The sequence below is a fragment of the Lysinibacillus sp. CD3-6 genome (assembly GCF_006351725.2).
Lineage (GTDB): Bacteria > Bacillota > Bacilli > Bacillales_A > Planococcaceae > Lysinibacillus.
This window is the reverse complement of record NZ_CP085880.1, coordinates 288,356-346,026: the sequence shown is the minus strand read 5'-3', so window position 1 is coordinate 346,026 and position 57,671 is coordinate 288,356. Positions and strand designations below refer to the sequence as shown.

Here is a 57,671-nt window from a genome sequence, read left to right as displayed (position 1 = left end):
CGATGTTACAACGTTCGCCACAGAACTTCCTGAAATCATCCCTTGTAGAGCACTTGAAAAGACAGCTACCTTTGCTGGACCACCAATTAATTTTCCAGCGAAAGCTACGGCTAAATCGTTAAAATACTGCCCAACCCCTGTTTTTACAAGGAATGCTCCAAATAATAAGAACACAAAAATAAATGTAGCAGATACACTAATCGGCGTTCCTAAAATTCCATCTGTCGTAAAATACATCAGGTTAACAATGCTTTCAAAATCTTGCCCTCTATGCGCCATAAAGGCAGGGAAATAAGGACCAAAATAAGCATAAACCAAGAAACAAGTTGCGATAATCATAATCGGTAAGCCTACCGCGCGACGAGCAGCCTCAAGCACAAGAACGACAGCAATTAACCCTACTAAAAAGTCCAACTGTGTAATAGTACCATTACGATTAACAAGCTCCGTATAATTTAATGCCCAATATGAACCAACAACAACAGATAATAACGATAAAATATAATCAAACCATGCAATTTTATGCTTTGGCGCTTTTCTGCGAGCTGGGAATAATAAGAAAATAAGTGCTAACCCAAACCCTAAGTGGACAGTCCGTTGAATCGGTGCTGTAAATTGCCCGAAAATCGCAGTATATAATTGAAACAATGAAAATGCTAATAATCCAAAGAAGATTACATGCTTCATGATTCCTGAAATCGTACGCACATTTGATTCAATATCGTATTTTTCAAGTATCGCTTGTTGCTCTTCTGCCGATATTTGTTCAAATTCTTCTTTTACTTCGTTGTTGCGTTCCTTCAGTTTTGTCATTTCAACCTAACTCCTTTCCATCTTTCATAAAGTGATAATCGCTTCACCTCAAATAAATAGGATTTACCCCTTTGTAAATCTTTTTTTAAATCATATTCATCATTCTTGTAAACAAATACAAGATCCAAATCTAAATCCCCAATAAAAATTGTAAAATTATCAATCACTTCGTTGTCAAATTGCAGAAAATATTTTCCATCTCGTTGTGTTAATGTTTGATTTTCTTCCGCGTAACCTGGCATACCAATTGCTAAGTCTTCATACTCCATTCCTAACATTTGAATACGCTTCTCTTCAACGCATTGATAATATTCAAGTACTTCCGATTTATGGATTGAATGTGTGTACCTTATACGAAAAGCATCATCAGCAGCAAATGGTATATAATGCACTTTCGGATTGTCTATACGTGTTTCTGTAAATGCGAATACCTTTTGAAGAGGAAGAAAAATAATTATGCCAAAGCATATACAACATAAGGCTATAACAAAAACTATTCTTCTCTTTCGCATCACATCTGTTCCCCCACTTTAAAAACTATCCGCCTTTTTGTTTTATCTTAACGAAACAAAAGGGACCCGAAGCTTTACGCGATCCGAGCCCCTTTGTCTGTTTAGGAAAATGCTTATTCTTTTGCTGGAATAGTCACATCACAAAGTCAAACTTTGAGTAAATAAAAGTATCCTCATTAGCTTGCAACTCTTGTAACCGATGTTTTTTTATTTTTGTTCATCAAAATACTTTTGCGCACCAGGATGAATATCAATACTAATACCATCTAAAGCTGTTTCGGCTTTAATAAATGCACCTTTTGCATGCGAAATCTTATCCGTGTTGTCATAAATTGCCTTCGTCATTTCATATACAACATCGTCTGAAAGATCCTTACTTACAGCTAACATCGCAAGTACAGAAACAGTCTCTGTATCACTTGCAATACCGTAAGTACCAGCTTTTACAGTATCTTTCGCATAGTATGGATATTTAGCAATAAGCTCATCTGCTTTACCAGCATCTACACCAATAATATTTACTTTCGTTGTAGCATTTAAAGCCTCTACAGCTCCTGTTGGTGTACCAGCTGTAATAAACGCAGCATCAATTTGACCTGATTGCAGACCATCCGTAGATTCACCAAAATCAAGATTTTGCGCTTTAATGTCATCCATCGTTAAGCCATGGATTTCAAGTAACTGTTCTGCATTCGCATATGTCCCTGATCCTGGGGCACCTACAGATACTTTTTTCCCTTTTAAATCAGCATATGTTTTAATACCTGAAGCTTCTGTCGTCACTAATTGCACAGTCTCTGGGTAAAGTGCACCTAAAGCAGCAATCGAATCTATTTTTTTACCATCAAACATTAATTTTCCTTCAGTTGCGTAATAAGCGATATCCGTTTGAACAAACGCAATCTCACCTTTACCCTCTTGCAAAGCAGTCATATTAGCTGCAGATGCTTGAGAAACTTCTGCTGTTGTTTTAATGCCTGTTTCTGTTGTAATTAAATCAGCAAATGTACCACCTAATGCATAATAAGTCCCTTGTGTTCCACCTGTTAATAAACTTAAAAATTTTGGTTTTTCGGAACTAGTTGCATCCCCATTCGCATTTCCCTTGTCTGAATCCTTAGAGCCTGTACTACTATCCGTTCCACATGCAGCTAAAATTAATAACGCAATGGCACTAAATAGGATTAATAGTCTAAATTGCTTTTTCTTCATATTAACCTTCCCCCTTTGGATATAATATAAGAATCTATTTAAAATTATCAAATTTAGTATAATTATGTCAATCTATTTATAGTAAATTCAGATAATTATATTTATACCTTTTGTCCCAATTGATAAAATTATTAGATTCAAATAAACTCTCATTTACCCTTTATTTTTCTATATTAAACCATTAATTATATTTTATCAGAAAATACAATTAATTTAAAATGTATACATTTTGTATAAAAGGTACACCAAACTTCTATGAATAATCTCGTTACATCGAAAAGACTGTATCTATTTTTTTCTATAGATACAGTCTTAATATGTCCCTTATTGAATAACGCCACATGCAATTCTTGCACCAGAATTACCAGAAGGGTCCGTTTTATAGTCGTCTGCCGATTCATGAATAACTAACGCTGTACCCTCTCCATCAAGTAAGGAGTTTTCTACATTTTTTTGTAAAGAGACACCTTCAGCTACGAAATTCAAATCAACAGTACCATCTTCTCCAATTTCTAAATTCGGTAAGTCTCCTAAGTGATAGCCCTTTGGATTTAAAGTACCGTGCTCTTTGTTGGTCGGATTAAAGTGAGGACCTGCCGATTCAAACGTTGGCGGTTCACACTTTCCTACAGAATGAATATGAATACCATGTGTGCCTGCGGGGACTCCACTTAAAGCTAATGTCACTTTGACCCCATTGTCTACTTCTTCAAAATAGGCATTTCCATAGCTTTCGTTATTTGAACTAATTACTTTTGCGGTTGCCGTTAAAGATGAATTTGTAGCGTTTACAGCTACTTTATCCTCTTTTTTATCAAAGAAGCTGCACCCCCCGACAAATACGGACAATGAAATAATTAATATTGAAATTTTTTTCATGTTATTACCTCCTCTATTTCTGATGGTGCCCATCTCACCCATTACTTATGCAATATGTACCGCTAATTTCTATCCCTTATCAAGAGGTAATAAAATGAATTAAAATAAAATATTTACCATAATATAAAATAGTTATTTATTTGGAGCGGACTATTACATTCCATATAAAGTTGATTGGAAGGAGAACTTGCGACTCCTGCGGGAACGCACAGTTCGTAAGACCAAAAGAACGCGCGTTTGTGAAGATTGCAGCTTACGATGTGCCCTCGGAAAGCGCCCGTTCGTAGCGGAAATCAATGGCAGGAGACATCTTTTTTAGTCCATATGAAAAAGGACTATACCTATAATAGATATAGTCCTTTACTATTTATGATTGAATTACGCCACAAGCAATTCTTCCGCCAGATTCACCAGTAGGATCAGTCATATAGTCGTCCGTTGATTCATGGATAACAATCGCAGTGCCTTCTCCATCAAGTAATGAATACTCAGCATCTTTTTTTAAAGTGACACCTTCTGCCATAACAGTCATTTTTGCCGTACCATCCTCAGCTATCTCTAAATTCGGCAAGTCTCCAAGGTGGTGACCATTCGGATTATCCTTCCCATGCTCTTTAAAAGTTGGGTTAAAGTGGCCACCTGCTGTTCCGAAATCTGGTCCTTCACATTTTCCTGCTTCATGTATATGCATGCCATGTAATCCTTTTGCCTCTGCAGGAAATCCACTTAAGTTCAATGTCACCTTGACTCCATTATCCTGCTCTTCAAAAAAGGCATCTCCATAGCTTTCATTATTAGAACCTATTACTTTTGCAGTTGCCGTTAAAGGGGCGTCAGCTTCCTTTTTATTACTGGCACAGCCTACTAAAAAGACACCTAAAGAAATAATCAATAAAGTTGTCAGTTTCATTAAATTACCTCCTTTTTTTTATAGTTTATCACCTGTTTAAACACTTTCGCAACTCATAACTAGGCATTTATCCTCATAGTAAAAAATAGGGATTTCTCAGAAAACATACTGAGAAATCCCTATTTTTTTTAATTCAAAATTTTCACTGTAACTGTACGCACACCCCAATTACGGGCTTGTCCATCTGATGGAATGAAAACATCAATTTTATTTCCTTTAATCGCACCACCAGTATCTGCAGCTACCGCTTCGCCATAGCCTTCAACCCAAACTTTAGTACCGAGCGGAATAACCCGTGGGTCAACAGCAATGACTTTTAAATTTGGATTTGAGCGTATATCTGTCCCGTTTGCTGTAATACCTGAACAACCTTCACAGTAAGCAGTATAAGCTGTAGCGCGCATTGTATATGTTTGTCCATCTTGGCTAGGTGGTGCACTCGTGACTGTTGTTACGGGTTTTGTTGTAGTTTTTTTCACGGTACTTGGAGTACTTGGAGTACTCGCTACACTTTTTTCAGTTTTAGGTTTTGCTGCAGCTTCTTTCACAGCTAATGTTTCACCAACTAAAATTAAATCAGAAGAGAGGTTATTCCATTCCTGTAAATCCTCTACTTTCACGTTATAGACTTTTGCAAGGCTGAATAATGTATCGCCTGCCTCAATAAGATGGGTATTGTCGTTCGTCCCCTCTTTTAGAATCCTTTCAATACTTAAGGTTTGTTCTGGGTCAACCCATATGGAATCAATTTCATCTAACTCCTTCAAATCAGCTAAACTCAAATTAAAAATATTGGGTAAACCCCATAGTGTATCACCAATCTGACCAGTATATGCTGCCTCAGCAGAAGTGGTACCCCCGAACATCCCCATGCCAAGGGTCAATGCTACAGCTAATGCTATCGCTTTTTTCTTCATAAAAAGTAATACCTCCAGTCGTTTTATTTTTCGGCATTCTGTTGCTAGCACACTAGAGAATTAAGCTCTTAAATATGCACGCAATATTGTAGAATGCAACTAAATATCACAGGACCTCGGACCTGATATTACAAATTATTACTATTTAAACAAGAATTTATACAATTCCATTCATTTTTTTAGCAAATCACACAATTAATTGGAAAATAAAGTGTAAATCACTACTAACTATTTGCATATTTTATATAATGGAAATACCGCTTATATTACCGATAAAATAGTAACGGGGGTATCTAATAGATTCAATTTCAAAATGTGGAACTTGCTTATGGGGGTTACTACTAAACGTAAATATAAAGTTTATTGCTAATTAATTATGTCGCTATACATACTTATAGTTTTCAATATCCCTTTTATTGTAAAATAAATCTTAATTATACTAATAATAACAATTTTAGTATTATTCACTGTACAACATAGTGAAGTTGTAAACTAATCTGAAAGTTGGTGTCCTACTGTGATTCGGGTAATAATAGCAGACGATGAGCCGTTAGCTCTGTTAAACATGGAAAAAAAATTAGAAGAATTTAATTCAGTAGAGGTGGTTAAAGCATATTCAACGATTAACGATTTGCTGGATGAGGCACCGACATTAGATTTCCATGTGGCCTTTTTAGATGTGGAAATGCCTGGTATGAACGGCTTGGAGGTTGCTCAATTATTAAAAAAGTGGAAAAAGAATGTTCTTATTGTTTTTGTTACTGCGTATCGAGATTATGCTGTTCAAGCTTTTGAAATTAATACTCTCGACTATTTATTAAAGCCCATTTCTAAATCCCGCCTTGAAACAACGATTAATAGAATACATGAATTTTTCCAATTAGAAATACCAATTACTAAACAAGTACAACAGTTTGAGCCCTCCCTAAGCATCCATTGCCTAGGTGGTTTTACCGTCTTTCATAATAAGAACATCGTACATTGGCGAACTGTTAAAACAAAAGAGTTGTTTGCCTTTCTTTTATCTAATCTCAATAGTCATATACCTCGAGATACGATCATCGATGCCTTATGGGCTGAAACTGAATACAAAAAAGCAAGGGTACAATTGCATACTACGATTTCATATTTACGAACAACGTTATCATCTTTAGGCTATTTCAACGTGTTGCAATATGCAAACGGGTGTTATATTTTGCAATTAGAAAATTTCCATAGTGATGTTATGGAATTGGAGCAACTGTTAAAAGACAAAGAAACGTTTGGCAAGCTCGATGTAGAAAAATCCGAATTATTTATTCAAAATTATCATGGAGAATACATGGCCACACTAGATTACTCTTGGATTCATAGTAAAGCAAATTTTATTCATAACCAACTAACACTTTTACTAAGTTATTTAGTCGAGCATTATACATCAAAACATAATGCAAAAAAAAGAGAGCAAACTTTACTCTTGATGATCGAATATAATCCTTATTCTGACAATACTATGCAGCAACTTATTCAGCACTATATCGAAGAGGATAATCGTGCTAATGCAGTGAGAGTATACAACACCTTTAAGAAAAATCTGTATACAGACCTTGGCATTCTACCTAATCAAGAGACAATATCGTTATATGCTTCTATAGCACAAGAATAAAAATAATGTAGCTGCCTCCAAACCATCGTTTTTCAGAGACAGCTACATTTTTTAGTTCAATGGTTAATAGCAATCGATAAATCCTCCACTATACGTATACAATTTCTCCCTGATTGTTTTGCTTCATATAATGCTTGATCAGCAATAGCAATTAACTGATTTGGGCTACTAAAAGTGGAAGTAAAAACTGTTACTCCTGCTGATAAAGTAACTGGGCGTCCACTAGGATTATCTGCTGATGCTTGTTTAATCCTTAAGTCTTCAGCTAAAGTGACAGCATCTTCGATTGCGGTATGCGGTAAAATAACCATAAACTCCTCGCCTCCATATCGAAAACAAGTCCCCTGCTCATGGACACTTTCTTTCATTTTATGTGCAAATGCTTTTAAAACTTCATCGCCCACTGTATGACCGTATGTATCGTTCACATTTTTAAAATCATCTAAATCAATTAATATGATGGCATGCGGCACTTTTTCTGTAATTAATTTATTTAATACATGATCCATACTTCGACGATTTGGAATACCTGTTAATGAATCTAATTTCAACTGGTCAGTCAATTCGTCAATTGTATTTTGTGAGTCTGCTAGCGATTTTAACATAGTATTTTTCAAGTTACTCGCCTCTACATACCAGTCATTTATGGATTGTAAAGAGCTGATTTTATTACCTTTGCGTCCACTTTCAGAAATTTCCTGTAGAGGGTGGGTAATTTTCATAGTTAGCCACAACACCAATGTGAAAACGATTGCAAACATTATTAATAAAGGCAAAAACACTTTTTTAAAGAACACACTTAAAGAGAAAACGTTTTCCATTTGCACCTGATTGTCGGCTTGTTTAACCTTTTCCTTTGCAAAAGTTTCTGTTTCAGCATTTTCTTGTACATAATTTACATCTATATCCGAAACTTCTGTTATATACTCTTCCTGCACGACAGATTTAGATTGTACAAGCATTTCGTTAAAACTTTGATAACTAATCCAAATACTAATACTAGATGTAACGAGTACAATAATAATCATCATACTAATAATGACAAACGATAATTTTAACTTAAGTTTCTCCACAATAGATCATTTCTCCCATTGAGATGATATTTTGCAAAAGCTATATACGATTTCAATATAAAAGTTTTTATTTTAACATCATACGTCATACCTCTTAAAAAATACTTAACAACTAATAGTTTTAACCTGTTTATGAAAAAGTTAATTACTCAAAAAGAACTAAAAAATTTCTTATTAGTTACATAAAGTTTTCTTTTATAGAAAAGTACGTTTTCTTTTTCTTCAATCCATGGCATGGTAAAGCAATACAATAAATTATTATACTTACAGGAGGCTCTATGTAGCGTTGAAAAAAACCATCGTCAAACATTTACTAATTATTACTTTAATATTTATCGCCCTTACTATTTTCCGCATCCTTTGGCTAGTATATTTTATGCCTTCTAATGACCAACCAACTGCACAAGCTGGTATTTTAGATATGCGCCATCAATCTTTATCAGAGGATGAAGTTTTTCAAATGAATGGTGAATGGATGTATTATCCTGAAGTATTGTTAGATCCAACTAGCTCCACGCATTTAGAACAAACGTTTAGAACTGTTCCTATGCAAGCTTCGCCAGCAAAGACACAGCACTTTGGCACTTATCGTTTAAAAATTTTGTTAAATGATAATGGTCTGTCAGATTACCGATATGCAATACAAGTTCCTGCAATCTCAACTGCCTCGGCATTGTATATTAACGGCAAACTTGTAGGACAATCAGGTGAAGTCTCAACAGATGCTAGCACGCATAAAGGGCAGGCCGTTCCATATACTGTATTTTTTACAGAAGAGCAGCCTGAAATTGATGTCATTTTACATGTATCTAATTTTGATACACCATCGAATGCACTTATTACTAAACGACTTTCCTTTAGCTCAGCAGCAGCGATGACGCACTATCAACTCATTACGGAATTAGCATTAGTAGCGATCTCAATGTTACTCATTTTGTTTGCCTTATTTAGCATTCTTGTCTTTCTCTTTATTTATCGCAAAAAAATAGTATTGCTGTTCACAGTAGGCTTTCTTCTACCTTTAGCTGATGAACTGATTACAAATGATCGGTCAATTTTAGATTGGTTACACTTAGATTATGTATGGTCAATAAAGCTTTCTAATATTATTTATCTCGGTGCTTCATTTTTCTTTGTGCAATTTATTCGAATCTTGTTAGTTCAATATCAACATGCAAAATATTTTCGATTGTTCACAATGCTATATACATTAGGAGCACTTCTCATTTTAGTATTACCTATTCATATGCTAAGTACAGCTAACCTAATGTTCTTTATGCTCTATATTGTCTCCTTTTTATATGTCTTAACACTTGCCTTGAAGGAATACATAGGAAATCAGGAAAGTTCGGCTTTTATTGCGTTTACAGCCATTGGCACAACAAACGGTATTATATGGGGCCTTATAAAAATGTATTTTGTTTTAACTATTCCGTTTTATCCATTCGATTATTTAATGATTGCACTTGGCTTTTCAGGATATTGGTTTAAACGTTTTTATGAAAACAAACAACAAATTAATTTGTTAGTTGCCCAATTGCAAAGAGACGGGGAATTAAAAGATGAATTTTTATTAAGCAATGCACAAAAATTATGGGATCCTATGAATAAAATGATTACCTTAGGTCAATCAATTTATGATAATCCAGACAATAGTTTTGTCAAAGAAGATAAACAAAATTTAAAATATTTAATAGATATTGGACGTAGTATGTCATTTACGTTAAATGACATATTGGATTATACACGCTTAAAAGAAGGGAATTTACATCTTCATAAGAAAAATGTTCGTATACAAGGAATTGTTTCAGGTATTTTTGATATGCTACGATTTATCTCAGCTGGTAAACAAATTCAAATGACGTCTACCATTGCCCGAAATTTCCCGCGTGTACTGGCAGATGAAAAAAGATTAATTCAAATCCTTTTCAATCTTCTACACAGCGCAATTAAATATACAAACGCTGATTTAATAGAAATTGACGCTACTATTGAGAAAAATATGGCTGTTATTCATATTAAAGATACAGGCTCTGGATTAGATAAAAAGGATATGATACTTCAAAATCATCTATTTTCATCTGATCAAAAGATTGCAGATAATGATAGAATGCATCTAAGTTTACTTGTATCTAAGCAACTAATTGATTTACATGGAGGGACATTACGTATCTATTCCAGTCCAAATAAAGGCTTTGATTTATTTTTCACTATACCAATTGCCGAGGAGATGGAAATAGAGGAACAAATGAATGATGGACAACAAGACAAGGCATTTTTATCAGCAAGTTCTTCAAACTTTGAAGCCACTCCTTCTGAAAAACAGTTTAAAATTTTAATGGTTGATGATGATCCTGTTAATTTAACAATGATGCGAAGTTTATTTTCCCCTACAGAATATGACATTACAACCGTTACAAGTAGCGAAAAGGTGCTGGAATTGTTACCTATGCATAGGTGGGATTTAATTATTATTGATGCTATGCTTCCTTATCTCTCTGGATATGCTTTAATCGAAAATATTCGTCAGCATTATTCCTTACTAGAGCTACCAATATTATTGTTAACTGCTCGAAGTAATCCCGAGGACGTTTACACTGGATTTGCTCACGGTACAAATGATTATGTTACAAAGCCTATTAATGCACTGGAACTAAAAGTTCGGAGTCGCGCTTTAATCGATTTAAAATATAGCATTACTCAACGGCTACATTTGGAAACAGCTTGGCTTCAGGCACAAATACAGCCTCATTTTTTATACAATACGCTTAATACAATTGCCTCGCTTAGCACTATTGATCCAAATCGAATGATTGACTTAATGCACCATTTTGGCAAGTATCTACATGCAAGTTTTGATGTAAGGAATTTACAACGGGTTGTACCGCTTCGTGATGAACTAGAACTCGTCCGCTCGTATCTTTATATCGAACAGCAACGGTTTGGGGATTTATTACAAATTGATTGGGATATCGATGAACATATTCAAATAGAAATACCACCCATTTCATTGCAAACATTAGTAGAAAATGCTTTACGTCATGGCGTATTAAAACAAAAGGATGGCGGAACTGTTTGCATTCGAATCAAGGAGTTTTCGGACTACGTAGAAATAAGTGTTATTGATGACGGTATCGGTATAGAAGCTAGCACATTAACACAATTGCTTTCTGATACTAACACAACAAGTAGAGGCATTGGCCTACGCAATACGGACCTACGCCTTAAAAGAATTTATGGACAAAGATTGCAAATTGAAAGTACACCAAATAAAGGCACAACAATCACCTTCCACATCCCTAAGTAGTGTCAGGCACTCACACAATTTTAACTTAGAAAAATTTCCAGAGGCTCTTGCGGGAACAGTACAAAACATAAGCCGCAACCATCGGCGTGTAAACGATGGTTGCGGCTTATTTGTGTGAGTGCCAGTCACTCACACAATTATTATTACATACGTAAATTACCAAATTACAGGCTTAGCTACCATTAACCAGAGCATAATGAGCAATAATACAATATACATCCATGCTTTTCGCTGTAACAATGAGGCAAATTTTTGCTGATTGTAGGCTGGCGTATTAAATGTTCGAATCGTTGGTTTAAATGCTCGCGCCAAAAAGACGATAGAACCCGCCATCACGAGAAATGTTAAAACTACCCAGGAAGTTGTCCATGGATATCCTCCACGCCACATTAATAAAATGCCAGAAGCCACTAGAACATGTCCCGCATGTTTAACAATTGTAATCGCGCCTTGAAATACTTGGATATATGGTGACATTTCTTCTTGTGAAGCTGTACGCATTTTCTTTACTATTGCTAAAACTACAAACAATGGCCCAATCGAAAGGACAGCACTTAAAATATGTATATATAGTAGAAGTGTATAAATGGATATCATAATGCATACTCTCCCTTTAATAAGTCTTACTAATTATAGCATTCCCCATTCTGTTCTCTCATTCTAATTGTGAATCCTTTGTAAACGTAGCGTGAATCATTGTAAAATTGTTTGAAATTTACACAAAGAGGGTATTTATTATAGTAACATGCACTTATAAAACAAAAAGGAGTGATTCTTATAGGAATTCATCAATTTTTTACAAATCTCAATGATCTAGAACGTATTATTCGTTGCCCAGGACGCTTCAAATTTGAAGAGCATAATGTAGCTGCCCATTCTTGGAAGGTTTCACAATATGCCATGTTTTTTGCTACACTTGAAGAAATGAATGGCGCAACAGTTAACTGGAAGTCATTATACGAAAAAACCATCAATCATGATTTCGCTGAAGTATTTATCGGTGATATAAAAACTCCCGTTAAACACGCTAGCCCAGAGCTTAAACAAATGCTCGCACATGTCGAAGAAAAAATGATGGAAAAATTTATTATTAATGAAATCCCTAAAGAGTTCCAGGACATCTTTTTCGAGCGAATGAAAGAGGGCAAAGATGCAACACTTGAAGGACGTTTGCTTGAATTTGCAGATAAACTGGATCAATTTTATGAAGCATTCGCAGAATTAAAGCGCGGTAATACGGATATGGAATTCGTCTATATGTACCAAACAGCGCTGGCGAAGCTTTTAGCGATTCCCCTTCCAGCAACAGTCGAGTATTTCCGTACTGAAATATTGAAGGATGCTGTTAAGGAAAAAACACATATTGATATTCAAACGCTAACGAATGAAATTTTAAACCAAAAAAAATAACGTGCATGTACAAGTTTTCCGATGAATTGATCGACGGAAGGCTTTTTTTATTTCCTAAAAAAAGGCGTATAATAGGAGGGATAGGAGGGAAAATTTTGTCACATGAATGTTCAATAGTAGAAGATTTACTACCTTTATATAAAACCAAACGTCTTCAAGCTGATACAGCTGAATTTGTGGAACAGCATTTAGCTACATGTAAGCAATGTCAGCAGTTGGCAGCAACAAAGCTGTCATCTAATCAAAACTTATCAATGAAAAGCACATTAACCTTTTTCCACCTCGTTTTCATCGTGCTTTCTTTTATGTTTGCCCTCAACTCATCCTTGCTTGGCGATCATAAAAGCTTTGTCGCGTTATATGCCCTTTTCGGTTGTCTTACTTATTTATTTTACAAAAATATTTGGATAGTCTTCGCAATAAGTTCTGTACCTGTTTTTGTCTGGGCCATCATTAATAATTTTAGCAATCCGCTTTATATCCAAGGTCTCTCCTTTATGGATATTAGTGCACTTATCATTGGCGCTAGCTATATCGCTCTATTACATACGATTTTTGCCTTGCTTGGCTCTGCCTTCGCAATTATTTTACGTAGGTTTTAAATGGTAAAAGCATCTCTCATATGAAAGATGCTTGTTATCATTCCAGCTATTAGGCTTTTTTCACGAACTCTGATTTTAATTTCATTGCACCGAAGCCATCAATTTTACAATCAATATTGTGGTCTCCTTCGACAAGGCGAATACTTTTTACCTTTGTGCCCATTTTTAACGTTGAAGAGCTTCCCTTTACTTTTAAATCTTTAATTACTGTTACTGCATCACCATCTGCTAACAAGTTACCATTTGCATCTTTTACAATAAGTGCCTCTGACTCTTGCTCTGTTACACTAGTGCTCCATTCATGCGCACATTCTGGACATACAAAATTTGTGCCATCCTCATATGTGTATTCAGAATTACATTTCGGACAATTTGGATATGCTGCCATTTCCGCTTCCTCCCTTTCATTTTCGTTAAGTAAATGATTACGCTCCTATCTTTACACAGTTACTTTAATTTCGCAAAGGTTGTTCGCATTTTTCGTTCGTATTTGTGAAAAATATATGAAGCCATTCCATATAATCCAAGCGTTTTATACGTATAAATTTCATGATTTATAGCGCATGCCCATTGACTTTTTTCTATAAACCATCTTGCTTGCAAGTTTGATTATCATGCCGTATTATATCTTTAAAGGCTGCATTGTTCGTATAATATTAAGTTTTAACCTTTAAGCTGTAAAAGGGAGTTTTATTATTGGAGTTGGAATGACGGGCCTCACACCAAGGTGCATGAGGATAAGCAGGAAAACTTCTGCGAACACCCACTTTGAGGAGTGGTGGTTTAAAACTTTCTATAATAACTACGGCATACGCGGCTTTTAAATTTTACATTAGAGCCTCAAGGCTTCAAATCGACTCACCCTTCATTTATTGGAGGGTGAGTTTTTTTATGCGCTTTACTAGTGTGTAAAAATTTTATCCATATGCAATTAATAGCAGGTTCTTCTTCTTCTTTATTTTTTGTTATTAAATCGATTACAGCCCTGTCCTTCATAATCCCCTCTTTAGAGTACTCCCCCTTTATATGTTTAACATACTCCACAGTCAAATTTGGCGTAGTTCGCAAGTGATTTGTCACTATGCGCTAGTTACATAACGTCTTTAGAGAGATACTATAAATATTGTCCTCACACAAAATAAGATGAAGACCATAATTTCAACTAATAAATAAAAGGAGGTATATGTGGATGACATTACAAATGACTAATCGTATTAAAATGCCATTAGGATTTTGGGATGGCATACGACAATTAGGTCTGACAGCTCACGATGTAGCTCGTAAAGCACAACTACCTCTCACTATTATTGCTGACCCAGTTGTTACCATTGCTCAATATTTTGCTATTTGGCAGGCATATTCAGAGCTGATTGATGACACTGCCCAAGGAATTATTAAGCTTGCGACTGGCTTTGAAACAGCTCATTATCCCCCGTCTGTTTTAGCAGCATACCACGCTCGTGACTATCGTGATGCACTAAAACGAATGGGAAGATACAAACAACTGTGTCCACCGGAAAGCCTACATATCACTGAAGAAGGCGAGAATTGTACCATTGAACTTGAATGGCTAAATACCGAGCAACCTGGTCCTTTAATACTTACTGGTATTACGCTAGCATTTCTACTCGAACTAGGACGTAAAGGAACGGGGAAACCGTTAAAGGCAAAGTTAGTGGAACTTCCTCACTCAATGGGCGACGTACAGACACTTGAAGCGTACTTTGGATGCCCTATTCAATTCAACCCAAATTGTAGCAAGCTAACAATACACCGAGCAGATTTGGACCACCCATTTGTCTCTTACAACGCTGAATTGCTGGAGATTCTAACTCCAGTACTGGATCAGTCGTTGAGTGAACAACAAAACAACCGCTCAATAACAGCTATGGTCAAGTGGTTTATAAAGCGTAGTCTATCAGGAGGACGCCCTGACATTCATACTATTGCAAGCGAGTTAGGGATGAGTGAACGTACATTACAACGCAAGCTTACTGAAGAAGGATCAAATTTTAAGCATTTGTTATCGCAAGTTCGACATGAACAAGCCCGAGAGTATCTGTCAGACCCCTCTCTTGATATTAAAGAAGTGGCATTCCTGATTGGCTATGAAGACCAGAATTCGTTCTACCGAGCCTTCCGTGCTTGGGAGGGAGATACTCCTTCCAAATGGCGAATGGAACATTTAGGAGCAGACTCTATAAATTAGCTTTGTTAAATAATCGTAATACGATAAAAGGGGAAATTAATATGGATATGGGTTTAAACAATAAAACAGCCTTAGTTACTGGATCAACAAGAGGTATAGGTAAAGCAATTGCCATTGAGCTTGCTAAAGAAGGCGTTAATGTACTAATTAACGGGCGAAATAATGAAGAAGTTGAACGAACTGTAAATGAAATTAAGGCAGATTACCCGTCCACGAATCCGCAAAATGCTACAGCAGATATTGTAGATATTCAACAAAGAGAAGTTTTATTCGAAAAATATCCTAATATTGATATTTTAGTTAACAATTTAGGTATTTATGAAATTATGCAATACGAAGACGTTGATGATGAAGTATGGATACAATATTTCCGTACAAACGTTCTTGCTGCAAATGGATTATCTAAATTTTATCTACCTCAAATGTTGAAGAATGGTTTTGGTCGCATTATCTTTATTGGTAGTGAAGAAGCAATTATGCCATCAGGACAAATGCCTCAATATTGTATGACTAAATCCATGCTATTATCGTTGTCTAAAAGCTTGTCTAAATTAACGATAGGAACAGAGGTTACAGTAAATGCAATTATGCCAGGACCAACACTCTCTGAAAATGTGCATCAAATCATTGAAGGCTTATATCCTAGTGAAGAGATGACATTTGCAGAAAAAGAAAAAGATTTTATGACTACCAATTTACCTCAATCTGAAATACAACGATTTATCAAACCATTTGAAATTGGTAGAATGACTACTTTTTTATGTAGTCCGTATGCATCTGCATTTAAAGGTTCTCCTATTCGTATGGATGGCGGTATGGTGCCGACTATTTTTTAATATGCAACAGTATGAATCTCATCATTATCGTGAATCTGTGAAGAATAAGACTAGCTAAAACAGCTAGTCTTATTTCATTAAATTAAACTTAAATTAGATTTCCAGTTACTAAATCCTCATTTATCACGTTCATCATTAGCTTCCCATTTAGCCATTTCCTCTCGTACACAAGGGACAACTTCTATCCCAAGTAATTCAATGGCATGCATCACTTAATCTCTCTTAGTCCAATTAAAGGTTATTTTGAAATCTTTACAAGAATACTTAAAGCCCTGAAAAGCAGAGCAAAGGCACTGAGTGGAGGCCCAAGCAAGGAAACCCCCTCCAACCGAAATGTGCGTACATTTGCGGCGAAGCAATTGAACCACTCGCTCTGCAGTTACTCTTACATTACTTTCATAACAAGGATTCTAGCGTTTAAGTGCTTGAAGTAGTAAGAGTGGCTGTTCAATAATCTATACTCTGTATGCTCTACATAGTAAAAATCCACTTCTTTCCGTAAAAAAAGCCACAACCAGCGTACTGTTGCTAGTTGCGGCGTTCTCACAAAATTTGAGTGGATTTTTACATGTATATTTACGCAAACATAAAGGGCTACATAATTTTATATCTTCAATACTTAATTTTTTTCTACACGCTTTCCATTAACAAATAGAGATAACACAAGCCCAATAAGAGCAAGGGCTGCAATAAAGAAGAATGCATACTTTGTCCCTTCAGCCATTAATTCAAATGGTGAAGCATTTTGGAATTTTTCGAAATGCTTGTTTTGTCCACTGACCATTAATGTAATTGCCAATGCTGTCCCTGTCCCACCTGCAATTTGTTGTAATGTACTCATAACAGCTGCACCGTCTGCGTATAATTCACGCGGCAACTGATTTAAACCATTTGTTTGTGCAGGCATAATAATCATAGAAATCCCTATAAAGAATATTGTATTCGCTAAAATAATTTGCCAAACGGGTGTATGTGCAGAAATCGTAAAAACAAAAAGCAAACTTGCAATTAATGTTAGAAGGAAGCCAAGAGGTAAAAATTTCTTTGCACCAAATTGATCGAACATCTTCCCTACAACTGGTGATAATACAGCATTCATAGCACTACCAGGCAAAAGAATAAGGCCCGCTACCGTTGCACTGAATAGTAAGGCACCTTTTAAATACATTGGCAATAGTATCGCTGTAGATAAAATTAAAAGCATACCGCTAAATAACAACACCGTCCCTAATGTAAACATAGGATATTTAAATGTCCGTAAATTAATCATCGGCTGCTCCATTTTAAATTGACGAATAACAAATAACGCAATTGCCACTAAGCCAATAATAAATGGAATATATACGCCTGCAGAAGCAAAGGATTTCTCTGCAATAGTACTTAAACTGTAAATGAAACCACCAAATCCAAGTGTCGATAATAGAATTGAAACAATATCAATCGCTGGTTTTGTAATAGTAGATACATTATCGATTTGTTTTAACCCCGCTACAACTAATCCTGCATAAAAGACAAGGCTAATCCAGAAAATATAAGACCAATCTAACGAGTCCACAATTAAACCTGCTAAAGTAGGCCCTATTGCAGGAGCTGTCGTAATAACAAGCCCCATTAACCCCATGACCGCTCCACGTTTATGAATCGGAAAGATTAATAAAATCACATTCATCATGAGCGGTAAAATAATACCTGTTCCAAACGCTTGAATGATACGACCTAGCAGTAAGATTGGAAAGCTTGGTGCTAAAGCTGCTAAAATCGTTCCTACAATCGAAAAAATTAATGATCCAACAACTAACTGCTTTGTTGTAAACCATTGAATAAGAAGAGATGAAACAGGCACTAAAATACCTATCGTTAATAAATAGCCCGTAGTAAGCCACTGTGCAGTCCCCGCTGATACAGTGAAATCAGACATAATATTTGTCAGTGCCATATTTAAAGCTGTCTCACTAAACAGCCCTATAAAAGCGGCAAACATAAGTACAAAAGCCATACTTTTAGGTTTTCGTACTGGCACAACTTGCATTGATGGAGCCATAAAATACTTCCTTCTTTCTTTATCATTAATTAGACCGGTCTATATAATAAGCATTAAAATGAAAACCCCTTTTTACTTTGAAAGCAATAAAGGGATCATTTTGTTAATTTGAATTAAAGGCTCACCCGATTTTTTAGTTATACATAACGTAATGCCGCCTTCAATTAATGCACTTATTGATTTGCTAATTAAGTTAGCACGTTCTTCACTAAACCCACTACTTCTTAATTTCTCAAAGTAAAGATTTCCCCATATTTCAAAGGTTTCTTCACAAGCCTGCCGTAAATTCTCATTTACAAATGCTGTTTCCATTGCGAGTAAACCCATTGGAACGTTTTTTAATTTTGATATTGGTTCTACATCTTGAAAAATCCTAGAAATAAACTCGATATGATATTGGAATGCCTGAGTAGGATCATCGAAAGCTGCTAAATTTTGCTCTATCTCTGCTGCAATTCTTGTTGCCGATAAATTAATCGCTTCAAAAGCTAATTGCTCCTTACCATTAGGAAAATGATAATATAAAGAACCTTTTGGAGCCCCACTCTCTTGAATGATTTGGCTTAATCCTGTAGCGTGATACCCCTTCAAATGAAAAAGCTCTGTTGCAGCTTCTAAAATTTTCTCTCGAGAAGAATTTTTGCTAGACATAGGCTGAACCTCCCTTAAAAAAATTATAACGAACGGTCTACATAATAATAATTGTCTTTTTGAATGTTGTCAATTTTAATAATGAGCAATAAATTATTTAACTTCTAATACAAATGTGTAGGAAACCTCTCCGTTTGACCATCGAGCGAATACCTCATATATATATCGACCTTTGCTTGTCGGTGCCACCATCTCATTGTTATTTAATAAAACTTCTTTCTCTCTACCGTCTTTATTCCAAAGATAAACAATGATTTTTGGGTTTTCTTCAATTTCAATTTGCATCATTGTATTGGGTTCTAACTGAAGTGCAGGTAAATTTTCAGCTACTTGATTTGGAGAGGCATGATCGGTTTGAACAGTCTCAGTTATTAACCCCTTTTTTCTTTGCCATTGAAAACCGCCCGCTTCCATTTCATACTTTTTGCCATCAACATGAAGCCAACCTGTCATAGATGGAGGGAAACTTTCTTTATTGTCTTCTACTTCAAGGTCAGTTTTACTTACATCTTTCGAACAAGCCGCAATTAAAAGTGCAAAAAAGCCAATCATTAAAAATAACTTTTTCAAACCCTTACCTCCTTTTTCTATATTTGACTTTCATTTTGTTAATTCGTTTCATTTTTTAAATTAAATTAAAAAAGACGTGATTGCTCTCATGGAACAATCGCCTCTTTTATGCCGCGGACTACTCTCTTTTAATAGGAGATTTTGATGAAAAAATTAATTCTCCAGATTTAGAATAGCCGCTAATGTTAACTGGCAAATAAACCGATCCATCTGTCCTTTTTAAGAAAAACCGATGTCCTTCAGTCTCAATAAATAGCGCATTTTCAAAAGTGCCTTTCTGCGTCTCTACCGTTATTTTAACAATTTCAGGATCTATTACTTCTCCAAAATAATAACTTGCATTGTCTTTACTCTTTCCTGAAGCACTCCATGTAATTTGATCGTCCTTTAATGAAGGATAGTACGTTGAGGATAGCGTTCTACCCTCGCTTAATATCCATGTACCAAGCCAATTTTGTTTTAGCTCTGCAATCATTATAGATTGGCTATTTCGAAATATCGTTAGCCATTGCTCATCAATTTCTTTGATAAGATAAGCTTCCTCTGCAACTTCAGACCAATTCTTCGTTATATTCAGTACATCATTTTCCATTGGTTGTTGAAGATGCTTGTAAGTTATGATTAGTGAGCATATGATTGCTGTTAGAATAATCCCCAACACGATTTTTTTAGTCAATCCCTAACACCCCTCACCAATCCATTTATTTACATATATTAACTTATTCAACAACGCACAAACAATTACCTTCTATAGAAAGTAGTAGCTCATCATCTAATTAATTTCAATTGTCTGTTTTTTCGGTTTGTGGTATAAAAAAACTGAAAAAAGACTAGAGCAGGAGGAGATTATCATCAAATTAAGACAACAATATACTTGTCCGTTGGAGCTAGTTCAAGACATGATTAAAGGCAAATGGAAATGTATTATAATTTGGCGATTGCGGCTTGGTCCTACATCTCCATCAAAATTAAGACGCGACATTAAAGGAATAACTGAAAAAATGCTGTTACAACAATTAAAAGAGCTAATGGATTTTCAGTTAGTAAATAAGGAAGAATACCTTTCCACTTACCCGCTTCGAGTAGAATATCGTTTAAGTACAAAGGGACAAGAAGTTTTAAAATCATTAGAGATTTTGCAACGATTAGGTATTCAATATATCGAAGAAAATGAAATATTAGGACTTCAACAAACGTAGTACCCTAACAAAAAAGTGGGTAATTGTCGGCGATTTTTTCTCCATGTTATTATGACCTCAACAATACAATATGGAGGTAATCACCATGAAGAAAAAATATTTATTTATGCTATCCATTATTTCTCTGCTAGCAATAGCTGGATGCAGTAGCAAAGATGAAAAGACTTTTGTCGTAACAAGTTCTGGAATTGTGGATGGCGTTATTCAAGATCAATACGGGCAGCTAGGCGATTCGTTTAATGAGCATGGTATGCCAACTTATTCATTGCCTTTAAAGTTCGAAAATGCCCCAAAAGAAACTGTATCGTATGCATTAGTAATTGAGGACAAAGACGCTTTCCCAGTTAGTAAAGGATTCTCTTGGATTCATTGGACAGCAGCCAATATTCAAAAAGATGAGTTAAAAGAAAATGAAAGCCAATCAGCGACTGATTTTGTCCAGGGCGTCAATAGTTGGATGAGTCCTCAAGGAGGCAGCCAAAGCCCAGAGCTCTCAAGCTTTTACGGAGGAATGGCTCCGCCTGATAAACCGCATACATATGAAATCCATGTCTACGCATTAGATACTACGCTCGACTTAAAAAATGGGTTCTTTATGAACGAACTGTATCACGCAATGGATGGACATGTTTTAGCTGAATACACTTTAAAAGGCACGTATCCAAATAAAAAGTAAGTAGTAATTCCTTTAAAGCTATATCAAAGTAATTTTATAAAAAAATTAAGTCCAGGACTGCTCGATTTTGTGAGCCTCTGGACTTTTTTATTGCCTCCTTGTAACATTGGATTAAGAATAAATTGTTTTTAGATTTCTTCGTTCTAGTACTGATACACTATAAGCAACAATTTAGACAAAAAAAAGCCTAGTTAATTATTATTTTGTTTTCTTTACTCAATGAATATAGGATATACTTTTATAGTCCTGTTATTGGCACGTAAAATAAAAATTTAAAATTCAAGAAAGTTTTATTGGAGGTTTATTATGAATTACAGAATTATTAACAAACAAGTATTTGAACAAGCGCAGCTACGTTCGGTTTCGGATGTACCATTCACTGAGGAAGAACTTCAAAACGGCATGAAAATAGCAGTCTCTAAAGCGGATGATACGTTAGCTTTATATTTACTAGATATCGAAGGTCATAAAAAGTTCGAAGTGCGTTGGGATGATTCATCAGAAGTTTTCAACGGTTGGTATTCAGCATGGGATAATTTCTCTTGGTGCCTTGATGTCGTAAGCAAATAAATAGAACTTGATGAAATAATATCAACTAGAAACAACATCCTTTGTTTTCGGTTGATATTATTTTTATTTAAGTACGATTGTATCGGAGGATTGGTTATGAAAAATGCAAAGATAATAATGAGTATTTTATTTATTGTCATATTGGGCATACTGGCCATTTTACTTACTTCTGGTCCTCCTAAGCCAATTGTAACGGTAGAAGGGACAAAAATAACACTTGTACAAGGATCATATTGTTGGAAAAGGATTGCGGGAACAGGGTGTGTTGATAAAATTTCACCACCAGAGCTCCTTGAAAACAAAAAAATTACGCCCCTACCTGTATCCCCTAATAGCGAAATAAAGATCAAGTTTACTAAACCACCCATTGATGAACTAGAAGTAGCGTACTTGTTGAACAATAGCGAGAGTCCACTAGTAACAGTAGAAGATGATGCTTTTACTGCACCTAAAGAAGAAGGCATCTATATTTACTCTGTTTCAGGTAGATGGGCCAAGGGAAATTCGTCTTTCATTTTTAGTATACGTGTTAAATAATATTGTCTATCTATTTATGCGAAATCATTTGTTTTATAAGGAGTGATATATTTGAAACTTTTTAACAAGATTAAATTTATCCATCCTATAAGAAAGTACATACATTTCATTTTAATAATTTTGATGTTTTCACTTGTCATTCCCGCTGGATTCAATCCAAAATATTTAAATATAATCATGTTTATTTTTGGACTGGTAGTACTAAATCGTGGGTTTGATTATAAAGGAACGGATAAAAAAGCATTTTATCAATGCTTGTACACAGGTCTCACAATGTGTTTAGTTTTTCTAATATTATTCATCATCTAATAACTTTGGGTAAACCGTAACGGATAGAAATGATTTACTACATATCGATTAGAAAAAATAGTTTCGACTCCCTATAACTTTGTATAATTCATAAGCAATTTGAACATATATGGAGTAACAAGGGAGGTAATCATTATGAAAAAACTACTTTATTTCTTAGTACTACTCACATTATTACTATCAGCCTGTGGCAAAAATGCAGAACCGAAGGAAGTCGCAGTCGATCAAGACACATCTGTAAAGGATATCGTGGGGGCAGTGGTTAAAAATAAATTCACTGTAGAAGAAACAAAAGGAATTGTTACTATATCGATTCATGATACAGATGTACGAGAAGGCTCGAAAAATCAGATGCTGAAAGATTCTGGTAAAATATTTGCCGAGCTGTCGAAGCTAAAAAGTGTGAAAACACCTTCGATTATTTGGTTTGCCCCATTGACTGGCGCTAATAGTAATGAAGAAATGACGAAAGTATTAAGCATTTATTTTGACGAAGAAGATTTTAGAACCGTCAATTGGGCCGACTATTCACAATTAAATATAGAATCCATTGCCACTGAATATAAGGAAAACCCAGCTTTAGGTGATTAACACATCAAAAGATATTGGGACAAAGGAGAAAAAGTGTTAGATTGACTACGATCAATCTAACACTTTTTTGCTCTCAACGTTGATGTCCGCTACAGCGGACGCTTTCCGCGGGCACATCGTAAGCCGCAACCCTCGCTAACGCGCGGTTTGTTGCGTCTTACTTACTGTGCGTTCCCGCAGGAGTCGCCGCCTCCGCTACCATCAACTAGTTAATTGTTTGAGTGCCTGGCACGAACCCCTTATATACCCTCAGTATTCATTAATACAATACGCCAGCCATCTGGATCTTCAATCGTTACACCTTTTTCTGCCCAATAAAGATTTTCTGGCTCCACTTCTGGATAACCCATTTGCGACAGTCGTTTTACAATTCGTTGGATTGCTTCAATGTTTGGCATATAAAGCACAAGAAGATTATCCTTTGTCGGTGCGGGACACGGGCTTCCTTCAATGTGCTCAGTAAATTCTAAATGGTAATTGGCATTCGGCAGACCAATCATCATTCCATTGTAGCCTCGATGCCCTGTAAACGAACCAATCTTTTCTAAACCGACACCTTCACAATAAAACCTTTCTATTGCCGATAATTGATGAGTCGGTCTTGCAACGCGTACTTGTACAACTTCCTTTGCCCATTGTTCTTTCATCGCCATCTCTCCTTCTAGGACGATTATATAATGGGAAAACTTGAGAGGAGAACGGTCAATAGTCTGAGTTGTATTCCGCACGCCATATTAAATCTGCTTTTTGTAATGGCTGTTCCTTTGTTAAATAATAATCCTCCGCAACCCAATATCTTTTCTCATACTTCTCCCTTACTGCTGATACATCCCCTATATATGAATCACGCTTTAAAACTCTTTCTTCCCTAACATGTCTTGGACATTCTAAAAATATCGTGTAGTCATAAAATTCCCTCCACTCATTACGCTGAAGAAAGACTCCTTCTATTAATAAAATACTATTCGACACAAATAGCCTTTTACTATTTATCACTGTATTCGTTACCCGATTATAAAAAGGCAGTGTTAATTCTTGTTGATTATTATGTATTTTTAAAAGGCACTTTTTTATTAACTCTATATCCCATTGTAAATAATAATATTCAAACCATTCTTCATTGCCAGTATTGTAACGTTTTTCACTTTCTACAATGTAATCATCGATATGGAGCACATTGATGATATATTCATTTTCCAGCGCGCTCACTAGTTCCTTTACAACAGTTGTTTTCCCTGCCCCACCTAATCCGTCAATGGCAACAATAAGCGGCCTTTGTCCTCGATTTAGACTGTTAAATCGTTTTATTACTTCCGTTGTTACCTGAGACATCCTAAGCAATTATCTCACGCTCCTAAAATTAAAATAACCAGTCTACTTCTAAATAAAGTAAACTGGTCTTTTTTAAATTATTGGGATAACGCAACATCAAATGAAGCAGCAGTTTTCGCCTTTACTTCCTCCAATGTTACACCTTCTGCTAATTCTATTAGCTGCATTCCTGTAGCAGTAAAATCAAAAACAGCTAAATCCGTTATTAATCTGTGCACAACACCTTTGCCTGTTAACGGTAACTCACACTGCTTTTTAATTTTTGACTCCCCATTTTTATTCACATGCTCCATCACAACGACGACTCTTTTCGCACCGACAACAAGATCCATGGCGCCTCCCATGCCCTTTACCATTTTCCCTGGAATCATCCAATTGGCAAGATCACCTGTTTCGGAAACTTCCATTCCACCTAAAATAGCAAGATCAATATGCCCGCCACGAATCATGGCAAAGGATTCAGCACTATCAAAAAAAGATGCGCCTGGCACAGCTGTCACTGTTTCTTTGCCAGCATTGATGAGGTCAGCATCTACCGCACTTTCCTCTGGATATGGGCCGATTCCAAGAAGTCCATTTTCGGATTGTAAAAGCACCTCATAATTAGCAGGAATGGCATTGGCAATAAGTGTTGGAATACCGATACCTAAATTAACATTCATGCCATTTTCAATTTCCTGGACAGCTCTATTTACAATTTTATGTCTTGTATCCGCCATCATGCTTCCTCCTTCTTTTTAACAGTTAAACGTTCGATACGTTTTTCATAGTTTTCCCCGAGTAATACACGTTGCACAAAGACACCTGGTGTGTGGATATGATCTGGATCCAGTTCGCCCACTTCTACTATTTCTTCCACTTCCGCAATTGTAATTTTGCCTGACATCGCTGCTAACGGATTAAAATTACGCGATGTTTTTCGATAAATTAAATTGCCTAGCTTGTCTGCCTTCCATGCTTTGACAAGCGCAAAGTCTGCAACGATTCCTTCTTCTAAAATATATTCCTTACCATCAAACACCTTGACCTCTTTACCTTCAGCAATTGGCGTTCCAACCCCAGTAGCTGTATAAAAGCCAGGAATACCTGCTCCACCTGCTCGCAAACGCTCTGCTAATGTTCCTTGTGGTGCAAGTTCGACTTCTAGCTCACCACTTAAAAATTGCTGTTCAAATATTTTATTTTCCCCTACATAGGAAGCGATCATTTTTTTTATTTGTTTATTTGCTAGTAATAATCCTAATCCCCAATTATCTACACCACAGTTATTACTAATTACGGTTAAATCCTTTGTTCCCTTTTGTTGTAACGCAGCAATAGCCTTTTCTGGAATACCACTTAAACCGAAACCCCCTACTGCTAACGTAGCGCCATCATTTATATCTGCAACGGCTTCCTCAAACGAATTCCATACTTTCCCGTCCACCATATTGAAACCCCCTAAAATTGCTCGTTTATTAAAGAAAATTCTACCTCATTCCCGTTTTATAAGTAAAGGGATTAATTGGAATGGTATTTATGCTCATTTTGCATAAATCGATGGATACTATTCTTTTTCCGTTCGAATAGTCTTTAATAATTGTTTTAACGCATAAGATTGATATGTATTTTTTTTCGTAATTACACCGAGACGCCACGGCATATAAAAATTTTTTAATGGGATGATTTTCACATTCCGATTCGTTTGCTTTGCTGCAATAGAGTATGGCAAAAGGGTCACGCCTAAATTCGAGGACACCAGCTCTACAATTAAATCCCATTGTGAACTTTTATACCCTATTATTGGTGTGAAGCCTGCACCTTTGCATGATTTAATAACATAATCATGCAATGAAAATTCCTCAGTAAAAATAATGAACGTTTCATTTTTTAGCTCTTGCAATAAAATCTGTTCTTGATTGGCTAATGGGTGTTGGTCATTAATAAAAACAAAAAATTGATCTTCAACGAAAGATTGAACATTAAATTTCCGTTCGTCAGTCGGTAAAACTACGATGCCCATATCTACTTCTCCACTTTCTACTAAAGTACCAACTAATTTTGCTCCACGCTCGACTAGCTCTAAATGAACATTTGGATATTGGTGATGAAACTTACGTGCAATTTCAGGGAAAAACAAAGTGCCAATGAGCGGAGGGATACCCAATTTAATAGATCCCGTTTTGATGTTTAATAAATCATCTAGCAATATGTGCAAATCATGGACAGAACGCATAATTTTTTGACCTTGTTGATAAACGATATTACCAGCATCCGTTAACTCTACATGTCTTGTAGAACGATTTAATAACTCAACATGAAGATTCTCTTCTAACTTTTTAATGCTCTTACTTAATGAGGGCTGTGATACAAAGGTTTCACTTGCTGCTTTCGTAAAACTTCCATGTTCTACTACTGCCATAAGCGCCTTTAAATCTCGTAACTCCATATGAAAACTCCTTATTTATTCTAATTTGTTATGTAAAAATTCATTAAAGTACTAATTAGTTATAAATTCTCCTCATATTTTTTTAATCCTTCCTTGAAAGTAAAATACCTATAAATACAAGAATGATAAGGTTTTCTTATATATAAAATAATATTAATGTCTATTATTCTTGAGGGACATTATATTTTTTCATTTCTATTTAACGTTTCATTATCTGTCATTAATTCCATTTTTCTCTTTATTTACCTTGTTCTCTATGTAATATTAGAAATAAGGGATGGATGAAATAGAAAGGGGATTACTTAATTGAAAACGTTAACACGAATATCAAATGCTATTATGGAAAAATATTTACCTGACCCATACATATTTGTCACTATACTCACAGTACTTGTGTTGTTATTGGGAGTCACGTTAACAGATTCCTCACCATTAAATATGGTTACTTATTGGGGAGATGGCTTCTGGGGGTTGTTAGCTTTTACAATGCAAATGGTCATAGTTTTAGCTGCTGGTCATATTTTAGCGAATAGTCCCGTCTTTAAAAGAGGTTTATCGTCCGTTGCTAGTAAAATTAAAACTCCAAGTATGGCAATTATTATAGTGACATTTGTTTCTTTAATTGCTTGCTGGATTAACTGGGGATTTGGGCTTGTAATTGGCGCACTCTTTGCAAAGGAAATTGCACGTCATGTAAAAAAAGTGGACTATCGTTTACTAATCGCAAGTGCTTATTCAGGATTTGTTATATGGCACGGTGGTTTAGCAGGCTCAGTACCACTATCTATTGCAACAGATGGACATCCGTTTGAAAATATTATGGGTGTTGTACCAACAAACGTTACACTTTTCTCATCGTATAATCTATTTATTGTAATCGTCATCATACTAACACTTCCATTTTTTAATCGTTGGATGATGCCAAAAGAAGAAGATGTAGTTGAAGTTGAACCATCTTTATTAAAAGAGGAAAAAATAGAGCTACCTAAGGCAGATAACCATTTTGCAAGTCGTTCAGAGCGTAGTTATGTCTTAACAATCTTAATCGGACTTATTGGTGTTATTTATTTAATACATCATTTCATAACGAAAGGATTTGTATTAGATTTAAATGTTGTAAATACTATTTTCATTGTGCTCGGTATCATTTTCCACGGCACACCGCAACGCTTTCTAGCGGCAGCGCAAGATGCTATTAAAACTACGACAGGTATTGTTTTTCAATTTCCATTTTACGCTGGAATTATGGGGATGATGACCGCTTCTGGATTAGCTGCTGTATTTTCTGAGTGGTTTGTTAACATCTCTAATGGCCATACATTCTATTTATTTACATTTTACTCTGCAGGCCTTGTAAACTTTTTTGTGCCTTCTGGTGGTGGCCAATGGACAGTTCAAGCACCAATTATGTTGGATGCAGCAACTAAATTAGGCGCTGATTATGCTAAAACTGCTATGGCTATTGCTTGGGGAGATGCTTGGACGAATATGATTCAACCATTTTGGGCTCTACCTGCTCTTGCAATTGCTGGCTTAAAAGCAAAGGATATTATGGGCTTCTGTTTATTTATCCTTCTCTTTACAGGAGTTATCATCAGTATTGGGTTATACTTCTTCTAATAAAGATAGCCTTTTAGAACCTCATATTGAACGTTTTTAACGTTCTTGTGGGGTTTTTTGTTTATTTCAAAGACTAAGTAATGGTAAATTTCCGCAAATGTCGATATATTTGACTAGTTGGGCGTTTTCGAGGCTTTAGCATACTATAAATACATAAGTATTTTGTCGCAATTTTATAAAAGTTAGGAGATAGTAGCTATAACTCTGGTCGCCACTGTTCTATTAAATAATATTAAAAGGGATTTTGCGGATGCTAATTTATTTCATTATTTTTTGTGCCATTATTTTAGGGGGATTCTTTTTAAAAAGAATGTTTCAAATTAAAAAAGACCGTCTAGAAAAGAAAAAAATTATGGAGGAACGATTAAAAAAGCTTATTTTTACGAATTCTAAGTAACTATTAAATAAATTTCTATACACCAATACATATGTGGAATCTAACGTTAAAACAACACTTGTGCTAGTCTTTATTCTAATTCTAGCCCAACTACATAAGCGAAAAAAGTGACAACAAACTATGCTTTTTATTTCAAATCTTTTTAGTTTAGTGGTAAACTATCTATTGTCAATTAAATGAAGTAGTAATGAGTATGATTTGTGTTTAACTGTCAATACTCAGTTTATCACTCACACTAGGAGGAATTTTATTATGAAACGTGTTGAAAATAAAGTAGCACTTGTTACTGGCGGAGCGTCAGGTATCGGTTTATCTGCAGCAACTTTATTAGCTAAAGAAGGAGCTAAAGTTGTTATTGCTGACTATAATCTTGACGGTGCAAAAGAAATTGCTGATGTATTAGTAAAAGAAGGTTATGAAGCAGCTGCAGTATTCTTAGATGCTGGTGATGCTGATTCAATCAAAGCAGCAGTAGAATTCACTGTTGAGAAATTCGGTTCTTTAACAGTATTATTTAACAATGTTGGTTCAACAAACTTACAAAAAGATTTAGATGTTGTGAATATGGATTTAGAAGAGTTCGATCGTCTAGTTAACATCAACTTAAAATCAGTATTACTAGGTAGCCGTTTCGCTATTCCACATATGCAAAAAGCTGGTGGTGGTTCTATCATTAACACTGCTTCTATGGGTGGATTTGCAAGTGACCAAATCCGTACAGCTTACGGTACAACTAAAGCTGGCGTAGTTCACTTAACTAAATACATTGCTACTCAATACGGTAAAGATAAAATCCGTTGTAACGCTATCGCTCCAGGATTAATTTTAACTCCTGCTGCTAAAAACAGTTTACCAAAAGAATTACTAGAAATTTTCACAAAATACAATGCCCTACCATACAATGGTGAAGCAGATGATATCGGTTACGCAGTAGTGTACTTAGCTTCTGATGAATCTAAATTCATGACTGGTCAAACTCTTCAAATTGAAGGTGGCCATTATATTGCTAACCCAACAATTGCAGATACAAATGTTTGGGCTGCAAACCAACAAAAATAATAACCTTTTGACCTGATTGAAGTTGAACTTACGATCAGTGTAAAATGTAAAATGTGTTGAGATTCCGAGGCTTATATTTTCGGTATCTCTGGCTGTAGATAAACTCCAAAGAAATTTGGAATTGTCTACAGCCTTTTTTTAATAAATTGTTTGAGTGGCTGACAATCGCATAGGTATGCACCTAACATCATATCAGCTTCTTAAAGCGTAAAAATCCACTTCGCTTTCCGCGGGCACGTTGTAAGCCGCAACCCTCGCTGTCGTGCGGTTTGTTGCGTCTTACTATGCGTGCGTTCCCGCAGGAGTCTTCGTGGATTTTCCCTTTGTAGTTTTAGAATGCATAGGAAATTGTTTGAGTGCCTGACACCTATGCTAGCACCTATGCTTTTTCTAATGCTAATTTAATGCCAAAGCCAATTAGAACCGTTCCTGTTAGGCCTTCGATTACTGCCTTTGTCATAGGTTTTTTCATAAAAGTACTAATTTTATCTAATAAATATACATAGAAGATGAACCATAGTGCAGTCAAGGCGGTATAAATAAGCCCCATTAGTAGAAATGGGAAAAATGTGCTGTTTGAGCCATCTACAAATTGCGGTAAGAACGTTAAAAAAAATACGGCTACCTTTGGATTTGTAACATTCGTTAAGAAACCTTGCTTAAAGCATGATTGATGCCCATATTTATTATCAATTTGAGTGTCATCATTTACGACTGGAGACTGCGTGCGAATGGTCTTTAAAGTCCATAATGTTTTTACACCTAAATAGCATAAATACACCGCTCCTACGTATTTTAAAATAGCAAATATATAGGCTGACTTTACAATAATTGCAGAGAGTCCAATAACCGCTGCTAGTGTATGAATTAATAAACCGCAACATGAGCCAAGTATTGTTTGTAACCCACCCTTTTTATTAACTGTTAAAGTATTTTTTGTTGCAATAGCAGTATCAGGTCCAGGTAAAATTATTAATAAAATACACATCAATAAAAACATCGGAAAATTTTCCATGCTACTCCCTCCTATCCGTCTGAAAATTATAAAAATAATTCTACCATACGTTACCTCCTCGAAAAAGAGACCACTTAAAAATTTTTCCATCTCCTTTATGATTGACATATAACCATAAGGTGTTATATATTCATAACACCTTATGGTTATATTTTTTTATAAAAAGGAGACTATACAATGTCAGAGCAACTACAAAATATCGTTAAAACTGTTACACTAAATGCGCCTATCGAGAAGGCGTGGGAAACAGTTACAAATGCCGAAAAACTTGGCTCTTGGTTTATGCCAAATGATTTTAAACCTGTGGAAGGACATGAATTTACACTACAATCTCCATTTGGTCCATCCCCATGTAAAGTAGAAAAAGTAGATGCACCTCATTTTGTGCGTTTCGCATGGGATACTGATGGCTGGTTTGTCACATTCGAGTTAAAGCAAGTTGGAGAGCAAACAGAATTTACATTAACGCATGGCGGCTGGAAAGAAGCATCTCATATTATTCCAAAAGCTAACATGTCAGCGGAAGCTGTTCGTCAAAATATGGATGGTGGCTGGACAATGCTTGTTGGTAAAAAGCTAAAAGAGATTGCAGAAACAAAATGACACAGCTCGCACAACAGTATGATGTTTTTCAAGCAATCGCTGACCCAACAAGACGTCATGTACTTCAACTGCTAGCCGAAAGCGATAAACCAATAGCTCTTCTTTCAGAACATTTTACGATTAGCAGAACTGCTGTCGTCAAACATCTACACGTATTGGAGCAAGCTAAGCTAGTATCCGCCCAAAAAAAGGGTCGAGAAAAAATTTACACGTTACACATTGAACGCTTAAAAGAAATTGAAGATTGGTTACAATACTTTCATTTATTTTGGGATAATAAACTGGCACAATTACAAACGATGGTCGAAAACGATTAACCTAGTTTTTATGGCAGGAAAAATAAACAAGCCACAACAATATGCATATGCAATCGTTGCGGCTTTCTTTTATCTCATATAAAATAATCCACCATTTACAATTTCGATTTTAATTTTTGCATCGTATTGTTCTTCTAATGCTTTTCTCTCTATTTCATAACACTCTGGCTTTTCTTCCACATCTTCATAAAAGAAGTCTAACACGCGTTGATCCCGTTGCCATCTTTTTTTAGCCTGTTCAGCCCATGTATGATCATCTTGTTGAATAATTGCATCGATCGCTTCATCCAAACGTTGAAGCCCACGTAAAGGCTTAATTATATATTGTACATAAAAAGCATTTTCCGACTGCTTAATATCCCACTCAAAATGATTTATTGTTTCATGGAAATGATCATTTATTGTACCTGTCAGTAAGTTAATACCAAAAGAATACAGCATTTCTTTCGTTTGGTCACAACAATACGACACTTTATAATTTACACCAAGCCAAGGAGTAAGCATGACTTGCCCTATACTCGCATCTACTTTTTGAAACATTTGGACATATGCTCCTAGCTCTCTCGTAGCTTGAAACAATTGATTGAGCCTTGGAGAACCAAAATGGACGACTTCCCCGATTATTTTTTCTGACAATGCACTTTGATCTGTAATAAAGGTAACTTGTGCAGGGTTAGGTTCGCTATTTGTCGCTTCTACGTATTGCCAGTAAAAAGGGCGATTCATAATTCTTTTATCAACAGCAATCGTTAATTGTACTGTTAAGTAATGGTCACTCTCCCATACCATTTCGCATTCATTTTCTAAAAAAAATTGTCGTAAATAACTGTGAACCTGTTGTGGATACATGCCCCTCTCCCCTTACAAATCAATTACGGCTTGGAATATTGCGTTTAGATTTGTCAGTCTGCTCGAAAAGCTCCTCTTCAAATCTGCGACATATGCCAATGCCTTTTTTATTAAGAATAGCAATCCTCACTACAAGAAAACTTCTATAAATGCGGGTTATACAGATTTTTTGAAATTTGTTAAAATGGCATCTAAGTCTCCTACTACCTTTTCAAAAACATCAATTTTTGTATGCAGTAATGCCAAAATATCCTTTTCAATCGTATCTTCTACCGCAAGATTATAAATATGGACATCATGCTCTTGTCCTAAACGGTGAACACGACCTATGCGTTGCTCAAGCTTCATTGGATTCCAAGGCAAATCGTAGTTAATTACGTGATGGCAAAATTGAAGGTTAATCCCTTCGCCCCCTGCCTCTGTTGCAATTAATACTTGCGCTTTTTCCTTAAATATATGCTTCATGTAATCCCGCTTGTTTTTATTAAACTTCCCATTAAATAAAACACTCGTTATGCCATGTGAATGTAAATACCACTGTAAATAAATTTGAGTTGCACGATATTCAGTAAAAATAATGACTTTATCTTTAGCCTGTTCAATAATCTCTAGCGTCTTCTCAGCTTTAGAATTCACTTCTAATGACATAACTTTTGCAAGAATTGCTTCTAGCTCCTCGCGTTCGGAACTATTTTCAAGCATTTTGGACAGCGTTAAAGCTGTTGCCTCTTTGCTGCTACACATTTCTTTTTGCAATGTAATTAATGAGAAAGAGCCTGTTGAGGTAAGCGAGCCAAGCAAATGATAAACTTCCATTTCCTCAGGGCTAAATTGAATAGGCACTATTTGAACGCGTCGACTAGTCCATTCGATGCCCGTGTCCTCTCTTCGATTCCTTACCATGACCTGATTGACTAGTTCTTTTAAATAGTCATCGTGTTGTAAATCATGCTTACTTGCTGAAAATGCAGATTGGAACGTCTCATAATTGCCAAGATGACCTGGCTTCAGTAGCGAAATCAGATAATAAAGCTCAAAAACATCATTTTGAATCGGCGTTGCGGTTAATAATAAGCAAAACTTCTTCTTTAATCCTTGTACAAATTCGTAAATTTGTGTTTTATGATTTTTTAATTTATGTGCCTCATCAATAATAATCATGTCATAATTTTGCGCATAAATTAATTCTTTATGTGGGCTTTTTTTTGCCGTATCCATGCTCATAATAACAATATCGTAACGCTCAATCGGGCAATTTTTTTTATACGCAATAGCTGGAATATGAAATTTTTGATTTAATTCTTCAATCCATTGATTAATAAGAGATGCAGGTGCTAAAATCAGCGCTTTTTTCACTAGCCCTCGTATCATGTATTCCTTTAGTATTAAGCCCGCTTCAATTGTTTTCCCTAGCCCCACCTCATCTGCAAGTATCGCTTTCCCATTCATTCGTTCTATAACGGTTTGCGCTGCTTCTAGCTGATGGGCAAGTGGTGTTAGCTTTGGTAAAAACTTTGTTGCTTGTAAACCTGTAAATTCCGGAATTAAATTCATTTTCACAATTTCATAGTTCGTTTTGTACAAAGTCCAACTATGCCATTTTTCATCGTTTTCCAGCCTATTTATCAATCCTTCTTGCCAATCGGACGACCTCTCCACAATCATGATCATCACCTCATGCTATTATTTCTAAATTAGGTTGTCCAAAAAAGAAAAAGCTATGTTAGATTTTGCTCATGAAAAAATATACATATTTTAAGTGACATGCACATGACTTGTTCAAATAATTTAATTCGAGAAATGACATTGATTAAGATTTAGCTAAAGAGGATTTAATGATTAAAACGAAGCATAATAATATCCAAGCTATATAGGATGATAGAAGACGTTAGTTTTTATAAAAGATTTTCGCATAGTATTGAATTATAAAAAGAGAAGGCTTTTATGCCTTCTCCTTCTACTATTCACGTTACTTCACATATGCGACAGCTCTTACTGGCGATGCAGTTGAGTTTTTCAATTTAAGCGGCAGTGCCATAAAAGTAAAACGGTCATTTAAAGGTAACTGTTCAAGGTTAACTAGGTTTTCTACTATATAAATAGGAACACTTAGCAGCTTTAAATGTACTTCACGTTTCATATTGTCATGAACATCTATATTCGCTAAATCAAGACCGATGCATTTAACTTGCTTATCAAATAACCAATCACCTGCACAAGTTGCAAATGCATGCTCTTCAAAAAAGTCTCCTTGACCCCACTTTGCAGTGCGTGTTCTTACTAACACAATATCACCTTGCTGAACAGTAATTCCTTGTCTTTGCTCAGCCTGTGAAAGCATCTCTGCTGTAACAGGTTCAAATGGATCTTTGAAAGAGGAAACATCAAGTAAGACAGCATCTCCATATGTTTTTGTTAAATCCATTTCAGCAGTAGATTCCCCACCTCTTATAAAGTGAAGAGGTGCATCAATATGTGTTCCACTATGATCAGACATACGTAAAAAGCGAGATTCAAATCCTTCACATGGAGCTACGTAGCGATGACCAGAATTATCAAAAGTGGATTCTTCTTGTATCGCAATCGGTGGATGTGATGTGTAAGAAACTAAACCATCATAAATTTCTAATGTTAAATCAATAATTTTCATTTAAATTTCCTCCTTAAACTGAATCACAACTTTGCCATTTACTTTATTAAGGGCACTTTCAAAACCATCAAGACTATCTTTAAATGGAACAGTGTGTGCGATTAACTTATTAAATGGATAGTTTGCATCTGCAGCCATTTGTAAAACCGCTTCATAATTAGCTTGTGTAATGCCATAACTGCCTTTTATCATTATTTCACCACGTACAATTTGATCCATTGGCACAGCAAACTCAGCAGAATTGATGCCGACTAATACAAGCTGTCCACCACGTTTAAGTAAACGAAGTGCCTCTTTCGGAATAGCTGGATGACCAGAGCAGTCAATGATAGCATCATAGCCTGCAAAATTATCGTGAATCAGCTCCTCCGTAGAAACAAATGTTGCATGTACTCCGATCTCTTTTGCTAAATGCAAACGATTTTCATCTTGTGGAACTCCCAGCATATGTGTTTCTTGATTACCCGCTCCTACTAATATAGCTGCTACCCCTAATCCTATCGGTCCAGGTCCAATTACTAAAATCGCCTTGTTCTTATAATCAGGTACTTTTAAAACGGCTGTATAACTAACTGCTAGTGCTTCCGAAATAGCTGCTACTTCATCACTTACTGCATCGTCAATGACAATAATATTATTTACATCAACTACCATATACTGTGCCATGCCACCAGCCTCACGGAATCCATATCGCAGTGCCTCCGTCGGTGTTTTGATTAATTTATAGTCATTAAAATCACAGCAATTCGTTTCACCACGTTGACAATAATCACATACCCCACAGCTTTTATATGGATTAATGACCACTCTCTTATTTAAAAGGGATTTATTACCAGAATCCCCCATAGCTATTACTGTTCCCGTTACTTCATGCCCTAGCACAAGGGGGTAAGTGACCCAGTCATAGCCACCATGCCCGTCATACATATGCAAATCACTTCCACAAATCCCAACGGCACTTACTTTCAATAAACATTCATTACTATTTAATTCAGGAACAGAATAAGTTTTAAATTGAACATCCTTTTTCTTTGCTGAACACTTTACTAATGCTGTATATTCCATCACCAATTCGACTCCTATTCTCATTTCATATTTACTGCTTTTATTGGATCGCTACTGAACTAATTTAATAATATCTATTAGGATTTTTTCTTTTTCGGCTAAATATTGTTGTTTATCGATAGATGACCAATCATAGAAGCCCTGATTGGTTTTCATACCATATTGTTTGGCTTCTATTTTTGCATGATGTATTGCAAGTGGTTTCGTACCATTCTCTAAAGTCGGGTATACATGATCGACAATGGCATAATGTGTATCTAAACCATTAATATCCCGTTGCTCAAGTGGTCCTGTATGAGCTAATCGTACACCAAGGCTCATTTTAGCAATAAAGTCGAGCTCTTCAGCAGTTACAATTCCTTTTTCAACTAAAGACATCGCTTCTCTTGCAAGTGCACTTTGTAGTCTGTTTGCTACAAAGCCCTCAATTTCCCGTTTTAACAAAATAGGCTTTTTACAAACACCCTGTAAAAATTCCATAGTAGCATTTGCCCGTTCCTGGGCTGTATAAGCGCTAGGTACCACTTCTATTAAAGGGGTAATATGTGCGGGAGAAAAGAAATGCGTCCCGATTAAGCGTTCTTTATGCAACATATTCACTGCAATATCGCTAATTAAATAACTCGAAGTATTGGTACAAAACGTAACTTCTCTTCCATAAAATGAATCCAGTTGTTCAAATAAAGATTGCTTAGCCTGTAAATTTTCAACAATTGCTTCAAAAACAAATGATAAATCATCAATTTGTTCTAGTTGCTGTAAAAAAGTAATTTCGTGTAAATCCGATTGCTGCTTCAATTGCTGTAATCTTTCCATATTAGGCTCATATAAATAAACATCCACGTTATATTGCACAAAATATTTCGCGATAGCCGAGCCCATAAAGCCTCCGCCTATTATTAGTACTTTTTGCATTGTTAGTTCTCCTTCGTTAGGCTTTACTTTCTTCATCATTCCATAAAGCTTTGATGCCAACCGCATAAATACATATTGCTTTTACTTCATCTAAAATATCGACACTCGCACCGAGTGAAATGGCATTTGTTTTATGAATCAGAATGCCTTTTTTATAGCCATCGCAAACGTTTATAGCATACAGCAATAATTCCTTCAGTAATCTAGATACTGCACCATCTCGTAAAGATGTTGTACGCAAGTTGCTATATGTTAGTAAAGTGTCTGGTGCATAATCTACTAAATATTGAATCCATGTTGGTAATACATCGAACTCTCTTTGATAATAGTCAATACATTCCTGCTGGGAGGAAAATGCATCAACCTCTTTGCCAATTTTAGTGGCCTGTGCGTCACCTGATAGCTGAATTGCATAGGTGATAGCTTCTATTCCAGATAACCAAGTTGGAATACCTCTAGAAATAATAGCTGATGCAATTAGTTCTGCCATTTCTGTGACAGCATTGCCCTCTTCCACTGCTTGCTTTACGAAATAAAGCATTTGTTTTTCCTCACGTCTTGCTGCAAATAATCCTACAAGTAACAATGTTTTTTCTTTTCTTGTTAAAGCCCCTTCTGTTAGAAGTGCTTGATACATGCTGGACATTTATATTTCCCCCTCAGGTACTGGCTATTTGACATATGTCGCTGTCCGCTACGGGCGGGTGCTTTCCGCGGGCACACCGTAAGCCGCACCCCTCGCTACGCGCGGTCTGTTGCGTCTTACGTTTTGTGCGTTCCCGCAGGAGTCACCGCCTTTGCTACCATCATCTAGTGCTATCTGCAAATTTTTATCTAGGCAAAAGAAAGATTAGCTAGGTTCTTCTTCATAATTAATAGTAAAAATTCACGAACATTTTTACTTCTATTATAAATATTTTAGTTTTGTCCCATGTGTCGTCGCTGTCCGCTACGGCGGATGCTTTCCGCGGGTTTACTGGCGATTCACGGGTTTTTATCGGCGATTTCCACTGTCTTATCGGCGATTCACATGCTTCCATCGGCGATTTCCACTATCTTATCGGCGATTCACGGGCTTCCATCGGCGATTTCCACTGTCTTATCGGCGATTCACGGGCTTCCATCGGCGATTTCCACTGTCTTATCGGCGATTCACGAGCTTCTATCGGCGATTTACGAACTTCTTTCAATGCAAAAAATTCGCTCTCTTTCTGTGGAGGAACCGCAACCCTCCCAAATGCTAAAGCATCTGCGGAGGCTCGCTTGGCTCGCTTTCCCACAGAAGTTTAGCGAATTTTTTGCTGAAATCCTATAACCTTAACTCATCATTTTCTAAAGTAAATATGACCAAGCTAACATTGCTATAATGTAAATAACACCTACGAAGAACATAATCATAACTAGGAAGCCCATAATATCTTTTAACTTCAAGCGAGAAAGTGCCAGTGCTGGTAAAATCCAGAATGGTTGTACTAAATCGTTCCAAGCATTCCCTAACATAACGGACATTGACGTTTCTGATAAGGATGCGCCTAATTCTTTTGCTGCCTCAATCATAAATGGACCTTGTACTGTCCAGTGTCCTCCTGCAGATGGTGCAAAGAAGTTAATGAAGAAGGAACTAATTAATCCCCAGAAAGGAAGTGTTTGTTCGTTTGATAGGTCAACGAATATTTTAGCAATAGTGTCCACTAAACCCGAAGCTGCCATGATCGCCATAATCCCCGCGTAGAACGGAAATTGCAGTATAATTCCTGAAATAGTTTTAACCCCATCAGCTAAGTGCTCAACATAACGGGCAGGCGTGCCTAGTAAAATAATTCCTAAGAATAAAATAATAAAGTTTAAAATATTTAAGTTTAATGAATTCCCTTTTGTGAAATAGATTACAATATAAATCAGCCCTAACGCACCAATTGCGTAAGCTAGAATGCGGCTGTTATTTAATTTATTCGCTAATGTATTGTCTTCCAAAAGGTTTAATTTTGCCTTTGGTTGGTCTGCATATAATGCGGGATCAATCTCCACAACATTTTTAGGATCTTTTGGATGCAGCATTGCATTAAATAGCGGTAATGTAATTAATAAAACAATTGTTGTAATAATCATTGGTAAGCTAAAAATTGTTTCTGATAATGTAACTAAACCCATGGCACCTTCTAAGAAGTGACCAGGCGTTGAAATTAAAATCGGAATAGAGGCAGATATACCTAATCCATAGAAAGTGAATCCAGAATAGGCAGCTGCAATAATTAGCGGATAATGGACCCCTTTAACTTTTAACGCTAATTTTTTCGCGATAATCCCACCAATTACTAAACCAAATCCCCAGTTTAAATAACTACCGATACCTCCAACAAGTGTTGCCACAATAATTGCCATTTTTGGTGTATGAACCATACTAGCAATTTTATTTAATAACTTATCTGTTATAGGTGCTGTAGCTAATACATAACCCATTGCAAGAATGACAGCCATTTGTGTTGTAAAGGCTAGTAAATCCCAAAAGCCACCACCCCAGGCAGTTGTTAGATCCATAAAACTAATATCTTCAACTATTAGAGCCAATACAAACGTTAATAATGTAAGTCCAATTGCAAATACAAATGGGTCTGGTAAATATTTTTTCATTACATTTGTGAAAAAATTCGTTAACTTTTCCATACAATTTCCCCCTTGATGTGTTCTCCTAAGTAATTTTTGGAATTAGCTCTTTAACGTGTAAACATGATAAAATAAAATCACAATCTTTACATGTTGGAGGGCATTTTCTTGCAAAAATTAACTAGTATTTTAGTGACCGCTTATGCTAAGGCACCCCAAGGCACGTCTATGTACGAGATGTACAAACATGCCGGCATTGTGTTAGAAATCGATCAACAAAGTCATAAAATTATTGATGCAGAATTTACATTTGTTACTGATCTTGCTCAAGATTTCTTTAAACGAATGTTAATAGGCTTTGATCTTACCGCCAATATTGATGAATTAATTGCTCGTGTAGATGAGCACTATTATGCTCCATCAAGTGGATCAGTCGTAGTAGCTCTAAAGTCTGCGCAAAAAAGATATCTTGAAAAAATTCAAAAAGATAGCTAAGTATTTTCACCGAGTCATGTACTCGGTGTTCACTATGCTTGGCAGTTTTCAACGATAGTTGAAACACCAAGTCCCCCTGCGATACATAATGTTACTAAGCCATAACGCTTGCCTGTTCGTTCAAGCTCATGAATAAGTTTTGTCATTAAAATGGCACCAGTTGCCCCAATAGGATGCCCCATGGCGATCGCACCACCATTCGGATTTACTCGATCTATATCTAACCCGAGCTCATTAATCACTGCGATAGATTGCGCAGCAAAAGCTTCATTTAACTCAATAATATCTATATCTTGAATCGATAAATTTGCTTGCTTCAAGGCTTTTAATGTCGCTGGAACTGGACCAATCCCCATTATCGATGGATCAACTCCAGCGGCTGCTTGTGCAATGATTTTTACCTTTGGCTTATAGCCTAGTTCTAGCGCCTTTTCATTCGACATGATTAGCAATGCAGCTGCACCGTCATTACGCCCACTACTATTGCCCGCTGTTACTGATCCACCTTTACGAAATACAGGTTTTAACGTACTTAACTTCTCTTTACTCGTTAAAAATGGATGCTCATCTTTATCAAAAATATCTATTGATTTTCGTTTTTTCACTTCGTAAGGTACGATTTGTTTGTCAAAATAACCTTCTTGTATGGCCTTCGCTGTAAGTTCTTGACTACGATGTGCAAATGCATCTTGCTCTTCACGAGAAATTGAATATTTTTCGGCTAAATTTTCTGCTGTTTCACCCATCGTTGAAATGCCATAAACTTCAAACGGTTGTGAGCCTGGTTGGCTTTCTGTATTCGGATCTAACAGGACAGCATTACCAACGCCATATCCATAGCGAGCATTGCGTAAGTAATATGGAGCTGTACTCATGGATTCTGTTCCTCCTGCGATAATAATATCGCTATAGCCAAGAGCAATTTGCTGTGCCGCATTATTAATGGATTGTAAGCCAGAGCCACATTGGCGATGTACTGTATAACCAGGTACGGTAATTGGTAGCTCGGCACGTAGAGATGCAAGACGCGCCACATTGGATTGATCCGCACTTTGTTTTGCTTGTCCCAAAATCACTTCATCAATTAGTGTGGGGTCTAGCTGTGTACGATTTAGAAGTTCGCGAATAACTGTCGAACCAAGAATATCCGCTGTCTCATTAATCAATGAACCGCCTAACTTCCCTATAGCTGTTCGAATTCCTTCTACAATAACTACTTCTTTCATGCAATATCCCTCCTATTTCAACGCATTGACAAAGCTTGCTTCAGTGCTAGCCTCTACTTGCTGTAATGTAATGCCAGGCATTAATTCAACCAAATGTAACTGTCCATCCACATAGTTAAAAACAGCCAATTCAGTAATAATCGTATCCACGCTACGTGTTGAGGTAATCGGATAAGTACAATTTTTTATAATCTTACTTTTACCATCTTTTGATGTATGCGTCATTGTAACAATGACCTTCTGTGCACCGATTAATAAATCCATTGCACCACCAACACCAATAATATTTTTCCCTGGAACTGCCCAATTGGCGATACGTGCTTGTTCATCCACTTGTAATACACCTAAAATGGCGACATCTACATGCCCCCCTCGAATCATGCCGAACGATTCTGCACTATTAAAAAAGGATGAACCAATTGCTTCTCCAACAGGCATTTTTCCAGCATTCACTACATTCGGATCAATATCCTCCTCATCTACACCTACTACTCCGAGCATGCCGTTTTCTGTATGAAAGTGGACATTGTCATTTTCTACATACTTTGCAACAAGTGTAGGGATACCAATACCTAGATTAATAATTTGTCCATTTGCAACTTCTTTTGCAGCTCTTTTTGCTATTAGCTCCTGAATTGGATTAGCCATGATCCACAACGCCTTCCTTCGTTAAAATCTTCTGTGCTACAATCACTCGATCAATGAATAAATGTGGCGTAATGATCTCATCACTGCTTAGTTCGCCTGCTTCCACAATTTCATCTACCTCAACAATGACAGTCTTCGCTGCAGTTGCCATAATCGGATTAAAATTCCGTGCGGTTTTGTAATACACTAAATTCCCAAGTCTATCTGCCTTATGTGCACGAATAATTGCGACATCCGCCTTTAATGCTTGCTCAAAAACATATTCTTCACCATTGATTAGTTTTGTTTCTTTCCCTTTCGCCAAATCTGTTCCAACAGACGTTTTCGTATAATAACCACCAATTCCTGCACCACCAGCTCGAATCGATTCAGCTAATGTACCTTGGGGTAATAATTCAATTTCGAGTTCGCCTCGTTGAAATGCTTCGCCAACATCTCGATTGCCAGTAAAGTATGAGCCAATTGCTTTCTTTACTTTCTTTTGCTCTAGCAATTTCCCAAGACCCTTCCCTTTTTCTCCTAAGTTATTGCTAATAATGGTTAGATCATTAATCTCTAACTCTACTAGAGCATCTATTAAAGTAAGTGGCCCACCTACTAAGCCAAAGCCACCTACCATTATCGTTTGACCACTTTCAACACAAGATAAAGCCTGTTCTACGGATTCATAAATTTTCATTGTCTTCACTCCATTACTTTTGGATAAGCGCATCACTGATTTCAAACCATGAAGGAATGCCAGCTGTTAATAGGCAAATATAGCCTAACTCTGCCAATTCTGATTCTTCCACACCTACTTCACGTGATTGTTTAGCCCAATATTCTGTTTCCTCATTTTTCAATACTGTTGTGTAAATGCCTGTCATCAAAATATGCTTCATTTGCGTCGAAACAACATTGCTATCAAGCAACGCCACTTTTAAAGCGTTTTCATCTTTTTCAACAAAAAAGCTTACTAATTTCTCAAAATAGGCCTTACTTTGATTTGTTGATGCAAACGTACTGTAATAGCGCACAATCTCAATTGCTGAAGCATCATGTGAAATTTTATCAGCAGTCGTATTTGTTAGTTCTAAAGCATAGTCAAAGGACTGCAAGCCAATTTGTAAGGCTCTTTCTCCGCCATAGTTAAATGCTATAAGCAAGTACTCTATCAATTCCTCAAGTGTAGCCCCACCATCCATGGCGCCTTTTGTATGGTACACCATGCTACGTGCATAATGTCTTGCAGCATTCATGCCAACTAATAAAATGTCTTTGTCTTTGACAGATAGGACACCTGGTGCCATAGCTGCGCCACGTAGTGCTGTATAATGGTCTAGCATTGCTGGATTATAATCATGCATTTTTTGCACCCATTCAGGTACAACATCATAAACTTTTTTAAAATACTCTAATCCTGTATTCATCCAACAAATCCCCTTTTTGTTAATTTTGAATAAAAAAAGGCCACACTTCCCCAAAGACGGCATATACCGTACATTTAGAAAAGTGTAGCCAACAGTCAAGCAGGGAAAGTAGAAAAAGGTCATTTTTCTACAGCTGCTCGATAGGCATTTAATATTTGTTATTTAATTATTCGCATAAAATTTTAAAAACTGCAACTCTTTTTTTCAAAAACGCTCTAAAAAGCGCGCTATTACTCGGTTAACATCTTTTCTCTCTTCAAAAACCAAAGTGTAATGATTGCTATTTGAAGTGAATTTCCAAATGTTTTTAGCATATTTAAGTGTTTCAGTATAAGATTCTGCTAAAAATAATGCGGGCATTGCTCCAATACCGCCAGTTGAATGAATTAAAAGGATTGGGCAGTCCACTTTTTCAAAAACCTCTGCAGGCTTGTAGTCATAAAAACTTTGAAAATCTAAACGAATTTTCTCTTCATCAGACTTATTTCCCCAATGTCCATCCTGGGCTGCAATTTCATAACGACCGACACTAGCTAAATGATCCGTCCATTCAACACCTAATCGACCATAAATTGCCTTTATTTCCTCGATATACGCATCTGCTGATTCATACGGCTTGCTAATTCGACCTAGTGAAGGCTCAACAATTTGGCGTTGATGATCTGTACAAGTTGCTGCTCCATCAAGTAAAATGACCCCTTTTACATCTTTACGCTTACTAGCAACATTCGCCATAATAAATGCTCCCATTGAGTAACCCATTAATATCGGGCTCTCAATGTTTAATGCATCAAGCAAAGCTAAAATATCTTGTGTATGTAACTCAATACTTGTATTTGCTGGTGCTGGTGCACTATTACCACGCCCTTTTAAGTCAACCGAAATAAAACGATAGTCACCTTTTAAAAGCTCAGCATAGTAATGCATTTGCATATGGTTACCAGTTAAACCATGGACGGCAATAATAGTCCCTTTCTCGCCTGGATAATCTGCAAAATGTAACGCACTACCATTCACTTCTATTGTTTGGTATTCCATTTCCATCATCCTCCCTTATAAATTATGCGGCGTGTAAAAGCGCATTTGTAAGAGGAACATTCTTTATCCCTCACCTAAACATTCGCCGAATAAAGATAAAGTTATTTTTACATTGTTATTTCAAAAAAGTCAAAAAATTTTTTCTAGAGCGAATACATACATTGCACCTTTTTCATTGCAACATTTAGAAAAACCCACTTTCCTTTTCTCAGAAAAATATTATTTTGAAATAATTAATATCTATTTCCAATTTCCATTTTACATTTTCTATATGGGCTAAACCTATTGTTATTTAGTTATTTACCAATTATATACATTTGTATTACGCAAGATATTTCCTTATTGAAATAAAACTATATTGCCATAAAAATTACCAAACCATAAATTTACTTTTAATGGATTAAATGTACGACAGAATTACTTTTTGTTACACTATTTGAAAAAGCAAAAAGGAGTTTCTTTTGAATAGAAAAAATAGAAAAATATTTATTATACATGAAATTTATGGGGTTAATGATTTTATTCGAGAACAGGCATGTTCCTTTATGGATAAGCATACCGAGGTAGTTTGTATTCATCTTTATTCAGATAAAAGAAGCTTTACTTATAATCAGGAAAAAGAGGCTTACCACTATTTCACTAATGAAATTGGCTTCGATGCGCCTTTAGAAATGCTCATTACACAACTAAACACTGCCATACAACAATATGAAAAAGTAATTGTAATTGGTTATAGTGTAGGCGCAACACTTGCTTGGCGTCTTGCCGAACTGCCGTTATATCGTGTTGTTTGTATATACGGCTCCCGCATTCGCCAATATGTTGACTTGCAACCGAATTGCCCGACACTAATTATTTTTCCTAGTTTTGAAAAAAGTTTTAATGTCGAAGAATTGAGTCATACACTAAAGCGTCATCCCTTTGTACAAACGATACAATTTCCAGGGAAACATGGCTTTATGGATCGTTATAACGCTTCATTTGATCAAGAAAGTGCTATGTTAGCGCAGGCATTTATTAAAAAATTTTTATAAACCTAATTATGAAAAATGGAGGTTATCATTTTGAATCAACAGCAGCTTTTAGAAATCGATCCATACACGGAATCAGGAAATGTCATCTTTCCAAGCTTTCAACTTCCTTTGCATATAGGAACGATTGTAGGTATCCACACAGATGTAACGAAAATCAATACTTTAATGCATTGGTTTACAAAGCAAGAAAAGACATATACGCATATTCGTGAAGGTGCATTATACGAACGACTAACAGTGGATGAGTATATCCATTTTTCTATAAAACTTTTTTCACCCCATCTACATAATAAAGAGGCCATTTTAAAACTATTTGCTTTAACTGATCAAAGGAATACTAAAATTCTTAAACTTCAATATGGGGAAAAGCAACGTTTAAAATTGTTATATACATATCTAAATTCAGCTCCTACTCAAATAATCGAAGAACCCCTTCAAAACTTAGATGAATTTTCGAAACAAAATGTGCTCAAGCTTTTAATGGCACTTCAAAAACAAGAAAAATCCGTAGTTTTACTTTCAAACAATTTGGAGGACCTAATTATTTCGTGTGGGAAAATATACAGATTGGATGCATTCGGTTTACATGCACTCGATGTTAAAGAGGAGGAAATGGAAACAGCTTCTACTCCTATTGAAAATGCACCTATAAGGCTTGATAAAATTCCAACGAAGAAAAATGACAAAATCATTTTATTTAATCCTCCAGAAATAGATTACATTGAAAGTGTGGAAGGTATTGTAAGTGTTTATGTTGCAACTGAAGCTTATCCATGCACATTATCCCTGAATGAATTAGAACAGAAATTGACACCATTCGGCTTTTTTAGAAGCCATCGTTCTTATATTGTTAACCTGCAAAAAGTACGTGAGATTATTACGTGGACGCGTAATAGCTACAGTCTTGCTTTAAATAGCAACGAAAAAACAATTGTACCTTTGTCGAAAAATAAACTAGCAGATTTAAAAGAAATACTCGGAATATAGTAGATTTCCCAGGAAATAAACGACTCCTGTCAGCTGTATATTTCTCCATTGACGCTCAATTTTCCGCCTTTCACCAGTAATTTAATGTTTACTCCTCCATCGTGCTTTAAAGTGAGGTTATCAACAACCACAGGAGGTTTACACATGGAGACAGTAATTATTGATGTGCAACATTTAAAAAAGGTCTTTAATCGTGAGGCTGCATTGCAGGATGTTTCCTTTACTATTAAAAAAGGAGAAATATTTGGTTTTCTTGGTCCAAGCGGCTCTGGTAAAACAACTACTATTAAAATATTAACCGCGCAAACCGAAAAAACGGCTGGAGAGGTTTCATTATTTAATCGACCAGCTAGTGAAATGAAATCTAGCCAAAATCGTCAGCGCTTCGGCATCTTAACGGATAATAGTGGGCTGTATACACGGCTTTCAATTGAAGAAAATTTATTACTATATAGTAATTTGTATCAATTACCTCATACAGCAGTAAAAGAGGCGTTAGATTTTGTTAACCTTTATGCAGAGCGCAAAAAGAAAGTGAGTCAGCTCTCTAAAGGTATGATTCAACGTGTGACGCTAGCTCGTGCCATTATGCATAAACCTGAATTGTTATTTTTGGATGAGCCAACATCAGCACTTGACCCAGTGAATACTCAGCATATTTATAACGGCTTAAGAAAATTAAATGCGCTCGGAACAACTATCTTTTTAACAACACACGATATGAGCGAGGCAGAAATACTTTGTGATCGTGTTGCCTTTTTACACCAAGGAAAAATTCGAGCAATCGGTTCACCGAAGCAATTAAAAAGTGAATTTGGAGATGAAACGCTTACTGTAGAATTGAAAAATGGCCAATCTGAAACGATTCAAAATGGCGATCAAGATGCAAAACAATTATATGATTGGATGCAATCAAATGCAGTGGCACGTATCTATACAAACGAACCAACTTTAGGCGATATTTTTATGCAAATAACAGGGAGTGATTTAATATGAATATATCAATAACGCGTATTCAAGCTATTTTTATGAAGGACTACAAGGAATTCTCAAGAAATTATGCAGTGTCTGTTATGATTTTTTTACCCTTAATTTTAGCGTTTGCTTATAATAAAATCGGAACGGATAGTATTGACGCTTATTTTTTACCAATAAATTTAGTGTTTGCTGTTGTGACTGCCTATGTACAATGTTGCTTAATTGCAGAAGAAAAGGAGAAAAATACTCTTCGAAGTTTAATGCTTTCTCCTGCTTCACTTGGAGATATTTTAATAGGTAAAAGCTTGTTTGTCTCTATTGTTACGATTGTAGTAGTAGCTTTGTCGATTTTCCTTGTTGGCTACGAGCCAGCTAACCTGTTTATATTAGCTATTGCCCTATTACTTTCTATCGTTTTTTATATCGCCTTAGGAACATTATGTGGGTTATTTGCAAAAACAATTATGGAAGCATCGATTATCGTATTACCTGTTATGTTTATTTTCTCATTTGGACCGTTTGCCTTAACTTTAGCTTCTGTTTATCCTGTTTTAGAAATTGCAAAATGGCTTCCAAGTGCTCAATTAGTACTTCTAGCAGAAGCTTTGGAAGGTAACTACTCTTCGATGGACTATATCATCCCTATCATTATTATTATTGCTTGGTCAGCAGTAGCTTGGATTGTTACTGGATTTGTTTATAAAAAAAGAATGGTAGATTAAAACCATTCTTTCAGCGTATTAGCAAGGCATTAAGATTTTCCTCTTAATGCTTTGCATTTGTTTAAGTGCCAGGCACTCAAACAATTTTCCATTAAAGCAATTGTTGTTCAAGTTTTTCGATTTCTTCTAATGTGTCTGCATACCAAATACCAACAAATCTCGATGGAACTTCGCTTTCAAAATAATCCCCATCATAAAAAGCTAATGGGAATAGAACATTTTGCTCTATCAGTTGCTCAATCTTTTGAAAAAATTGTTCATTATGTTCCACACCTTTTGATGCATAAGAGGCAAATTTATTAACTGGTTTACCTAATGCTTCATGAAACATTAACATAGAGGTAGAGCCGTTTTGGCGGAAGTTCAAATCAATCGCCTGCACATCTCCTGCCTCTGTGACGATTAAGTCAAACCCAGCTACACCAACGAAGCCTTCTGCTACACCTTGCTCCATTATATGGCGTCCTACTTCAATCACTTTATCTGGTACTTTTTCTACAATGACATTCCCCTCATAAATTCCATTTTCATCTGTCATTTGTTGAGAAGCACCTAAATACTGTATACCGAGCTCTTCAGAATACACGTACTGACAACTATAATTATCTTTTGCCTGTAACAATTCTTCGATAATAATGCTTTCCGTACCATTCATACGAAATTGGCGTAAACCCTCTGTTAACTCATCTTGATTTTGGCAAATGATGACGCCGTATCCACCAGAAGTGGGTGAATCATCTCCTGGCTTGAGCACAACAGGTGGCTTCCAATTTTTCATTGCATCCGATAATCTATATAGTTCGATATTCAAACGGCTTGGTACGTATTTACTATCAATTAAATGGTCAATATAAGCTTTTGTATTTAGCTCATTAAATTTGGCAGCATCCATCCAATAGCAATTACGGTTCATATGCTCTGCATCATGTAAATACTGGCAAACAATCGTCTTCCCTTCTTCACACCATGCATCTAATTGCGCTAAATATTCTTCTTGTGTTTCATACGTATATGGCTGCTCTACCCAACTTAAACCCGCTAATTCATGTAGTTTTTTAGCCTTCGCTGTTTGTGTTGCACGATGCACTAATACAGGGATATCCGCGATGGCGACTTCCCTTGCTGTTAATGCATCTAATTTATGACAATCATCCATCATCCACGGATTATCGCTATATGGTGTACGAGGTGTATACACAGCATTATCACCGTAAATTTGTCGTAATGTTAATTTAGGCTTTAACATACTATTCCCCCACTTTTCAAAAATAGATTTTAAGTAATCTACCCTTGATTACCACAACTCACACATAATTTTACAAAAACTAGATTATAAGACTAGCAAATATCCATTTTTTTACTTTTTTTAGTAAGGAAATCGAAAGTAGAAAGATTTTTAGTTAGGTTAATGCTAAAAATTGCTCTATTCGCGCTTTTACTTCGGGCCATTCTTCTAATGTCATACTATACATTACCGTATGCCGAATTGAACCATCTTTACGGATCATATGATTGCGTAGAATACCTTCTTTTGTAGCCCCTATCCGCTCAATTGCCCTTTGAGAGCGTATATTTTCATGGTCAGTTTTAATTTGAACACGGTGTAAGCCTAGTACATCAAAACAATAGCTAAGTAATAAATATTTGCAATTAGTATTTACAGCAGTTCGCCAAAATGCTGGAGTAAGCCATGTAGTGCCTATTTCCAGACGTTTGTGCTTATGATCTATGTCCATATAGCGAGTTGATCCTATAATTTGTCCTGAATGCTTATCCACAATGACAAATGGAAACTCTATCTGTCTATCTTTGTTAGATAAGGCGTTTTCCACAAAGTTATGCACATCCATTTCATTTTCTATCGCTGTGGGCAAATATGGCCAAATCTCTGGATAACTTCCTGCTACAAGTAACCCTTGGATATCTTCTTTTGCTAGAGGTTTTAATAAGACGACTTCATTTTCTAAAACGTTAAATTTCAATGACCTTCACTCCTTTTATATTATTTAACTGCAATTTTGATATGATGGATATAACCAATTTTGAATATATTGACCATACCAAGGAGTTGATAGACGATGGAACTTTCGATTTCATTCACAGGACTTATCCCGAAATATGTACAGATTTATGAAAGCATTAAACAAGCTATTGTTTTACATAAACTTTTAGCACATGAACAATTACCTTCAAAACGTATGCTTGCAACAACATTAAATGTTAGTGTTCATACTATTAAAGAAGCCTATGAGCAATTGCTGGCAGAAGGTTATATTTACAGTAAAGAGCGCTCAGGTTACTATATAGCACCGTTGGAGTTTGAATGGCTTCAACAAGCTCAAACAACAAATACAGTTTCCTTGCAAACGCATGACAAAGTGAAATTTGATTTTAGTAATGGGCATGTGGATAAAGCGGCTTTCCCACTACAAACATTTCATAAGCTAATGAAAAAACACTTTACGATAGATGTTTTATCCATAAGTCCGTGGCAAGGAGAGACTGCATTAAGACAAGAGATTGCCCACTATGTTGGACGCTCACGAGGCGTTATTTGTGAACCATCGCAAGTATTTATCTACAGCGGAACACAAAGCCAACTGCAAGCGCTATGCCATTTCTTTGGACCACAAACCCAAGTCGGTATAGAAGAACCAGGCTTTAAACGAGTGCGGGCAACTTTACAGCAATGTGGTTTACCAATTCACCCGATTCCTGTGGATAACTCAGGAACTACTGTGCCAAATAAAGCTATTCACATGTTATACACAACACCCGCACATCAATTTCCACTTGGTATGGTAATGTCAATCGAACGCCGTGCATCACTGTTACAATGGGCAACCTCCAATAACACATTTATTATCGAGGATGATTATGATTCGGAATTTCGTTATAAGGGGCTTCCAATCCCTTCTCTCGCGAACATGGATCAGTTACAGCGAGTCATATATTTTGGTACATGTTCAAAAACACTGCTACCTTCTCTACGTATTAGCTATATGATTTTGCCCAAATCACTAGTGGCTGGATTTACCCGCTTCCATCAGGAACAAAAGTCAGTCGTTTCAAAGGTAGATCAGCTCGTGCTTGCTGATTTTCTTGGGCAAGGGCTATTCGATAAACATTTAGCAAAAATGCGCACTATCTATCGTAAAAAGCAACAGACTTTACTTGCAGCGATTCGTAGTCAATTCTCTGAGGAATTTGAAATTATAGGCGAAAATGCTGGTCTACATATTATTGTAAAATTACCTACAAGATTGTCCGAGCATATTGCTATCCAGCTTGCTCATGCGGTAGGTATCAATGTCTATCCTTGTTCTACTTCATATCAACACCCAACTGAACATGGCATGATTATTATTGGATATGGTGGATTAACACTTGAACAAATTGAAGAGGGCATTACATTACTTGCTTCTGTATGGCAATAGATTATGTTGTACTTGAAACTTTTTAGATTCGTTTACGTATTGTAACTAAATGCACTCACAAGGGGACTAGATAATGGAGAATCAGGAGCAATTAAAAATTTATTTACAAGAAATTGAAGCGTGGGAAAAAGACCAAAAAGGGCTATGGTTTTGGGAAAGATTAGGACGTATTCCCTTTAAGATTTTAGATAAAATGACGCCTGCTTTTATTCAACAGAAACTCGCCTTACTTGTCGATGAGCTTGGTAGCTATGTTCAATCAGGTGGCAAATATTTAATCAACGAACAAACGATGATTCAAAAAATCCGTAACCAGTCTTCACATCAAAATATTTTTGCAATCTCTGATATCGGTAACATTCCTTTAGAAGAGATGATTGCTCTAAGTGATAAGCTTCAAAAGGAACGCGTGAAATTGGCAACAGTTCAAGGTGCCTCTACTGGTTTTGGCGGTATTTTCACATTGGCGATTGATATCCCTTTTATTTTAGGAATGGCTTTAAAAACATTACAGGAAATTGCCATTATTCACGGCTTTGACCCGAATGATAAAATGGAACGTATTTTCATCGTGAAGTGCCTACAATTTACATCCGCTGATATTGTAGGTAAAGAAGCTATTTTAGAAGAAATTTCATCAATGCACGACAATCAACAAGTTTCCGAAACGATGATTTCACAACTTCAAGGGTGGCAAGAAGTATTCTTCACATATCGAGATCAAATGGGCTGGAAAAAGCTTTTCCAAATGGTTCCGATAGCAGGTATGATCTTCGGGGCTTACGCAAATAAAGGCATGATGCAAGATGTTGCAGAAACAGGCATCATGCTATACCGAAAAAGAAGAATATACGAAAAATTAAAATAGTGCCAGGCACTCACACAATTCATAAACAATTTATATTTAGCTGCTAGAAAGCACGCGACGTAAGCCGCAACGAACCGTGCGTATGCAAGGGTCGCGGCTTACAACACGCCCGCGAAGCTAAGTGCCAGGCACTCACACAATTTTAATTAATATTTTCCCTTGATGCTGACGTCTCTCCATCAAATCATGCGCCTTTTCCATGTCCTCTAAAGCAAACACTGCTGCTATTGGCACTTGGAAACTTTCATCCTGCAAGAGTGTAAAAATAGCTGGAGCTACTTGTTGTAATAATTCAGGCTTCAAAGCTCGAGTCGTTCCTAAGCTAAAGCCCTTTACATTACGGCAACTACTATGTAAATCAGCAGTTTTAATATTGCCCGCTTTACCGCTACTATTACCAAACTGTACAAGAGTACCGTATGGCGCTAAACAATTTAAACTTTCTTCTGTAATCGTTCCTGCAATCGAATCGAAGACAACATCGACACCAAGTCCATCTGTATATTCATTAACTTTGGCACTAAAATTCTCATATGTTAACACATGATGGGCACCTAGCTCATATGCTATCGGTGCTTTTTCTAAATTGCTTACAGTACCTATAATTTTTTTTGCACCATGACTTTTCGCCATTTGAATAAGCATCGTCCCCACTCCGCCTGATGCAGCGTGAATTAAAATGCTATCCTGCGAGCCAATTTGTGCGATGCGATTAATTAAAATGTACGATAAAAATAAAACAGTCGGTACAGCTGCTACCTTTTCAATAGGTACACCATCTGGTATGCGAAAGACTAGCTGTTCATTGGCTACAACATATTGTGCATACGCACCGTTCTTAGGAAAAGCAATGACGTGATCTCCCTTTTTAAAAATACTGCTATCATCAAAAACTTCTTCAATAACACCAGCTACATCTAAACCAAGTATCATAGGAAAACTAGCTTTTGCTTTATTTCCTGTGCGATTTTTAATATCAGCAAAATTTACACTCGTATAGGTCGTACGTATCAGGACTTCCTCTTTAGCAATCATCGGTTTAGGACAGTCTACAAGTGTTAATACAGACGGCGGCCCAAATTCATTTATTGTCACAGCCTTCATAAATTATCCCCTTCCTGTTATAGTAAAATTATAACTAACTTTATATAAAAAAGTTACATATTTACATTTTTTCAGTTTAAGATAAGGGGGATTATGATGACAATCAAACCTAGTAAAGAGACTTACAACGATATTGCCTACAATTTTTTTAATATGAATGGTGATAAAATTTGCTTTATGTTTTCAGGTACAGGCTATAACTATGATAAACCATTAATGCATTACGCTACTTCACTCATGCTCGAATTAGGCTATGATGTTGTCCAAGTTTGTTATACATTTGAGCAACAGCAGTTCAATCAGCCACCAGAAGCTATTTCAGAAATGGTTTATAATAGCGTCGATTCTATCGTTACATATTATTTACAATCTAATACTTACACTGAAGCTGTTTACATTGGAAAGTCGCTTGGAACATTGCCGATTTCCGACTATTATTTACAACAAGAGGCTCTTATCCCTTCTCGTTATATCCTGTTAACACCATTACTATCCCTTGAACATGTTGTACAGAACTTAGGAAATCAACATAGCTTCATCGCTATTGGAACAGCTGATCCTCATTTCTCCAATGAAAGGATGAGTCTGCTAACATCTCATCATCTTACTATCTTGCAAAATGCAAACCATTCACTCGAAATAGCTCACAATACGCTAGAATCAATTTCTACGTGTCACACTATCATATCAAAGCTCAAAATTTATCTTCAAAATTAAGTTGATTTAATTAAACTATTCTACCTGTTAACAACTCCTTGCGATACCTTCTAGATACCTTCTAGAATCTCATACAAACACTAATTAATCGCACAGAATAAAACCTCAGCACAGGTCCAACTCAAATTTATATGTAATTAAAAAACACCCCGTAAAATGTTAGCTTTTACATTAACATTCACGGGGATTTTTTAGTTATTCAGAAATTAATACACTAAGCCGAATAGCGCTTTAATATGTGTAAGATAGCGAATATTAGACGCTTCTTTCATAAGTGTTGCAGGAAGACCTTTCAGTTGTGTGTTGCTAGCACCGATAGTAGCAACTGCATCTTTACGGCCTAAGCTTGCAAGAGTACCAGAGTTAACTGCAGAGAATGTTTTCATCTCTTGGTTTTTGTATTGTGCGAATAAGTTGTAACCAGCGCATTCGCCCATTTGCCAAGCAACTTGTGCAGTTGGAGCGTAAAGTGGACGTCCACCATCGCCTGGTAATGCAACAGAAGCATCTCCGATTACAAATACATCTTCATGTGATGTAGATTGTAGGAATTCATTGATTGTTGCTTTGCCACGATCAGCAGCAAGACCTGATTCAGCTACCATTGGAAGTGCAGCGACACCGCCAGTCCAGATAAATGTATTTGCAACGATTGGCTCACGGTCTTTCAGTGAAATAACGTTACCTTCTACACCTGTTACTGGAGTACCTGTGATGAATTCAACACCACGTTTTGCTAAACTTTCAGTTGCACGTTCAATAAGTACATCTGGAAGTACTGGTAAAATTTTAGGACCAGCTTCAACAAGTTTAATTTTAAGATCTGCAAAGTTTACACCGTGTTTAGCAGCGATTTTCGGGAAGTTGTCCACGATTTCACCAACAAGCTCAACACCTGTTAAACCGCCACCACCGATAACGATTGTTGCATCTGCTTCGTCTTTAGATTGTGCATATGCTTTAATACGATCTTCAATGTGTCGGTTAATTTTGTTTGCATCGTTAACAGATTTAAGAACCATTGAATTTTCTTCTAATCCTGGGATACCGAAGAATCCAGTTTGGCTTCCTAAAGAAACAACTAAAGTATCATAAGATAAAGTGTAACCATTATCTAGGTCAACCTTTTTAGTATCTACATTGAATTTAGTTATTTTAGCGATTTGTAAATCAATATCTAAACCTTTAAAGATTTTTTTAAGCGGTAAAGCTACTGCACCTTCTGCAATAGTACCACCAGCTAAACGGTGAAGTTCAGTGATGATTTGGTGTGTTGGGAATTGGTTTACTACAGTGATTTTAGCTTCATCAGCTGATAAATACTTACGTGCTGTTAATGCAGTTAATACACCCGCGTAACCAGCACCTAAGATGACGATTTCTTTTGACATGATTAATTAATCCTCCGTCCTTACGAATTGAATATATCTCGGGTCTTATTTAGATTTACGTTCAGCATTTACTTGTAAAAAAGCATTTACAAAACGGAAAACATTTTGAACTTGTGGGTCTTTGATCATTTTTACAAGACCAAATAAACCAATTACTTCATTGCTTTCAGAAGCGCGATCTTTTGCTTCAATAGCAGTAGCAGCAAGTTGTTTAGCTGATCCTACTACTGGTGCAGCCATTTCTGTTACAGCACCAACAGTATCGCTTTTTAATACATCATCTGTTGCAACAGCTTGAGCAAACTCATATGATTTAGTTAATAACGTCATCATTTCAGTTAGCTTTGGTAATTGCTCAACTAAAGTTGTTAGAGATTCTTGCACCTCAGGCTTTAATAGTTGATCTAGTACATCTAGTTGCTCTTGACTCACAGTTAATTGTTCAGACTGTGCTTGGTTATTCGTTTCTGACATTTTGAACTCTCCTTTGCCGTCACTAATACTATTTTTTATATTGCCTCCATGTAAAAAAGACCATTAAGCGATCTTCTTAACAGTCCTTACAGCGGATATCCTTCACACCAGTCACAAGGGCTGGAAAGCGAGTTTCATGATTTGTTATTACAATATTTACTGTACTTTGCACAAAGCGCATCACTATTCCATCCTTATCTCTTATCTTGGTGATATTACAACATCCATTATAAGACTGTTTACGCATTATTTCAATCAACTACAGCACAATCTTTAAAAAATAGTTTATTTGTAAACCATTTTTAGTTATCCGCGCTCTTTATTTGTTTGTTTTGGAAAAAATATACTACAACATAAAATTCTATAAAAACCAGTCCGCTATAAAATATGTTATTACCTACAAATATTTTCACTTTGCGACAGATAACCAAAAGAAGTCAATTATCTCTTTTGCTGCTAAAGGCACTGTTTGAAATAATCTTTTTCCTTCCCCATCTTTAAAATAACCAACTGTCATAAGTGCCATAAAATTATGGGCAAAAAATTCAGCATTGCCATTACGTATCGTTCCTTTTTCCATTTCTTTTTGCATCGACTGCTCTATCGTTTTATACATTTCATTTTCAGAAGCATGAACTTCTTTTAGTTGTGTATTGGATAAATTAATTGTAGCTTCTCGCATAAAGTTCTTCATATCGATATCTACAGTTGCCGATAAATGGACTTCAATTAGTTGTTGGAGACGGTCTTTAAATGGAATCGACTGTTCTAAAATTCGTTCAATATGGAACCTAATTCTATGCATCATTTCAACTAATGC

At 36.1% G+C, this 57,671-nt stretch carries 60 protein-coding genes and 1 other RNA gene (2 of these 61 running past the window's edge); 24 read left to right on the top strand and 37 right to left on the bottom strand.

Annotation, left to right across the window (positions count from 1 at the left end; genetic code table 11):
• The 6 genes from FH508_RS01675 to FH508_RS24025 form a co-directional block, all read right to left on the bottom strand.
• On the bottom strand, positions 1 to 813 hold the 5' end (the start) of the coding sequence (locus FH508_RS01675; protein ID WP_139860754.1) for a TRAP transporter permease. It extends 1,233 nt beyond the left edge of the window; 813 of the gene's 2,046 nt are visible here — the first part of the coding sequence; it begins with the start codon at positions 811 to 813; the stop codon falls past the left edge of the window.
• Entirely contained in the window at positions 810 to 1,325 is a 516-nt protein-coding gene (locus FH508_RS01670; RefSeq protein ID WP_173478766.1) for a DUF1850 domain-containing protein, read from the bottom strand. The genes FH508_RS01675 and FH508_RS01670 overlap by 4 nt, the downstream gene beginning before the upstream one ends.
• Before the next feature lie 207 nt (positions 1,326 to 1,532).
• On the bottom strand, positions 1,533 to 2,537 hold the full coding sequence (locus tag FH508_RS01665) for a TAXI family TRAP transporter solute-binding subunit (RefSeq protein WP_173478767.1): 1,005 nt from the start codon (positions 2,535 to 2,537) through the stop codon (positions 1,533 to 1,535).
• A gap of 324 nt (positions 2,538 to 2,861) precedes the next feature.
• Positions 2,862 to 3,416 carry a superoxide dismutase family protein gene (locus FH508_RS01660; protein WP_139859482.1) on the bottom strand — a complete coding sequence of 185 codons (555 nt, stop codon included), beginning with the start codon at positions 3,414 to 3,416 and terminating at the stop codon, positions 2,862 to 2,864.
• A 367-nt stretch (positions 3,417 to 3,783) separates the two neighbouring features.
• Positions 3,784 to 4,326 carry a superoxide dismutase family protein gene (locus tag FH508_RS01655; RefSeq protein WP_139859480.1) on the bottom strand — a complete coding sequence of 181 codons (543 nt, stop codon included), beginning with the start codon at positions 4,324 to 4,326 and terminating at the stop codon, positions 3,784 to 3,786.
• Positions 4,327 to 4,454: 128 nt separating this feature from the next.
• On the bottom strand, positions 4,455 to 5,243 hold the full coding sequence (locus FH508_RS24025) for a LysM peptidoglycan-binding and 3D domain-containing protein (RefSeq protein ID WP_139859486.1): 789 nt from the start codon (positions 5,241 to 5,243) through the stop codon (positions 4,455 to 4,457).
• A gap of 517 nt (positions 5,244 to 5,760) precedes the next feature.
• Between FH508_RS24025 and FH508_RS01640 the strand changes: the two genes are divergently transcribed.
• Entirely contained in the window at positions 5,761 to 6,888 is a 1,128-nt protein-coding gene (locus FH508_RS01640) for a response regulator (RefSeq protein WP_139859478.1), read from the top strand.
• 56 nt (positions 6,889 to 6,944) lie between these two features.
• Here the strand turns inward: FH508_RS01640 and FH508_RS01635 are convergent, their stop codons facing one another.
• On the bottom strand, positions 6,945 to 7,961 hold the full coding sequence (locus FH508_RS01635) for a GGDEF domain-containing protein (RefSeq protein WP_139859477.1): 1,017 nt from the start codon (positions 7,959 to 7,961) through the stop codon (positions 6,945 to 6,947).
• 286 nt (positions 7,962 to 8,247) lie between these two features.
• Between FH508_RS01635 and FH508_RS01630 the strand changes: the two genes are divergently transcribed.
• Positions 8,248 to 11,268: an ATP-binding protein gene (locus tag FH508_RS01630; RefSeq protein WP_173478768.1), complete on the top strand. Its 3,021-nt coding sequence runs from the start codon at positions 8,248 to 8,250 to the stop codon at positions 11,266 to 11,268.
• Positions 11,269 to 11,424: 156 nt separating this feature from the next.
• On the opposite strand, the gene FH508_RS01625 is transcribed toward FH508_RS01630, so the two are convergent.
• Positions 11,425 to 11,865 (bottom strand): DUF2269 family protein, encoded by a 441-nt coding sequence (locus FH508_RS01625; RefSeq protein WP_173478769.1) that lies wholly within the window; start codon positions 11,863 to 11,865, stop codon positions 11,425 to 11,427.
• Between the two features lie 171 nt (positions 11,866 to 12,036).
• Here FH508_RS01625 and FH508_RS01620 point away from each other — a divergent pair, with 171 nt between their 5' ends.
• Both FH508_RS01620 and FH508_RS01615 read left to right on the top strand, forming a co-directional pair.
• The gene (locus FH508_RS01620; protein ID WP_173478770.1) at positions 12,037 to 12,678 is read left to right on the top strand and encodes a YfbR-like 5'-deoxynucleotidase; all 642 of its coding nucleotides are present in this window, start codon (positions 12,037 to 12,039) and stop codon (positions 12,676 to 12,678) included.
• Positions 12,679 to 12,773: 95 nt separating this feature from the next.
• Positions 12,774 to 13,280, top strand: a complete 507-nt coding sequence (locus FH508_RS01615) for a zf-HC2 domain-containing protein (RefSeq protein ID WP_173478771.1) — start codon at positions 12,774 to 12,776, stop codon at positions 13,278 to 13,280.
• Between the two features lie 49 nt (positions 13,281 to 13,329).
• Here the strand turns inward: FH508_RS01615 and FH508_RS01610 are convergent, their stop codons facing one another.
• On the bottom strand, positions 13,330 to 13,668 hold the full coding sequence (locus FH508_RS01610; protein WP_139859955.1) for a zinc ribbon domain-containing protein YjdM: 339 nt from the start codon (positions 13,666 to 13,668) through the stop codon (positions 13,330 to 13,332).
• A 243-nt stretch (positions 13,669 to 13,911) separates the two neighbouring features.
• Between FH508_RS01610 and ssrS the strand changes: the two genes are divergently transcribed.
• The 3 genes from ssrS to FH508_RS01595 all read left to right on the top strand — a co-directional run bounded on the left by ssrS (position 13,912) and on the right by FH508_RS01595 (position 16,325).
• Positions 13,912 to 14,104: non-coding RNA, 6S RNA (gene ssrS / locus FH508_RS01605), on the top strand.
• 365 nt (positions 14,105 to 14,469) lie between these two features.
• Positions 14,470 to 15,489 (top strand): AraC family transcriptional regulator, encoded by a 1,020-nt coding sequence (locus tag FH508_RS01600; protein ID WP_228134350.1) that lies wholly within the window; start codon positions 14,470 to 14,472, stop codon positions 15,487 to 15,489.
• A 41-nt stretch (positions 15,490 to 15,530) separates the two neighbouring features.
• The gene (locus tag FH508_RS01595; protein WP_139859957.1) at positions 15,531 to 16,325 is read left to right on the top strand and encodes an SDR family NAD(P)-dependent oxidoreductase; all 795 of its coding nucleotides are present in this window, start codon (positions 15,531 to 15,533) and stop codon (positions 16,323 to 16,325) included.
• A 619-nt stretch (positions 16,326 to 16,944) separates the two neighbouring features.
• On the opposite strand, the gene FH508_RS01590 is transcribed toward FH508_RS01595, so the two are convergent.
• The 4 genes from FH508_RS01590 to FH508_RS01575 all read right to left on the bottom strand — a co-directional run bounded on the left by FH508_RS01590 (position 16,945) and on the right by FH508_RS01575 (position 20,263).
• Positions 16,945 to 18,366 (bottom strand): MDR family MFS transporter, encoded by a 1,422-nt coding sequence (locus FH508_RS01590; protein WP_173478772.1) that lies wholly within the window; start codon positions 18,364 to 18,366, stop codon positions 16,945 to 16,947.
• Between the two features lie 72 nt (positions 18,367 to 18,438).
• Positions 18,439 to 19,017, bottom strand: coding sequence for a TetR/AcrR family transcriptional regulator (locus FH508_RS01585; protein ID WP_173478773.1), 579 nt, complete (start codon positions 19,015 to 19,017; stop codon positions 18,439 to 18,441).
• A gap of 93 nt (positions 19,018 to 19,110) precedes the next feature.
• Positions 19,111 to 19,587 (bottom strand): hypothetical protein, encoded by a 477-nt coding sequence (locus FH508_RS01580; RefSeq protein WP_228134349.1) that lies wholly within the window; start codon positions 19,585 to 19,587, stop codon positions 19,111 to 19,113.
• Positions 19,588 to 19,705: 118 nt separating this feature from the next.
• Positions 19,706 to 20,263, bottom strand: a complete 558-nt coding sequence (locus tag FH508_RS01575; protein WP_173478774.1) for a hypothetical protein — start codon at positions 20,261 to 20,263, stop codon at positions 19,706 to 19,708.
• Between the two features lie 223 nt (positions 20,264 to 20,486).
• Between FH508_RS01575 and FH508_RS01570 the strand changes: the two genes are divergently transcribed.
• The 5 genes from FH508_RS01570 to FH508_RS01550 all read left to right on the top strand — a co-directional run bounded on the left by FH508_RS01570 (position 20,487) and on the right by FH508_RS01550 (position 23,469).
• Positions 20,487 to 20,786 carry a winged helix-turn-helix transcriptional regulator gene (locus FH508_RS01570; RefSeq protein WP_217270281.1) on the top strand — a complete coding sequence of 100 codons (300 nt, stop codon included), beginning with the start codon at positions 20,487 to 20,489 and terminating at the stop codon, positions 20,784 to 20,786.
• An 85-nt stretch (positions 20,787 to 20,871) separates the two neighbouring features.
• Positions 20,872 to 21,462 (top strand): YbhB/YbcL family Raf kinase inhibitor-like protein, encoded by a 591-nt coding sequence (locus FH508_RS01565; RefSeq protein ID WP_217270282.1) that lies wholly within the window; start codon positions 20,872 to 20,874, stop codon positions 21,460 to 21,462.
• Positions 21,463 to 21,768: 306 nt separating this feature from the next.
• Positions 21,769 to 22,032 carry a hypothetical protein gene (locus FH508_RS01560; RefSeq protein WP_173478775.1) on the top strand — a complete coding sequence of 88 codons (264 nt, stop codon included), beginning with the start codon at positions 21,769 to 21,771 and terminating at the stop codon, positions 22,030 to 22,032.
• A gap of 96 nt (positions 22,033 to 22,128) precedes the next feature.
• The gene (locus tag FH508_RS01555; RefSeq protein ID WP_173478776.1) at positions 22,129 to 22,569 is read left to right on the top strand and encodes a hypothetical protein; all 441 of its coding nucleotides are present in this window, start codon (positions 22,129 to 22,131) and stop codon (positions 22,567 to 22,569) included.
• Positions 22,570 to 23,013: 444 nt separating this feature from the next.
• A complete protein-coding gene (locus FH508_RS01550; RefSeq protein ID WP_173478777.1) occupies positions 23,014 to 23,469 on the top strand; it encodes a hypothetical protein in 456 nt (151 codons plus the stop codon).
• 239 nt (positions 23,470 to 23,708) lie between these two features.
• On the opposite strand, the gene FH508_RS01545 is transcribed toward FH508_RS01550, so the two are convergent.
• The 5 genes from FH508_RS01545 to FH508_RS01525 all read right to left on the bottom strand — a co-directional run bounded on the left by FH508_RS01545 (position 23,709) and on the right by FH508_RS01525 (position 27,229).
• Positions 23,709 to 24,116 carry a VOC family protein gene (locus tag FH508_RS01545; RefSeq protein WP_139859500.1) on the bottom strand — a complete coding sequence of 136 codons (408 nt, stop codon included), beginning with the start codon at positions 24,114 to 24,116 and terminating at the stop codon, positions 23,709 to 23,711.
• A 55-nt stretch (positions 24,117 to 24,171) separates the two neighbouring features.
• The gene (locus tag FH508_RS01540) at positions 24,172 to 24,801 is read right to left on the bottom strand and encodes a kinase (RefSeq protein WP_139859511.1); all 630 of its coding nucleotides are present in this window, start codon (positions 24,799 to 24,801) and stop codon (positions 24,172 to 24,174) included.
• Between the two features lie 77 nt (positions 24,802 to 24,878).
• A complete protein-coding gene (locus FH508_RS01535; RefSeq protein WP_139859509.1) occupies positions 24,879 to 25,520 on the bottom strand; it encodes a 3-oxoacid CoA-transferase subunit B in 642 nt (213 codons plus the stop codon).
• Positions 25,520 to 26,230, bottom strand: a complete 711-nt coding sequence (locus tag FH508_RS01530) for a CoA transferase subunit A (protein WP_173478778.1) — start codon at positions 26,228 to 26,230, stop codon at positions 25,520 to 25,522. Before FH508_RS01530 ends, FH508_RS01535 begins: the two co-directional genes overlap by 1 nt.
• Positions 26,231 to 26,347: 117 nt before the next feature.
• Entirely contained in the window at positions 26,348 to 27,229 is an 882-nt protein-coding gene (locus tag FH508_RS01525) for a LysR family transcriptional regulator (RefSeq protein ID WP_173478779.1), read from the bottom strand.
• 306 nt (positions 27,230 to 27,535) lie between these two features.
• Between FH508_RS01525 and FH508_RS01520 the strand changes: the two genes are divergently transcribed.
• Together FH508_RS01520 and FH508_RS01515 are read left to right on the top strand one after the other, a co-directional pair.
• Positions 27,536 to 28,849 (top strand): short-chain fatty acid transporter, encoded by a 1,314-nt coding sequence (locus FH508_RS01520; RefSeq protein WP_173478780.1) that lies wholly within the window; start codon positions 27,536 to 27,538, stop codon positions 28,847 to 28,849.
• Positions 28,850 to 29,498: 649 nt separating this feature from the next.
• The gene (locus FH508_RS01515) at positions 29,499 to 30,305 is read left to right on the top strand and encodes an SDR family NAD(P)-dependent oxidoreductase (protein ID WP_173478781.1); all 807 of its coding nucleotides are present in this window, start codon (positions 29,499 to 29,501) and stop codon (positions 30,303 to 30,305) included.
• Positions 30,306 to 30,684: 379 nt separating this feature from the next.
• Here FH508_RS01515 and FH508_RS01510 read toward each other — a convergent pair whose 3' ends face one another.
• Positions 30,685 to 31,320 (bottom strand): LysE family translocator, encoded by a 636-nt coding sequence (locus FH508_RS01510; RefSeq protein ID WP_173478782.1) that lies wholly within the window; start codon positions 31,318 to 31,320, stop codon positions 30,685 to 30,687.
• Positions 31,321 to 31,497: 177 nt separating this feature from the next.
• Between FH508_RS01510 and FH508_RS01505 the strand changes: the two genes are divergently transcribed.
• Positions 31,498 to 31,923, top strand: coding sequence for an SRPBCC family protein (locus FH508_RS01505; RefSeq protein WP_173478783.1), 426 nt, complete (start codon positions 31,498 to 31,500; stop codon positions 31,921 to 31,923).
• Positions 31,920 to 32,240 (top strand): ArsR/SmtB family transcription factor, encoded by a 321-nt coding sequence (locus tag FH508_RS01500; RefSeq protein WP_173478784.1) that lies wholly within the window; start codon positions 31,920 to 31,922, stop codon positions 32,238 to 32,240. The genes FH508_RS01505 and FH508_RS01500 overlap by 4 nt, the downstream gene beginning before the upstream one ends.
• 69 nt (positions 32,241 to 32,309) lie before the next feature.
• On the opposite strand, the gene FH508_RS01495 is transcribed toward FH508_RS01500, so the two are convergent.
• The 7 genes from FH508_RS01495 to FH508_RS01465 form a co-directional block, all read right to left on the bottom strand.
• Complete coding sequence (locus FH508_RS01495) at positions 32,310 to 33,089, bottom strand: YqhG family protein (protein ID WP_173478785.1); 780 nt, start codon at positions 33,087 to 33,089, stop codon at positions 32,310 to 32,312.
• Positions 33,090 to 33,245: 156 nt separating this feature from the next.
• Complete coding sequence (locus FH508_RS01490) at positions 33,246 to 34,760, bottom strand: DEAD/DEAH box helicase (RefSeq protein ID WP_370635699.1); 1,515 nt, start codon at positions 34,758 to 34,760, stop codon at positions 33,246 to 33,248.
• Positions 34,761 to 35,058: 298 nt separating this feature from the next.
• A complete protein-coding gene (locus tag FH508_RS01485) occupies positions 35,059 to 35,739 on the bottom strand; it encodes a cyclase family protein (RefSeq protein WP_173478787.1) in 681 nt (226 codons plus the stop codon).
• Complete coding sequence (locus FH508_RS01480) at positions 35,740 to 36,804, bottom strand: zinc-dependent alcohol dehydrogenase (RefSeq protein WP_228134498.1); 1,065 nt, start codon at positions 36,802 to 36,804, stop codon at positions 35,740 to 35,742.
• A gap of 51 nt (positions 36,805 to 36,855) precedes the next feature.
• Positions 36,856 to 37,755, bottom strand: coding sequence for a 3-hydroxyacyl-CoA dehydrogenase NAD-binding domain-containing protein (locus FH508_RS01475; protein WP_255639739.1), 900 nt, complete (start codon positions 37,753 to 37,755; stop codon positions 36,856 to 36,858).
• Entirely contained in the window at positions 37,736 to 38,365 is a 630-nt protein-coding gene (locus FH508_RS01470) for a carboxymuconolactone decarboxylase family protein (protein WP_173478790.1), read from the bottom strand. The genes FH508_RS01475 and FH508_RS01470 overlap by 20 nt, the downstream gene beginning before the upstream one ends.
• 686 nt (positions 38,366 to 39,051) lie before the next feature.
• Complete coding sequence (locus FH508_RS01465) at positions 39,052 to 40,383, bottom strand: short-chain fatty acid transporter (protein ID WP_173478791.1); 1,332 nt, start codon at positions 40,381 to 40,383, stop codon at positions 39,052 to 39,054.
• Between the two features lie 108 nt (positions 40,384 to 40,491).
• Between FH508_RS01465 and FH508_RS01460 the strand changes: the two genes are divergently transcribed.
• Entirely contained in the window at positions 40,492 to 40,818 is a 327-nt protein-coding gene (locus FH508_RS01460) for a DUF3870 domain-containing protein (RefSeq protein ID WP_173478792.1), read from the top strand.
• 32 nt (positions 40,819 to 40,850) lie between these two features.
• Here the strand turns inward: FH508_RS01460 and FH508_RS01455 are convergent, their stop codons facing one another.
• The 5 genes from FH508_RS01455 to FH508_RS01435 all read right to left on the bottom strand — a co-directional run bounded on the left by FH508_RS01455 (position 40,851) and on the right by FH508_RS01435 (position 45,139).
• Positions 40,851 to 42,044 (bottom strand): thiolase family protein, encoded by a 1,194-nt coding sequence (locus FH508_RS01455; protein ID WP_173478793.1) that lies wholly within the window; start codon positions 42,042 to 42,044, stop codon positions 40,851 to 40,853.
• A 12-nt stretch (positions 42,045 to 42,056) separates the two neighbouring features.
• Positions 42,057 to 42,692, bottom strand: coding sequence for a 3-oxoacid CoA-transferase subunit B (locus FH508_RS01450; protein WP_173478794.1), 636 nt, complete (start codon positions 42,690 to 42,692; stop codon positions 42,057 to 42,059).
• On the bottom strand, positions 42,685 to 43,371 hold the full coding sequence (locus FH508_RS01445; protein WP_173478795.1) for a CoA transferase subunit A: 687 nt from the start codon (positions 43,369 to 43,371) through the stop codon (positions 42,685 to 42,687). Before FH508_RS01445 ends, FH508_RS01450 begins: the two co-directional genes overlap by 8 nt.
• A gap of 13 nt (positions 43,372 to 43,384) precedes the next feature.
• Complete coding sequence (locus FH508_RS01440) at positions 43,385 to 44,101, bottom strand: carboxymuconolactone decarboxylase family protein (RefSeq protein ID WP_173478796.1); 717 nt, start codon at positions 44,099 to 44,101, stop codon at positions 43,385 to 43,387.
• A 204-nt stretch (positions 44,102 to 44,305) separates the two neighbouring features.
• The gene (locus FH508_RS01435; protein ID WP_173478797.1) at positions 44,306 to 45,139 is read right to left on the bottom strand and encodes an alpha/beta fold hydrolase; all 834 of its coding nucleotides are present in this window, start codon (positions 45,137 to 45,139) and stop codon (positions 44,306 to 44,308) included.
• A 461-nt stretch (positions 45,140 to 45,600) separates the two neighbouring features.
• Between FH508_RS01435 and FH508_RS01430 the strand changes: the two genes are divergently transcribed.
• From FH508_RS01430 to FH508_RS01415, 4 genes are all read left to right on the top strand, one after another.
• Entirely contained in the window at positions 45,601 to 46,173 is a 573-nt protein-coding gene (locus FH508_RS01430; RefSeq protein WP_173478798.1) for a dienelactone hydrolase family protein, read from the top strand.
• Positions 46,174 to 46,203: 30 nt separating this feature from the next.
• Positions 46,204 to 47,160, top strand: a complete 957-nt coding sequence (locus FH508_RS01425) for a LytTR family transcriptional regulator DNA-binding domain-containing protein (RefSeq protein WP_228134348.1) — start codon at positions 46,204 to 46,206, stop codon at positions 47,158 to 47,160.
• Positions 47,161 to 47,304: 144 nt separating this feature from the next.
• On the top strand, positions 47,305 to 48,156 hold the full coding sequence (locus FH508_RS01420) for an ABC transporter ATP-binding protein (RefSeq protein ID WP_173478800.1): 852 nt from the start codon (positions 47,305 to 47,307) through the stop codon (positions 48,154 to 48,156).
• On the top strand, positions 48,153 to 48,860 hold the full coding sequence (locus tag FH508_RS01415; protein ID WP_173478801.1) for an ABC transporter permease: 708 nt from the start codon (positions 48,153 to 48,155) through the stop codon (positions 48,858 to 48,860). Before FH508_RS01420 ends, FH508_RS01415 begins: the two co-directional genes overlap by 4 nt.
• A 91-nt stretch (positions 48,861 to 48,951) precedes the next feature.
• On the opposite strand, the gene FH508_RS01410 is transcribed toward FH508_RS01415, so the two are convergent.
• Both FH508_RS01410 and FH508_RS01405 read right to left on the bottom strand, forming a co-directional pair.
• Positions 48,952 to 50,106 (bottom strand): L-aspartate--L-methionine ligase LdmS, encoded by a 1,155-nt coding sequence (locus FH508_RS01410; protein ID WP_173478802.1) that lies wholly within the window; start codon positions 50,104 to 50,106, stop codon positions 48,952 to 48,954.
• Between the two features lie 154 nt (positions 50,107 to 50,260).
• On the bottom strand, positions 50,261 to 50,842 hold the full coding sequence (locus FH508_RS01405; RefSeq protein ID WP_173478803.1) for a GNAT family N-acetyltransferase: 582 nt from the start codon (positions 50,840 to 50,842) through the stop codon (positions 50,261 to 50,263).
• A 96-nt stretch (positions 50,843 to 50,938) separates the two neighbouring features.
• Here FH508_RS01405 and FH508_RS01400 point away from each other — a divergent pair, with 96 nt between their 5' ends.
• Together FH508_RS01400 and FH508_RS01395 are read left to right on the top strand one after the other, a co-directional pair.
• Complete coding sequence (locus FH508_RS01400; RefSeq protein ID WP_173478804.1) at positions 50,939 to 52,297, top strand: MocR-like pyridoxine biosynthesis transcription factor PdxR; 1,359 nt, start codon at positions 50,939 to 50,941, stop codon at positions 52,295 to 52,297.
• Between the two features lie 73 nt (positions 52,298 to 52,370).
• On the top strand, positions 52,371 to 53,165 hold the full coding sequence (locus tag FH508_RS01395; RefSeq protein ID WP_173478805.1) for an EcsC family protein: 795 nt from the start codon (positions 52,371 to 52,373) through the stop codon (positions 53,163 to 53,165).
• A 132-nt stretch (positions 53,166 to 53,297) separates the two neighbouring features.
• Here FH508_RS01395 and FH508_RS01390 read toward each other — a convergent pair whose 3' ends face one another.
• Positions 53,298 to 54,269, bottom strand: coding sequence for a quinone oxidoreductase family protein (locus tag FH508_RS01390; RefSeq protein WP_173478806.1), 972 nt, complete (start codon positions 54,267 to 54,269; stop codon positions 53,298 to 53,300).
• 93 nt (positions 54,270 to 54,362) lie between these two features.
• Between FH508_RS01390 and FH508_RS01385 the strand changes: the two genes are divergently transcribed.
• Complete coding sequence (locus FH508_RS01385; protein WP_228134347.1) at positions 54,363 to 54,986, top strand: hypothetical protein; 624 nt, start codon at positions 54,363 to 54,365, stop codon at positions 54,984 to 54,986.
• Between the two features lie 206 nt (positions 54,987 to 55,192).
• Here the strand turns inward: FH508_RS01385 and FH508_RS01380 are convergent, their stop codons facing one another.
• From FH508_RS01380 to FH508_RS01370, 3 genes are all read right to left on the bottom strand, one after another.
• The gene (locus tag FH508_RS01380) at positions 55,193 to 56,377 is read right to left on the bottom strand and encodes an NAD(P)/FAD-dependent oxidoreductase (RefSeq protein WP_173478808.1); all 1,185 of its coding nucleotides are present in this window, start codon (positions 56,375 to 56,377) and stop codon (positions 55,193 to 55,195) included.
• Positions 56,378 to 56,422: 45 nt separating this feature from the next.
• The gene (locus FH508_RS01375) at positions 56,423 to 56,851 is read right to left on the bottom strand and encodes a helical membrane plugin domain-containing protein (protein WP_173478809.1); all 429 of its coding nucleotides are present in this window, start codon (positions 56,849 to 56,851) and stop codon (positions 56,423 to 56,425) included.
• A gap of 409 nt (positions 56,852 to 57,260) precedes the next feature.
• Positions 57,261 to 57,671, bottom strand: the 3' portion of a protein-coding gene (locus FH508_RS01370) for a TetR/AcrR family transcriptional regulator (protein ID WP_228134346.1). The gene runs 207 nt beyond the window's last position; the window shows 411 of its 618 coding nt (coding positions 208–618); the start codon falls outside the window, past its right edge; the stop codon is at positions 57,261 to 57,263.

What these genes read in the sequence shown, in the direction of transcription:
- FH508_RS01600 (WP_228134350.1), top strand. Translation starts at nt 14,470, where the DNA reads ATGACATTACAAATGACTAATCGTATTAAAATGCCATTAGGATTTTGG.
- FH508_RS01585 (WP_173478773.1), bottom strand. Translation starts at nt 19,017, where the DNA reads ATGTCTAGCAAAAATTCTTCTCGAGAGAAAATTTTAGAAGCTGCAACA.
- FH508_RS24025 (WP_139859486.1), bottom strand. Translation starts at nt 5,243, where the DNA reads ATGAAGAAAAAAGCGATAGCATTAGCTGTAGCATTGACCCTTGGCATG.
- FH508_RS01385 (WP_228134347.1), top strand. Translation starts at nt 54,363, where the DNA reads ATGATGACAATCAAACCTAGTAAAGAGACTTACAACGATATTGCCTAC.
- FH508_RS01445 (WP_173478795.1), bottom strand. Translation starts at nt 43,371, where the DNA reads ATGAAAATTTATGAATCCGTAGAACAGGCTTTATCTTGTGTTGAAAGT.
- FH508_RS01555 (WP_173478776.1), top strand. Translation starts at nt 22,129, where the DNA reads ATGAAAAATGCAAAGATAATAATGAGTATTTTATTTATTGTCATATTG.
- FH508_RS01485 (WP_173478787.1), bottom strand. Translation starts at nt 35,739, where the DNA reads ATGAAAATTATTGATTTAACATTAGAAATTTATGATGGTTTAGTTTCT.
- FH508_RS01500 (WP_173478784.1), top strand. Translation starts at nt 31,920, where the DNA reads ATGACACAGCTCGCACAACAGTATGATGTTTTTCAAGCAATCGCTGAC.
- FH508_RS01565 (WP_217270282.1), top strand. Translation starts at nt 20,872, where the DNA reads ATGAAGAAAAAATATTTATTTATGCTATCCATTATTTCTCTGCTAGCA.
- FH508_RS01440 (WP_173478796.1), bottom strand. Translation starts at nt 44,101, where the DNA reads ATGAATACAGGATTAGAGTATTTTAAAAAAGTTTATGATGTTGTACCT.
- FH508_RS01660 (WP_139859482.1), bottom strand. Translation starts at nt 3,416, where the DNA reads ATGAAAAAAATTTCAATATTAATTATTTCATTGTCCGTATTTGTCGGG.
- FH508_RS01450 (WP_173478794.1), bottom strand. Translation starts at nt 42,692, where the DNA reads ATGGCTAATCCAATTCAGGAGCTAATAGCAAAAAGAGCTGCAAAAGAA.
- FH508_RS01525 (WP_173478779.1), bottom strand. Translation starts at nt 27,229, where the DNA reads ATGGAGTTACGAGATTTAAAGGCGCTTATGGCAGTAGTAGAACATGGA.
- FH508_RS01535 (WP_139859509.1), bottom strand. Translation starts at nt 25,520, where the DNA reads ATGGCGGATACAAGACATAAAATTGTAAATAGAGCTGTCCAGGAAATT.
- FH508_RS01570 (WP_217270281.1), top strand. Translation starts at nt 20,487, where the DNA reads ATGATTAAAGGCAAATGGAAATGTATTATAATTTGGCGATTGCGGCTT.
- FH508_RS01655 (WP_139859480.1), bottom strand. Translation starts at nt 4,326, where the DNA reads ATGAAACTGACAACTTTATTGATTATTTCTTTAGGTGTCTTTTTAGTA.
- FH508_RS01470 (WP_173478790.1), bottom strand. Translation starts at nt 38,365, where the DNA reads ATGTCCAGCATGTATCAAGCACTTCTAACAGAAGGGGCTTTAACAAGA.
- FH508_RS01495 (WP_173478785.1), bottom strand. Translation starts at nt 33,089, where the DNA reads ATGTATCCACAACAGGTTCACAGTTATTTACGACAATTTTTTTTAGAA.
- FH508_RS01375 (WP_173478809.1), bottom strand. Translation starts at nt 56,851, where the DNA reads ATGTCAGAAACGAATAACCAAGCACAGTCTGAACAATTAACTGTGAGT.
- FH508_RS01475 (WP_255639739.1), bottom strand. Translation starts at nt 37,755, where the DNA reads ATGAAGAAAGTAAAGCCTAACGAAGGAGAACTAACAATGCAAAAAGTA.
- FH508_RS01505 (WP_173478783.1), top strand. Translation starts at nt 31,498, where the DNA reads ATGTCAGAGCAACTACAAAATATCGTTAAAACTGTTACACTAAATGCG.
- FH508_RS01390 (WP_173478806.1), bottom strand. Translation starts at nt 54,269, where the DNA reads ATGAAGGCTGTGACAATAAATGAATTTGGGCCGCCGTCTGTATTAACA.
- FH508_RS01415 (WP_173478801.1), top strand. Translation starts at nt 48,153, where the DNA reads ATGAATATATCAATAACGCGTATTCAAGCTATTTTTATGAAGGACTAC.
- FH508_RS01530 (WP_173478778.1), bottom strand. Translation starts at nt 26,230, where the DNA reads ATGGTGGACGGGAAAGTATGGAATTCGTTTGAGGAAGCCGTTGCAGAT.
- FH508_RS01380 (WP_173478808.1), bottom strand. Translation starts at nt 56,377, where the DNA reads ATGTCAAAAGAAATCGTCATCTTAGGTGCTGGTTACGCGGGTGTATTA.
- FH508_RS01410 (WP_173478802.1), bottom strand. Translation starts at nt 50,106, where the DNA reads ATGTTAAAGCCTAAATTAACATTACGACAAATTTACGGTGATAATGCT.
- FH508_RS01420 (WP_173478800.1), top strand. Translation starts at nt 47,305, where the DNA reads ATGGAGACAGTAATTATTGATGTGCAACATTTAAAAAAGGTCTTTAAT.
- FH508_RS01510 (WP_173478782.1), bottom strand. Translation starts at nt 31,320, where the DNA reads ATGGAAAATTTTCCGATGTTTTTATTGATGTGTATTTTATTAATAATT.
- FH508_RS01400 (WP_173478804.1), top strand. Translation starts at nt 50,939, where the DNA reads ATGGAACTTTCGATTTCATTCACAGGACTTATCCCGAAATATGTACAG.
- FH508_RS01465 (WP_173478791.1), bottom strand. Translation starts at nt 40,383, where the DNA reads ATGGAAAAGTTAACGAATTTTTTCACAAATGTAATGAAAAAATATTTA.
- FH508_RS01490 (WP_370635699.1), bottom strand. Translation starts at nt 34,760, where the DNA reads ATGATCATGATTGTGGAGAGGTCGTCCGATTGGCAAGAAGGATTGATA.
- FH508_RS01455 (WP_173478793.1), bottom strand. Translation starts at nt 42,044, where the DNA reads ATGAAAGAAGTAGTTATTGTAGAAGGAATTCGAACAGCTATAGGGAAG.
- FH508_RS01435 (WP_173478797.1), bottom strand. Translation starts at nt 45,139, where the DNA reads ATGGAATACCAAACAATAGAAGTGAATGGTAGTGCGTTACATTTTGCA.
- FH508_RS01540 (WP_139859511.1), bottom strand. Translation starts at nt 24,801, where the DNA reads ATGTCTCAGGTAACAACGGAAGTAATAAAACGATTTAACAGTCTAAAT.
- FH508_RS01625 (WP_173478769.1), bottom strand. Translation starts at nt 11,865, where the DNA reads ATGATATCCATTTATACACTTCTACTATATATACATATTTTAAGTGCT.
- FH508_RS01610 (WP_139859955.1), bottom strand. Translation starts at nt 13,668, where the DNA reads ATGGCAGCATATCCAAATTGTCCGAAATGTAATTCTGAATACACATAT.
- FH508_RS01595 (WP_139859957.1), top strand. Translation starts at nt 15,531, where the DNA reads ATGGATATGGGTTTAAACAATAAAACAGCCTTAGTTACTGGATCAACA.
- FH508_RS01560 (WP_173478775.1), top strand. Translation starts at nt 21,769, where the DNA reads ATGAATTACAGAATTATTAACAAACAAGTATTTGAACAAGCGCAGCTA.
- FH508_RS01480 (WP_228134498.1), bottom strand. Translation starts at nt 36,804, where the DNA reads ATGGAATATACAGCATTAGTAAAGTGTTCAGCAAAGAAAAAGGATGTT.
- FH508_RS01550 (WP_173478777.1), top strand. Translation starts at nt 23,014, where the DNA reads ATGAAAAAACTACTTTATTTCTTAGTACTACTCACATTATTACTATCA.
- FH508_RS01395 (WP_173478805.1), top strand. Translation starts at nt 52,371, where the DNA reads ATGGAGAATCAGGAGCAATTAAAAATTTATTTACAAGAAATTGAAGCG.
- FH508_RS01670 (WP_173478766.1), bottom strand. Translation starts at nt 1,325, where the DNA reads ATGCGAAAGAGAAGAATAGTTTTTGTTATAGCCTTATGTTGTATATGC.
- FH508_RS01665 (WP_173478767.1), bottom strand. Translation starts at nt 2,537, where the DNA reads ATGAAGAAAAAGCAATTTAGACTATTAATCCTATTTAGTGCCATTGCG.
- FH508_RS01545 (WP_139859500.1), bottom strand. Translation starts at nt 24,116, where the DNA reads ATGAAAGAACAATGGGCAAAGGAAGTTGTACAAGTACGCGTTGCAAGA.
- FH508_RS01515 (WP_173478781.1), top strand. Translation starts at nt 29,499, where the DNA reads ATGAAACGTGTTGAAAATAAAGTAGCACTTGTTACTGGCGGAGCGTCA.
- FH508_RS01590 (WP_173478772.1), bottom strand. Translation starts at nt 18,366, where the DNA reads ATGGCTCCATCAATGCAAGTTGTGCCAGTACGAAAACCTAAAAGTATG.